This window comes from Anaerosalibacter massiliensis, from assembly GCF_024623155.1.
Lineage (GTDB): Bacteria > Bacillota > Clostridia > Tissierellales > Sporanaerobacteraceae > Anaerosalibacter > Anaerosalibacter massiliensis.
On sequence record NZ_JANJZL010000003.1, the window covers coordinates 1 to 57671 of the forward strand.

The 57671-nt window shown below is 29.0% G+C and carries 56 protein-coding genes and 2 pseudogenes (1 of these 58 running past the window's edge); 47 read left to right on the top strand and 11 right to left on the bottom strand.

Annotation, left to right across the window (positions count from 1 at the left end; genetic code table 11):
• Together NSA23_RS05305 and eutM are read left to right on the top strand one after the other, a co-directional pair.
• Positions 1–150: BMC domain-containing protein (locus NSA23_RS05305; protein ID WP_257490360.1), on the top strand; the 150-nt coding region annotated here is incomplete at its 5' end.
• A 25-nt stretch (positions 151–175) separates the two neighbouring features.
• Complete coding sequence (gene eutM / locus NSA23_RS05310; RefSeq protein WP_042678832.1) at positions 176–469, top strand: ethanolamine utilization microcompartment protein EutM; 294 nt, start codon at positions 176–178, stop codon at positions 467–469.
• Between the two features lie 133 nt (positions 470–602).
• Here the strand turns inward: eutM and NSA23_RS05315 are convergent, their stop codons facing one another.
• The 3 genes from NSA23_RS05315 to NSA23_RS05325 all read right to left on the bottom strand — a co-directional run bounded on the left by NSA23_RS05315 (position 603) and on the right by NSA23_RS05325 (position 3931).
• Positions 603–1364: a response regulator transcription factor gene (locus NSA23_RS05315; RefSeq protein ID WP_257490302.1), complete on the bottom strand. Its 762-nt coding sequence runs from the start codon at positions 1362–1364 to the stop codon at positions 603–605.
• Between the two features lie 4 nt (positions 1365–1368).
• Positions 1369–2559 (bottom strand): histidine kinase, encoded by a 1191-nt coding sequence (locus NSA23_RS05320; RefSeq protein ID WP_042678830.1) that lies wholly within the window; start codon positions 2557–2559, stop codon positions 1369–1371.
• Positions 2560–2791: 232 nt separating this feature from the next.
• Complete coding sequence (locus tag NSA23_RS05325; protein WP_257490303.1) at positions 2792–3931, bottom strand: 1-propanol dehydrogenase PduQ; 1140 nt, start codon at positions 3929–3931, stop codon at positions 2792–2794.
• A 359-nt stretch (positions 3932–4290) separates the two neighbouring features.
• Between NSA23_RS05325 and NSA23_RS05330 the strand changes: the two genes are divergently transcribed.
• From NSA23_RS05330 to NSA23_RS05340, 3 genes are all read left to right on the top strand, one after another.
• Positions 4291–5268, top strand: coding sequence for a choline/ethanolamine kinase family protein (locus NSA23_RS05330; RefSeq protein WP_257490304.1), 978 nt, complete (start codon positions 4291–4293; stop codon positions 5266–5268).
• Between the two features lie 316 nt (positions 5269–5584).
• The gene (locus NSA23_RS05335; protein WP_042678827.1) at positions 5585–6268 is read left to right on the top strand and encodes an early set domain-containing protein; all 684 of its coding nucleotides are present in this window, start codon (positions 5585–5587) and stop codon (positions 6266–6268) included.
• Positions 6269–6290: 22 nt separating this feature from the next.
• Positions 6291–7319, top strand: a complete 1029-nt coding sequence (locus NSA23_RS05340; RefSeq protein WP_257490305.1) for a phage tail family protein — start codon at positions 6291–6293, stop codon at positions 7317–7319.
• Between the two features lie 78 nt (positions 7320–7397).
• Here the strand turns inward: NSA23_RS05340 and NSA23_RS16600 are convergent.
• Positions 7398–7496: pseudogene (locus NSA23_RS16600) on the bottom strand (hypothetical protein); the annotation flags it as partial.
• Between the two features lie 148 nt (positions 7497–7644).
• On the opposite strand from NSA23_RS16600, the gene NSA23_RS05345 reads away from it, so the two are divergent.
• From NSA23_RS05345 to NSA23_RS05380, 8 genes and pseudogenes are all read left to right on the top strand, one after another.
• The gene (locus tag NSA23_RS05345; RefSeq protein ID WP_257490361.1) at positions 7645–7812 is read left to right on the top strand and encodes a type I restriction-modification system subunit M N-terminal domain-containing protein; all 168 of its coding nucleotides are present in this window, start codon (positions 7645–7647) and stop codon (positions 7810–7812) included.
• Positions 7784–8206, top strand: a complete 423-nt coding sequence (locus NSA23_RS05350; protein WP_257490306.1) for a type I restriction-modification system subunit M N-terminal domain-containing protein — start codon at positions 7784–7786, stop codon at positions 8204–8206. Before NSA23_RS05345 ends, NSA23_RS05350 begins: the two co-directional genes overlap by 29 nt.
• 26 nt (positions 8207–8232) lie before the next feature.
• Complete coding sequence (locus tag NSA23_RS05355; RefSeq protein WP_257490307.1) at positions 8233–8508, top strand: N-6 DNA methylase; 276 nt, start codon at positions 8233–8235, stop codon at positions 8506–8508.
• Between the two features lie 16 nt (positions 8509–8524).
• Positions 8525–8842 (top strand): annotated as a pseudogene (locus tag NSA23_RS05360) (HsdM family class I SAM-dependent methyltransferase); the annotation flags it as partial.
• A 13-nt stretch (positions 8843–8855) separates the two neighbouring features.
• Positions 8856–9098: a hypothetical protein gene (locus NSA23_RS05365; RefSeq protein WP_257490308.1), complete on the top strand. Its 243-nt coding sequence runs from the start codon at positions 8856–8858 to the stop codon at positions 9096–9098.
• A 56-nt stretch (positions 9099–9154) separates the two neighbouring features.
• Positions 9155–9394 (top strand): hypothetical protein, encoded by a 240-nt coding sequence (locus NSA23_RS05370; protein WP_257490309.1) that lies wholly within the window; start codon positions 9155–9157, stop codon positions 9392–9394.
• Positions 9355–9513: a hypothetical protein gene (locus tag NSA23_RS05375; RefSeq protein ID WP_257490310.1), complete on the top strand. Its 159-nt coding sequence runs from the start codon at positions 9355–9357 to the stop codon at positions 9511–9513. The genes NSA23_RS05370 and NSA23_RS05375 overlap by 40 nt, the downstream gene beginning before the upstream one ends.
• A 163-nt stretch (positions 9514–9676) precedes the next feature.
• Positions 9677–9904, top strand: coding sequence for a hypothetical protein (locus NSA23_RS05380; RefSeq protein WP_257490311.1), 228 nt, complete (start codon positions 9677–9679; stop codon positions 9902–9904).
• 193 nt (positions 9905–10097) lie between these two features.
• Here NSA23_RS05380 and NSA23_RS05385 read toward each other — a convergent pair whose 3' ends face one another.
• Entirely contained in the window at positions 10098–10328 is a 231-nt protein-coding gene (locus NSA23_RS05385) for a helix-turn-helix domain-containing protein (protein WP_257490312.1), read from the bottom strand.
• Positions 10329–10487: 159 nt separating this feature from the next.
• Here NSA23_RS05385 and dcm point away from each other — a divergent pair, with 159 nt between their 5' ends.
• The gene (dcm, locus tag NSA23_RS05390; RefSeq protein ID WP_257490313.1) at positions 10488–11906 is read left to right on the top strand and encodes a DNA (cytosine-5-)-methyltransferase; all 1419 of its coding nucleotides are present in this window, start codon (positions 10488–10490) and stop codon (positions 11904–11906) included.
• A 20-nt stretch (positions 11907–11926) separates the two neighbouring features.
• Here the strand turns inward: dcm and NSA23_RS05395 are convergent, their stop codons facing one another.
• Together NSA23_RS05395 and NSA23_RS05400 are read right to left on the bottom strand one after the other, a co-directional pair.
• Complete coding sequence (locus NSA23_RS05395; protein ID WP_257490314.1) at positions 11927–12613, bottom strand: NgoBV family restriction endonuclease; 687 nt, start codon at positions 12611–12613, stop codon at positions 11927–11929.
• 125 nt (positions 12614–12738) lie between these two features.
• Entirely contained in the window at positions 12739–12933 is a 195-nt protein-coding gene (locus NSA23_RS05400; RefSeq protein WP_257490315.1) for a hypothetical protein, read from the bottom strand.
• 466 nt (positions 12934–13399) lie between these two features.
• On the opposite strand from NSA23_RS05400, the gene NSA23_RS05405 reads away from it, so the two are divergent.
• The 11 genes from NSA23_RS05405 to NSA23_RS05455 all read left to right on the top strand — a co-directional run bounded on the left by NSA23_RS05405 (position 13400) and on the right by NSA23_RS05455 (position 28609).
• Positions 13400–13546 carry a hypothetical protein gene (locus NSA23_RS05405; RefSeq protein WP_257490316.1) on the top strand — a complete coding sequence of 49 codons (147 nt, stop codon included), beginning with the start codon at positions 13400–13402 and terminating at the stop codon, positions 13544–13546.
• A 70-nt stretch (positions 13547–13616) separates the two neighbouring features.
• Positions 13617–13781, top strand: a complete 165-nt coding sequence (locus NSA23_RS05410; RefSeq protein WP_257490317.1) for a hypothetical protein — start codon at positions 13617–13619, stop codon at positions 13779–13781.
• 160 nt (positions 13782–13941) lie between these two features.
• Entirely contained in the window at positions 13942–14601 is a 660-nt protein-coding gene (locus NSA23_RS05415; protein WP_187116619.1) for an ABC transporter ATP-binding protein, read from the top strand.
• A gap of 2 nt (positions 14602–14603) precedes the next feature.
• Positions 14604–17855, top strand: a complete 3252-nt coding sequence (locus tag NSA23_RS05420; protein WP_257490318.1) for an FtsX-like permease family protein — start codon at positions 14604–14606, stop codon at positions 17853–17855.
• Positions 17856–18126: 271 nt separating this feature from the next.
• The gene (locus NSA23_RS05425) at positions 18127–19974 is read left to right on the top strand and encodes a glycine betaine ABC transporter substrate-binding protein (RefSeq protein ID WP_222704694.1); all 1848 of its coding nucleotides are present in this window, start codon (positions 18127–18129) and stop codon (positions 19972–19974) included.
• Positions 19975–19986: 12 nt separating this feature from the next.
• Entirely contained in the window at positions 19987–21177 is a 1191-nt protein-coding gene (locus NSA23_RS05430; RefSeq protein ID WP_042678821.1) for a quaternary amine ABC transporter ATP-binding protein, read from the top strand.
• 93 nt (positions 21178–21270) lie between these two features.
• A complete protein-coding gene (locus NSA23_RS05435; RefSeq protein ID WP_257490319.1) occupies positions 21271–23457 on the top strand; it encodes a DNA topoisomerase III in 2187 nt (728 codons plus the stop codon).
• A 127-nt stretch (positions 23458–23584) separates the two neighbouring features.
• Entirely contained in the window at positions 23585–24694 is a 1110-nt protein-coding gene (locus NSA23_RS05440; protein WP_257490320.1) for an acyltransferase family protein, read from the top strand.
• A 33-nt stretch (positions 24695–24727) separates the two neighbouring features.
• A complete protein-coding gene (locus tag NSA23_RS05445; RefSeq protein WP_257490321.1) occupies positions 24728–25279 on the top strand; it encodes a DUF4825 domain-containing protein in 552 nt (183 codons plus the stop codon).
• A 211-nt stretch (positions 25280–25490) separates the two neighbouring features.
• On the top strand, positions 25491–26921 hold the full coding sequence (locus NSA23_RS05450) for a phospholipase D family protein (protein WP_042678817.1): 1431 nt from the start codon (positions 25491–25493) through the stop codon (positions 26919–26921).
• 338 nt (positions 26922–27259) lie between these two features.
• Positions 27260–28609: an MATE family efflux transporter gene (locus tag NSA23_RS05455; RefSeq protein WP_042678816.1), complete on the top strand. Its 1350-nt coding sequence runs from the start codon at positions 27260–27262 to the stop codon at positions 28607–28609.
• 141 nt (positions 28610–28750) lie between these two features.
• Here the strand turns inward: NSA23_RS05455 and NSA23_RS05460 are convergent, their stop codons facing one another.
• Positions 28751–29404 carry a GerMN domain-containing protein gene (locus NSA23_RS05460; protein WP_042678815.1) on the bottom strand — a complete coding sequence of 218 codons (654 nt, stop codon included), beginning with the start codon at positions 29402–29404 and terminating at the stop codon, positions 28751–28753.
• Between the two features lie 211 nt (positions 29405–29615).
• On the opposite strand from NSA23_RS05460, the gene NSA23_RS05465 reads away from it, so the two are divergent.
• Positions 29616–30596 carry an L-lactate dehydrogenase gene (locus NSA23_RS05465; RefSeq protein WP_042678814.1) on the top strand — a complete coding sequence of 327 codons (981 nt, stop codon included), beginning with the start codon at positions 29616–29618 and terminating at the stop codon, positions 30594–30596.
• A gap of 50 nt (positions 30597–30646) precedes the next feature.
• Here NSA23_RS05465 and NSA23_RS05470 read toward each other — a convergent pair whose 3' ends face one another.
• Positions 30647–31351 carry a FadR/GntR family transcriptional regulator gene (locus NSA23_RS05470; RefSeq protein WP_042678813.1) on the bottom strand — a complete coding sequence of 235 codons (705 nt, stop codon included), beginning with the start codon at positions 31349–31351 and terminating at the stop codon, positions 30647–30649.
• A 153-nt stretch (positions 31352–31504) separates the two neighbouring features.
• Here NSA23_RS05470 and NSA23_RS05475 point away from each other — a divergent pair, with 153 nt between their 5' ends.
• The 10 genes from NSA23_RS05475 to NSA23_RS05520 all read left to right on the top strand — a co-directional run bounded on the left by NSA23_RS05475 (position 31505) and on the right by NSA23_RS05520 (position 43035).
• Entirely contained in the window at positions 31505–32410 is a 906-nt protein-coding gene (locus NSA23_RS05475) for a ribonuclease Z (RefSeq protein WP_042678812.1), read from the top strand.
• Positions 32411–32497: 87 nt separating this feature from the next.
• The gene (gene trkA / locus NSA23_RS05480; protein WP_042678811.1) at positions 32498–33877 is read left to right on the top strand and encodes a Trk system potassium transporter TrkA; all 1380 of its coding nucleotides are present in this window, start codon (positions 32498–32500) and stop codon (positions 33875–33877) included.
• Positions 33855–35306: a TrkH family potassium uptake protein gene (locus NSA23_RS05485; RefSeq protein WP_042678810.1), complete on the top strand. Its 1452-nt coding sequence runs from the start codon at positions 33855–33857 to the stop codon at positions 35304–35306. Before trkA ends, NSA23_RS05485 begins: the two co-directional genes overlap by 23 nt.
• An 11-nt stretch (positions 35307–35317) precedes the next feature.
• Positions 35318–35917, top strand: coding sequence for a YdcF family protein (locus NSA23_RS05490; RefSeq protein ID WP_222704693.1), 600 nt, complete (start codon positions 35318–35320; stop codon positions 35915–35917).
• Positions 35918–36060: 143 nt separating this feature from the next.
• Positions 36061–37299: a S41 family peptidase gene (locus NSA23_RS05495; RefSeq protein ID WP_081915143.1), complete on the top strand. Its 1239-nt coding sequence runs from the start codon at positions 36061–36063 to the stop codon at positions 37297–37299.
• Between the two features lie 129 nt (positions 37300–37428).
• Positions 37429–39045: an AAA family ATPase gene (locus NSA23_RS05500; protein WP_042678809.1), complete on the top strand. Its 1617-nt coding sequence runs from the start codon at positions 37429–37431 to the stop codon at positions 39043–39045.
• Between the two features lie 18 nt (positions 39046–39063).
• Positions 39064–40875: a VWA domain-containing protein gene (locus tag NSA23_RS05505; RefSeq protein ID WP_042678808.1), complete on the top strand. Its 1812-nt coding sequence runs from the start codon at positions 39064–39066 to the stop codon at positions 40873–40875.
• Positions 40876–40986: 111 nt separating this feature from the next.
• Positions 40987–41742, top strand: coding sequence for an exodeoxyribonuclease III (locus tag NSA23_RS05510; RefSeq protein WP_042678807.1), 756 nt, complete (start codon positions 40987–40989; stop codon positions 41740–41742).
• Between the two features lie 172 nt (positions 41743–41914).
• Positions 41915–42769 (top strand): YitT family protein, encoded by an 855-nt coding sequence (locus NSA23_RS05515; RefSeq protein ID WP_042678806.1) that lies wholly within the window; start codon positions 41915–41917, stop codon positions 42767–42769.
• A 131-nt stretch (positions 42770–42900) separates the two neighbouring features.
• Positions 42901–43035, top strand: a complete 135-nt coding sequence (locus NSA23_RS05520) for a hypothetical protein (protein ID WP_257490322.1) — start codon at positions 42901–42903, stop codon at positions 43033–43035.
• A gap of 43 nt (positions 43036–43078) precedes the next feature.
• Here NSA23_RS05520 and NSA23_RS05525 read toward each other — a convergent pair whose 3' ends face one another.
• A complete protein-coding gene (locus NSA23_RS05525) occupies positions 43079–44434 on the bottom strand; it encodes a metallophosphoesterase (protein WP_050069688.1) in 1356 nt (451 codons plus the stop codon).
• A gap of 292 nt (positions 44435–44726) precedes the next feature.
• On the opposite strand from NSA23_RS05525, the gene NSA23_RS05530 reads away from it, so the two are divergent.
• The 6 genes from NSA23_RS05530 to mobA all read left to right on the top strand — a co-directional run bounded on the left by NSA23_RS05530 (position 44727) and on the right by mobA (position 52304).
• The gene (locus NSA23_RS05530) at positions 44727–45413 is read left to right on the top strand and encodes a phosphoribosylaminoimidazolesuccinocarboxamide synthase (protein WP_042678805.1); all 687 of its coding nucleotides are present in this window, start codon (positions 44727–44729) and stop codon (positions 45411–45413) included.
• 229 nt (positions 45414–45642) lie between these two features.
• Positions 45643–46128, top strand: coding sequence for an NADH-quinone oxidoreductase subunit NuoE family protein (locus tag NSA23_RS05535; RefSeq protein WP_042678804.1), 486 nt, complete (start codon positions 45643–45645; stop codon positions 46126–46128).
• A 15-nt stretch (positions 46129–46143) separates the two neighbouring features.
• The gene (locus NSA23_RS05540; protein WP_081915142.1) at positions 46144–48009 is read left to right on the top strand and encodes an NADH-ubiquinone oxidoreductase-F iron-sulfur binding region domain-containing protein; all 1866 of its coding nucleotides are present in this window, start codon (positions 46144–46146) and stop codon (positions 48007–48009) included.
• A gap of 10 nt (positions 48010–48019) precedes the next feature.
• On the top strand, positions 48020–48958 hold the full coding sequence (locus NSA23_RS05545; RefSeq protein WP_042678803.1) for an NADH-quinone oxidoreductase subunit G: 939 nt from the start codon (positions 48020–48022) through the stop codon (positions 48956–48958).
• 29 nt (positions 48959–48987) lie between these two features.
• The gene (gene fdhF, locus NSA23_RS05550; RefSeq protein WP_081915141.1) at positions 48988–51669 is read left to right on the top strand and encodes a formate dehydrogenase subunit alpha; all 2682 of its coding nucleotides are present in this window, start codon (positions 48988–48990) and stop codon (positions 51667–51669) included.
• A 38-nt stretch (positions 51670–51707) separates the two neighbouring features.
• A complete protein-coding gene (gene mobA, locus NSA23_RS05555; RefSeq protein WP_042678800.1) occupies positions 51708–52304 on the top strand; it encodes a molybdenum cofactor guanylyltransferase in 597 nt (198 codons plus the stop codon).
• A gap of 52 nt (positions 52305–52356) precedes the next feature.
• Here the strand turns inward: mobA and NSA23_RS05560 are convergent, their stop codons facing one another.
• The gene (locus NSA23_RS05560; RefSeq protein WP_042678799.1) at positions 52357–53679 is read right to left on the bottom strand and encodes a Na+/H+ antiporter family protein; all 1323 of its coding nucleotides are present in this window, start codon (positions 53677–53679) and stop codon (positions 52357–52359) included.
• A 201-nt stretch (positions 53680–53880) separates the two neighbouring features.
• Here NSA23_RS05560 and NSA23_RS05565 point away from each other — a divergent pair, with 201 nt between their 5' ends.
• The 5 genes from NSA23_RS05565 to NSA23_RS05585 all read left to right on the top strand — a co-directional run.
• Positions 53881–54543, top strand: coding sequence for a transglycosylase domain-containing protein (locus tag NSA23_RS05565; RefSeq protein WP_042678798.1), 663 nt, complete (start codon positions 53881–53883; stop codon positions 54541–54543).
• A 101-nt stretch (positions 54544–54644) separates the two neighbouring features.
• On the top strand, positions 54645–55874 hold the full coding sequence (locus tag NSA23_RS05570) for an ABC transporter substrate-binding protein (protein ID WP_257490323.1): 1230 nt from the start codon (positions 54645–54647) through the stop codon (positions 55872–55874).
• An 11-nt stretch (positions 55875–55885) separates the two neighbouring features.
• Entirely contained in the window at positions 55886–56590 is a 705-nt protein-coding gene (locus tag NSA23_RS05575) for a GTP-binding protein (RefSeq protein WP_042678796.1), read from the top strand.
• Positions 56580–57602: an ATP-binding cassette domain-containing protein gene (locus tag NSA23_RS05580; protein WP_042678795.1), complete on the top strand. Its 1023-nt coding sequence runs from the start codon at positions 56580–56582 to the stop codon at positions 57600–57602. The genes NSA23_RS05575 and NSA23_RS05580 overlap by 11 nt, the downstream gene beginning before the upstream one ends.
• 17 nt (positions 57603–57619) lie before the next feature.
• On the top strand, positions 57620–57671 hold the 5' end (the start) of the coding sequence (locus tag NSA23_RS05585) for a hypothetical protein (protein WP_042678794.1). 194 nt of this gene lie beyond the right edge of the window; the window shows 52 of its 246 coding nt (coding positions 1–52); its start codon is at positions 57620–57622; its stop codon lies beyond the right edge, outside the window.

The following is a 57671-nucleotide window of genomic DNA, read 5'->3' on the forward strand; positions in this document are numbered from 1 at the left end:
GGAGATGTAGGTGCTGTAAAAGCAGCAACTGATGCTGGTGCTGCTGCAGCACAACGTGTTGGTGAATTAATTTCAGTACATGTTATACCTCGTCCACATGTTGAGGTTGAAACTATTCTTCCTAAAACAGCTAAGGAAGACGTAAAATAGACTATAGACTCAGGAGGGAATAAAAATGGAACATGATGCATTAGGAATGATTGAAACAAAAGGATTAGTAGGTTCTATTGAAGCTTCAGATGCAATGGTTAAAGCAGCAAATGTTCAACTAATTGGTAAAGAACATATTGGTGCTGGTCTTGTAACAGTAATGGTAAGAGGAGATGTAGGTGCTGTAAAAGCAGCAACTGATGCTGGTGCTGCTGCAGCACAACGTGTTGGTGAATTAATTTCAGTACATGTTATACCTCGTCCACATGTTGAGGTTGAAACTATTCTTCCTAAAATGGGAAAGAAAAACACAAAATAAACTTTAGAATATAAATAGATATATTATATTTATAGTAGATAGTTGAAATAATAATTAATCATCAATATAGGGGTAGATATTACATCTACCCCTATAAATTATTCATAAATTCAATTTTATTAGATTCATAAATTTAGTCCTTTTGCATTGATAAACAAATATACTTTCTATAGTCTATGGGAGTCATGTTCATCTGTGCACGGAATACCCTATTAAAATAAGATGGATCTGAAAAACCACATTCCATTGAAATTCGGTAAGCAGGATAATTAGTTGTTTCTAACAATCTGCAAGCATGTTTAATTTTTAGATCATTTATATAAGTTGAAAATGAAACACCCATATCTTCTTTAAAAGCACGACTGAAATATTGAGGGTTCATAAATACCTTAGAAGCAACCATTTCCAAGGTCAATTTTTCTTTGAAATGCTCTTTAATATATCTTACAGATTCTTCTATAAAGCATTTCTGGCATTCACTAGCTTCTACATCTTCATTCTCCTTTACTATTAGTTGAGATTCGTTTACACAATCTAGCATTTTATGAAAAGTTTCTTTAAAAACCGTTGGTTTTACAGGTTTTAATAAATATTCGAAAACCTGAAGTTTAATTGCTTTTTGTGCATAGGAAAAGTCTGAATAAGCCGATAAAATAGAGATACATGTATTTGGCAAAAATTTTTTGATCTCTTCAATAGTTTTCAGACCATCCATTTCAGGAATTAGTATGTCCATTATAATAATATTTGGTTTATATTCTTTTGATAATTCTATAGCTTGAACTCCGCTTTCGCAGGTTAGCAGTTTATCCTCTGGAAGAAGCTCCTTAAGTACAATTGATTTGAGAAACTCTTGTTCAAGCATTTCATCCTCTACAATCAAGACTACACTCATATTATCACCTCGCAATAGGTTGTGTAGGAATTGTTATAGTAACTGTACTTCCGCTATAATCAGATTTTACAATTTTAAGTCCATATTGTTTTCCATAGTATCGCTTCAAACGCTTGTCTGTATTTCGAAAACCTAGACCCGATTTATTTTCAGATTGTTGTATATTTATCAATACATCTTTTGGAAAACCATTCCCATTATCCATAATAGAAATAACAATTTCATTATTATACTTTTCTGCATAGATACTTATTTTACCACCATCTCGTTTTGGGGCTATTCCATGGATTAAAGCATTTTCTACGATTGGCTGAATAACCATATTGGGGATTTTATAAGATTTAAGATCTTCCGGAACATCTATTTCATACTCTAGACGGCTTTTAAATCTTACCTTCTGAATGTATAGATACTTTTCAATATTGTTAATTTCAGCACCAATGGTATGAAGTTGGCTATCCTGCTTTAAATTATATCTTAGTAAATCAGAAAGACAATATATAAGTTCCTCTGTTGTATGGGAGTTCTCAAAATAAGCTATTCTGGCTATACAATTTAAAGTATTAAATAAAAAATGAGGATTAACTGCCAAAGACATATTTTTTGCTTCTAAATCAATAATCTTTTTTTCCAGTATATCCTTTTCAATTGACAATTTCTCTATATCCTGATTGGAATTATTGATGTTTTCAGATAAATCAAGAGAAATATTTCTAGCAATTTGGTTACATAATTGTTCCTGTATTTTAATTTTTTTTGATTCTACGGTTTTCAATGAGGAAATCGATTTAGCAATAAATTCCAAATTTGCATTTTCACTTTTTTTAAAGTCATAAATATCAATCATGTATTTTTTGTGTTCATTGTCTTTCGAATATACTTGCATACCAGCTATATAGCCTATAGTTTTATCTTTCACTATAATAGGGGAAAGAATATTTTCAAGACCATTATGGCAGACAAATCTACCTTCTTTGTCATTTTCTAATTGACATATGTAGTCGGGGCATACTTTTTTATCCCTCTCTTGGCACACATTGGTGCAAAAGTCGGGGGATGGAATAAACTCAAGCAGAATGTCACCATTTGTATCTAGTAAAAACAGAGAAATATCTGATATGGATAAAATATTACTATAGCGGGTATATAAATTCGAGGTTATTAATTTTTTAAGTGGACTATCAGTTTTATTCATGCTTGTAATGCACCTCTTCTAGATTTTGGTATTATCCCCGCTCCTTTACATAGTAAAGGGCTAACTATTGAAATTTCACATATTTATTATACTATATGTAAAATATATTTACAATGTAAAAACTGACTAGTCTCCATATATTGGTATAAATTGAGTAGAACGGGTGAAATAGGTAAAGGGCCAAAACCTATGTTTTTGCCCCTTGCCAATTTTTTCTATTATTTAATATTTATCAATAGCATTTTTGATAAATATGTATTAGTTCTTCTTTAGAAGGTTGTCTAGGATTAGTAGGAGTACATCTATCGCCTAATGCAGCTTCAGCCATATGTTCTAAAGAGCTTTCAAACTCATCTTGATCAATTCCAAGAGCTCGAATACTTTCTTCGACACCTAGATATTTTTTTAATTCACTTAAAGCTTGTATGAAATTCACAGTTCCCTCACGATTTGTTCGAGCTGGAAGTTGTAGAATTTTTGCCAGTTTTGCATATTTGTTAGCAGCATATTCGTTGATACTTCTTTCTAAATTAGAATTATATTCTATTACTGCATTAAGTAGAAGTGCATTAGATCGACCATGGGATATATGAAAAGTTCCACCCATAGCATGAGCTAAGCTGTGATTGATGCCAAGGCCAGTATTTGTAAATGCTATTCCTGCCATACATGAAGCATTTTGAATACGATCTCTAGCATTAGAATCCTTAATGTCATTGTAAATTGTTTTGATGTTTTCAAAAATTAGCTTAACTGCTTTCTCACAAAGAGCATCTGTAAAGTCAGTTGCATTCGTAGAAACATAGGCTTCTATAGCATGAACTAAAGCATCTATGCCAGTATCTACAACTACATGTTGAGGAACATGTTGTATACAGGTAGAATCAAGTATTGCAATATCTGGTGCAATAAAATCATCTACAATGCATACCTTTTCCCCCTGGGAGGTAATAACAGTAAAATCTGTTACTTCTGAGCCTGTCCCACTTGTAGATGGAATAGCAATGAACAACGGTTTTTTCATTTTGTCATTTGTTGTGTTTTCTAAATGCCATGAAAAATACATTATTCCCTTGGCAGTATCAATAGTAGAACCTCCACCAATTGCAATTAAAACATCTGCATTGCTTTCCTTATATAATCTCATTCCTTCTGCAACTACATTAATATCTGGATCAGGTCGAACTCCTGTAAACGTAACGGAACTTATTCCAGCTTTGTTTAGTGAATCTACTGCTTTTTGAAGATATCCTAGTTTTTCCATGATTGAATCTGAAACAATAAATGCCCGAGAACCAGAAACTTGTTCTAAAAATTGTGTGAATTCCATATTAAAATAAACCTTGGATTTTAGTTTGAATTTGTCTTCCATTATTCTGCCCTCCTATCATTTTATTTTCTATATTTTTTAATCAATTTTACTGATTTTTAACAGGTGAATAATGATTATTAGTATTAATGATACCATAAAGAATAACTGATTTATTGTAGATTCAATATATAGTTTTAGTACTATTGTATCCAGTTGAAATCCAATATTGTACAATATTGGACTTCTTGTACAATATCAACTTTCAAAGATATGATTTCTTCTATTTAATCTTCTAATAACCTTTGACAACAGCAAGAGATTAAAAGTTTTTGTTTTATATGGGTGTTGATTATTGGGGTTATCATTGATATAATAAACTTTAAAGCAGATTTTAGAGAATTATAAATTGGCATGTTTGTTTGCCAATTATATTTTTCATTAGAAAAATAATTGACTTAAATATGTGTGGTGGATTATTTATGGAAATAGAAGAACTAATACAAAAAAAATTACGTATTATTTTTAATGATAATAGTATAATATTTGATAAATCTCGTTTTACAGGTGGACTTACTAACTACAATTATATTATGGATATCAAAGGAACTGAATATGTTGTTCGACAACCAGGTGGCATGGCTAATCTTATGATTGATCGTAAAATTGAAAAAGTTAACAATAAAATTGCTTTGGATATTGGTTTGAATTCTGAGTGTGTATATTTTGACGAAGTTAGTGGTATTAAGGTTAGCGTATATATTAAAGACAGTAAAAACATTGGTCAAATTGATCCATGTTGTATTACAAATCTAAGAAATGTTTCCGCTATAATGAAAAAAATTCACTCTAGTCAAAAGTGTTTTCCTAATTCCTTCGATTGGCAAGTAGAATTGAATAAATATGAACGAATTGTTGAAAAGCTTAATGGTGTTTTTTTCTTTGACTATGGCATATTGAAGGAAGAATTAATTGATTTCATGCAAAAAAATATTAAGAATACAATTTCTGTCCCCTGTCATAATGATACAGTACCTGAAAATTTTGTAGTTGATAAAAATGGGAAAACTTATCTTATAGACTGGGAGTATTCTGGAATGAATGATCCAAGCTGGGATATAGCTTCCTATATCCTTGAATCTAGATTGACTGAAGATGCAATTCAATATCTCCTTTTAGATTATTATGGTGAATTTCCAACAGATGAAGAAATATTAAAAATAAAGTGCTATATGATGGCACAGGATTTACTTTGGATGGTATGGGCTATGATTAGACACTATAATGGCGATGATTTTCTAGACTATTGCTACTCCAGATATGAACGTTTCAAGAAAAATATTAAAACAATTACAGATTCACCTAATTATGCTATTGCTGATATGGTAAAAAAGAAATAACACAGAGGGACGATTCCTCTGTGTTATTTCTTTTATTATGTATTGTAATATATAATAAATTTTATTGACAGTTTGAGTCTGGCTTCAAAAAATAAATGAGGGGCAGTTGTATAGTGAATTGACTCTTTAATTTTGGATAAAATTCACTAACTTTTTATTTGTTGTGATATGGGACTAGGACACTTAATATTTATACATATTATAGATACTTTATAAATATGTTTAAGAAATTAGAGTATTTGCCGATATAATTAGTAAGAAAGATGGTTGAAGAATTATTAGAATATTTACTAAAATATCTGATAGGAGGATTGCCATGAAAACAAATTTTGAATATGAAGAGAATGAGTATATAACTATAGATACAATATCTGTTATAGGAGAATTTAATAATTATGATTCTGAAAGAGGATTAATGAGAAAAGAAAACAATAAATGGATTTTTGATTGCGATCTTCCACCAGGAGAGCATAAATATAAGTTTCTTATTAATGGAGAATTAAAGCTTAATGATCCAACAGCTAATATATACTTTCCAGATGATAACGAAGAACTTTGGTCAGTAATTATTATTAACGATCAAGGTCAACGACTTTATAATAATACTCAATATACAGTACATATGGATAAATATAATATAAATTCAATTTTGAATGAAGAAGTTGTTACCAATAAGAAAAATTTCAATGTTTTGCTAGATAAAAAAGTAGTGACAAGATTTGAATTTATCAATGTAACAGGATTGCATACAGTGACAACAGCATGGTATACTCCGAAAAAAGAGCTATTTCAGATTACAGAGAACAATTTATTTACACCACCGGGAGAGAATAAACCAATAAAAATGTGGTTTTGGATGGATTTAGAGGATAAGACACGACAATACCCTTGTGGAGTTTGGACAATGAAGCTATTTATAGATGGAGAATTTATTTTAGAGGACAAATTTACATTATCAGAGACAAGCTCATATTCTTCACAAGGAGAAATAACATATTAATTAAAAAAAGGAGTTGAGAACTATGATAAGATGTTCTGATAGTATTAATAGTTTAAATTCTATAAATAATAATATATATAAATCAGAAACCAAAAAGATGAATAATAATAATTGTAAAACAAACATAGTAGATAATAATATTAAAGCAGTTGAAGATGAATACAGGGAATTAGTTGTGAAAAATACTATTGATACTAAAGAGGTTGTAGCTAAGGTGAAAGATACAACTAAAAGCTCCGTAAGTTCCTCTTTAAATTCAATATCAGAATCCTTATCTATAGGGATAAGTACTATTAAAAATGTTAAAAAAACAGCAATATCTATAGGTAAAAGCGTTAAGAATACAGTGTTTTTAGTTTCAAATACTATTAAAGATGGATTTAATTCAATAGGTAAAAGCATAAAAAATGTTTCTAAATCAGTTGCTGATAAAACAAGGGAAACTACTTCACTAGTATGTAATACATATAAAGAAGTATCTACTACAGTTTCACAGTTGGAACAAGCTGCAAGAGAGGTTGTAAGTTCTGCTACATCTATAGTTGGAGAAACATTAAAAACAGCAGTTTCTATAGGTGAGGATGTTATTGAAATAGTAGGCAAAGTTGGACTTACAGCAACTAATGTTACGGCAGCAATAAAAAATCCTACTAATGGAATTTTGAAAAAAGGAATAGAAACTGTAAGCTTTATAAAAGTAGGTGTAGATTCTATTAAGGAACCTATAAAGAGAATACCAAATACTTTTTCAACTGGCTATAAGAATATTAAAGAGCATTGTAATAATATAGTAAATACTGTTAAAAAATCAGAGTCTAAGATTAAAACAGTTAAGAATGCTATAGTATCAGTTGGAAGAGAAATAGTAAATTCGGTAAAAACTATAGCATCCGAGGTAAAGGCAGCAAGTATAGATATAGCTAATACTGTAAAAAGTTCAGTTGCCAGTACAAAAAATGTAATAAATAAAGGCTATGATGAAGTTGCACAAATATATAAAGACTCTAAAAAGAATATTGATAGTTCAGTTAGTGATCCTGTATTGGTTTAGATAAAATATTTTAAGATATTAAAGAGGGCTATTTTAAAATTATTTATAAATAATTTTAAAGTAGCCTTTTATTTTTTAATTACACATTACATCTGGATTAGAAGTTCTTCCTTTTTTATATTTATCTAAAAAATAAGTAAATACATTATTCTAATATTCTTTCTTAAAATTTATAGTAGAACATAGAGAGAAGGTTCTTTTGTGTTATAGCTTGAGTTAGTTCAGCTTAATTAATATAATAATTGTAGAATAACTATTATAAAATAAATTGAAAGAGTGATACTTGACGGAGAATTTTAATGAAAAAGTGAATTTTATATAGAAAATTGCAGAGTTTTTAAGGGGATCATATAAGCCAGAAAAATATGGAGATGTTATACTTCCTATGGCTGTATTAGGGCGTTTTGATTGTTTACTTCAAGATACAAAAGATAAAGTATTAGAGAAAGCCAAAACAACCGATATTGAAAATAATTTTAAACAATGTAGCTGATTATAGATTTTCAAATAAATCTAAATTCGATTTTGAGAAACTAACAGAAGATCCAGATAATATAAGAGCAAATTTTGAAAATTATATACAAGGATTTTCTTTAAATATTAGAGAGATAATTGAATACTTCGAGTTTGATAATGAAATTAAAAAGCTGGATGACAACGATTTGCTTTTTCTAGTTATAAAAGAACTTAATAATATAGATCTGCATCCAGATGTAGTTACTAATCAAGAAATGGGATATATTTTTGAAGAACTTATAAGAAGATTTTCTGAAAATGCAAAAGCAGGAGATCATTATACACCAGGAGAGGTTATAGAACTAATGGTGAATCTTATATTCAATGGATTAGAAGAAGAACTGACTACTCTAGGAAGTATTTTACAGTAGGAGATTCTGCTTGTGGGACTGGTGGTATGCTTTCTGTTGCTACAAATTATATAAAAGACCTAAATACAAAAGCCCAAGTTGAAGTTTTTGTACAAGAGTTAAATAATCAATCCTATGCTATATGTAAATCAGATATTCTTATGAAAGAACAACGGGAAAGAAATATAGTATTTGGAAACTCCTTTGCAAAAGATGCATATAAAGATCAAAAAGTAAGATTTGCCCTTATGAATTCACCTTTTGGAGTAAATTGGAAAAACACAAGAATTTTATTGAAAAAAAGCAAAGAAACTAGGGTTTAGTGGACGTTTTGGTGCTGGTATACCAAGGAATTCTGATGGTTCATTATTGTTTCTTCAACATATGGTTTTGAAAATGATAGAAGATAAGAAAGATTCTAGAATGGGCATTATATTCAATAGCTCTCCACTTTTTACAGGGGATATAGGTTCTGGAGAATCAGAAATTAGAAGATGGATAATAGAAAATGATATGTTAGAAGGTATAGTAGCATTACCTACAGATTTATTTTACGATATAGGTATAGCTACCTATATATGTGTTTTAACAAATAGAAAAAATGATGATATTTTGAAAGGACCAGTAAGGAAAGGTTCGATTAGCAAATGCAACTAGTTTCTATCATGAAATGAGAAAATCCTTAGGCTCTAAAAGAAATGAAATAAGTAAAAAAGATATAGAAAAAATAGCAAGAATTTATGGGCAGTTTAAAGAAAATGAATACTGCAAAATATTTGATAATAAAGGATTTGGATATTTAAAGGTAACTATAGAAAGGCCATTGAAACTAAATTTCCAAATATCAGAAGAGAGAATAGAAAATATATATGGAGAACAGCTTTTCCAAAGTTATATGATAAAGAAAAGGTAGAAGAATTAGAACTAGAAAAAGAAAAACAATATATAAAAAAGAAGAATCTAAAAAAATTGGAAAAACTACATGAGAGCAAAGCATTCCAAGATAAAATAATCGATATATTAAAGGAAAATATAAATGATAAATTATATAAAAATAGGGATGAGTTTGAAAAACACTTAAAAAATATTTTCAAAGATATAAAACTAACTAATGGACTAAAAAAAGCTATCCTTATGGAACTATCAAAAAGAGATGAAACTGCAGACTATTGTATAAAGGGAAGAAAAAAGAAGCAGATACTTATTTAAGAGATACAGAAAATATACCACTATCTATAGATGTAGAAGAATATAGTGTAGATACAACAGAGCATATAGAAAAAGAAAATATAGAAAACTATGTAAAAAGAGAAGTAGCTCCCATGTAAAGGAGTTTTAGATAGATCATAAGAAAACTAAAATAGGCTATGAAATTCCTTTCACAAGATACTTCTATAAATACGAAAGCCTAAGACCATTCAAAGAAATAATGGAAGAAGTAAATGAATTAAAAAGTGAAATAGAAGCAGAAATAAAGAAGGTGATAGGACAATGTATGAGTTAAAATATTATAAACATATATTTAATAAAAAGAACTTTCACAGGAAAGATGAAGAAGAAATCTTTTCGTTTGAATATCCAAAAGTTGGATTAAAAAAATTAGATATAGGTCTTAATATTGATATAGAGGAAATTTTATCAATATTAAAATATTTTAACAGCCAAATAAATAGTATTAGCAAAGATTTTAAAGAGCTTCAATCAAGAAAGAATAAGTAAAATAAAAAATGCAAAAAGATAAACAATATACTAAGAAATAATGATAAGAGTAAAGAAAAAAGGCTTATCAATTTAGGAAAAATCTTAACAATGAGAAAATAGAAAATTATATAAAATATATTGATATAGAATTATTAAAATAGCTAAAAATAACAATATTAAGTAATGAAATATTAATAAAATAAATTTAATCTTATATTAAATTATCAAAATAAGGTGAATTAAAGAAATCTTTTAAAGATATATTTAATCCATAACAAATTTTTAATATAGTTTTTAATTTTGGGTTTTTACTTTCACCACTAACAATGCTATTAATTGTAGATTGAGTAACTTGAGATAAAGAAGCAAGTTTGTTAATACTAATATCTTGAGTTTCACATAAATTTAAAATTCTTTTTGCAGTAGCTTGAGATATATCCATATTTAACCACCTCAATAATTGTATTCTTATTAATTAAAGTATAACAAAGAAGTTATTAACATACAATGACATATAGTTGACAATAGAGAAAAATTTATATACAATAGTATTAACGATGCGACGTTAAATAAATAAAGTTTAAAAGAGGAGTGTATAATTGTGCAATTATCCTTGTTTGAAGATTTTAATATTGCAGAGCAAAATTTACTATATAAAAAAGAAGTCAGATTTATTGACTTGTTTGCGGGTATGGGTGGATTGCGATTAGGATTTGAGCAGGCTTTTAAAGAATTGGGTTTTAATACACGATGTGTTATGACATCAGAAATTAAAACATATGCAATTAAAGCATTAGAAGAAAACTTTGATCATGAAAAGTTATTAGGTGATATTACACAAGTTAAATCTAAGGAGATACCAGACTTTGATATTTTATTAGCAGGGTTTCCATGTCAAGCTTTTAGTACTGCTGGTAAGGGATTAGGTTTTTTAGATACAAGAGGGACACTTTTTTTTGAAGTTGGAAGAATATTAAAAGAAAAAAGACCTTATGGTTTTATATTAGAAAATGTAGAAGGTTTAATAACTCATGATAAGAAGAAGCCAAAAGATGAAATAGGTAGAACTTTAACTATTATACTAAGGACACTCAAAGAATTAGGTTATAGAGTTGAATGGAAATTGTTAGATTCTAAAGATTTTGGAGTTCCGCAATCAAGGAAAAGAGTTTTTATTGTTGGAACATTGAATAAGAAAATCAATCTAGATGGCTTTGAAAAAAGATATAAAACATTTGGTGAAATACAAGAATCTGGGATAGGAACATTAGATACACATTTTACAAGTTGCCTTTTAAAACATTTTAAACCTGAAGAGTTATATGGAAAAGCTATAAAAGATAAAAGAGGCGGAGATAACAATATACATAGCTGGACTATTGAATTAAAAGGTGAGGTGTCAGATGAACAAAAAGTATTATTAGAATTACTTTTTAAAGAACGAAGGAAAAAACATTGGGCTGAAAAAATAGGTATAAAGTGGATGGATGGAATGCCCTTAACAGTAGAGCAAATAGCTACTTTTTATAAACACAAAAATCTAAAAGATCTTTTAGATGATTTGGTTGAAAAAGGGTATTTGGTATTAGAACATCCTAAAGATGTTGTAGAGAAAAAACTTTCCAATGGTAAAACTATTAAACGAAGAGAATATGATATAACTAAGCCTAAAGGATATAATATTGTTACTGGAAAATTAAGTTTTGAATTTACCAAAATATTAGATCCTAATGATATTTCTCCTACATTAGTAGCTACTGATGTATCAAAATTAGGAGTAGTTGATGGTAATGGTATTAGAAGATTAACTTTGAGAGAAGGATTGAGGTTGTTTGGATATCCTGATGACTATTCATTAGAATGTTTTAATGGAAGTGAAAGAGATAAAAGGAAAGCTTTTGATTTATTAGGTAATACAGTTGTAATACCAGTAGTTAGAGATATATCTTTAAGATTGGGAAAAGAATACAAGGAAAATTTAAAAAATATAGAAGAAATTCAAATAGGTATGTCTTTATAAGACATACCTATTTGAAAGTTTTATAATATTTCTAATCTCTGATTAGTATAATTGTAGTATGATTCTATAGTATTTTTTATCCAAGTATTAGCAACCTTGTTTCCTCTATATAAAATTAGAGTTTCATATATAGCTTTTAATAAATCTTCTTTATTTTTGAAGTCTGGTTCTGTACCATTTTTAAAATTTATAGATGGACGTATATTATATATAACATCTCTTTTAACTTGTGTTTTTAAAGGGAATCGACTAGATGAACCAGTTATTTCCCATATTTTTTTAAGCCATACTTTTTTTATAGTTATATATCCTTCTTTATTCATATCATATCCAAAAATAATATAATCTGCATCAAGTCGATACGCTTCTTGTTCTAAAGAAGCACAATAGGATTCGAAATTTGCTATATCAAAAGCAGGTGAACGAGAATATTTGAATGCTTTAACTTCTAACATATTAGATTTTTTATTTGTATTATGTAAATAAAAGTCAGGAAAGTCTTGAGTATTAGCAGGTTCAGAGAAATATATATCATTTTCTAAAAACCATTGTTTTAGCCAGGCTTGTAGAGTAATACCTACTGTATCTGTAGTATCAATCCTTACTTTTATATTTGCTAATTCAAATGAAATATATCCATTAGCCCCAATAATATTTGAATCTAATAATAAATCGTAGACTTGATTAGCGTTTAAAATACTTTTCATTACTTTGATCCCCCTCATATAAATTTGGTTATTTGATAACTACTATAAATTATATTATTAATTTATTATCCTATATTTTTCACAATATATAATTTTACTTAAAAATTTAATTTTATTAATTCATTTCAAAAATATTCAAAGCTTTCTTTATTATAGTATTCTAAAGGGTTCACATTATAGCGTAAACATTTACTTTTAAATGGGTTTATTACCCATTGTCCTTCGTCAGAATTAAAACCTATTAGGCCATCAGAAGTATCTGTTTCTGAATAAAATCTTTCTTGTAAATCTCCGAATTTTTTAATAATTTCTAAATTCATATATAGACCTCCAGTTTAAATAATATCTACTATATTATACATTATTTATTAGTTTTAATCTAAAATATTTATAAATAGATGTATAATACTATACGAATTTATAATCAATATTTTATTGAAGTTATAGCTGTTAGAATTTTTACTATTATTTTAACTTTTTCCTATAAATAGGATGTAAAGTAAAATGGGAAAAAGTTAGTATTTCAATAACCTTCGTGGTACAAGAGGATTGTTAAAGATTAGATACAATTTTAAGAAAGATAAATATAACTCTAAAAATGATTCCTCATTTTAAATTTTTGTTAAAAATTAAATTGAGGAAGGCTTCATATTAATAGGTAAAACATATAAACTAGTTTAATACTATAGATATTATCTATTTCATATATAAAGTGATGAGTTATAAAATTAACAATACAATGGGATGTTTTATATGCAAATAATATAAGTACTAAGGGGAGATTAGATGAAAAGGAAAATTAGTTTACTTTTATCTGTTATTTTAATATTTACCATAGTTATATCTGGATGTGGAAAAGAGAATACGAAACCTACAGAAAAAGAGAATACATATGAAAGTCCTACACAAGAAGCTAAATATTTTAAAGCCTAAATGACATTTAAACTTATATTACCTTTATGTAAATCTGATGTAATTTCTGCAATAACTTTAGCTGGAGGAATTGCCATGGGAGCTTCGGCACCTATTATTTCAAGCTAAAAGAGTATTAGATTATACAGCTTTTATATTAGATAGGGAGTTAGTAGAATATGGGAAAACAGAAGAAATATTTATAAATCCTAAAGATAATAGAACGAAGGAATATGTATGTGGACTATATAGTTAAAATAAAAACTAAGAAAAAATAGCTTTGTATATATAAAGCTATTTTTTATATATTATAGCAGACAGTTATTATAAAATGGTATAATACTATTAACTTAACATTGGGAGTGAGTTAATTGGCTAAATATATAGAATTGAATGAAATTAGAAAAATTTATCAAATGGGGGAAGTGGAAATAAAAGCTTTAGATGGAATGAGCTTTTCCGTTGATAGAGAAGAGTTTGTTATAATCGTAGGTTCTAGTGGTGCTGGGAAAAGTACAGTATTGAACATACTAGGGGGAATGGATTCTCCAACTAGTGGCGAAATAATAGTAGATGGAAATGAAATAAGTGGATACGATGAAAGAGAACTAACTTCCTATAGAAGACATGACATAGGATTTGTCTTTCAATTTTATAATTTAGTTCAAAATCTTACTGCTCTTGAAAATGTAGAATTAGCTGCACAAATATGTAAAAATCCCCTTGATTCAGAAATGGTTTTAAAACAAGTAGGTCTTGAATATAGAAAGGATAATTTTCCTGCTCAGCTTTCAGGTGGAGAACAGCAAAGAGTAGCTATTGCAAGAGCTCTAGCTAAAAATCCTAAACTTTTATTATGTGATGAGCCTACAGGAGCATTAGATTATAATACAGGAAAGGCTATTTTGAAATTATTGCAGGATACTTGTAGAGAAATGGGAATGACAGTTGTAGTTGTAACTCACAATACAGCCATCGTTCCTATGGCAGACAAGGTTATTAGAATTAGGAATGGCAAAGTAGAAAATATTTCTCTCAATGAAAACCCAATACCTGTAGAAAGGATCGAGTGGTAATAATGAGAAATCCATTACTTAAAGATACTTTTAGAGAAATTAAAGGAACTCTAAGTAAATTTTTTTCTATTTTCGCCATAGTAGCTTTAGGAGTTGGTTTTTTTGCTGGAATCAAAGCTACATCTCCAGATATGAAAATAACTGCTGATAAATATTTTGATGAATACAATTTAATGGATATGAGAATAATTTCAACTATAGGATTTAATGATAAAGATATAGATATTATAAAAAAAGTGTCAGAAGCCCAAGGGGTTTTGCCTACTTATTCTATAGATGCATTAATCAATGTAGATAATAAAGAGATGGCTTTTAAAGTTCTATCATTGCCTATGAACAAAATAAAAAAACCTGATAGATCTTATATAAACAGGACTAAATTAGTAAAAGGTAGATATCCAGAAAAACTAGGAGAGGCAGTTGCTGAAAAAAATAAAATGCTAAAATCTAATTTATCTATAGGTTCTAAGGTGAAGCTTTCATCTGGTACAGATAAAGATATTGGCGAAAGTCTTAAAAACAATGAATTTACTATTGTAGGAATAGTAGAAACTCCTTATTATGTATCTGCTGAGAGAGGTACAACAGATATTGGAAATGGAAAAATAGATAGTTTTATTATGATTTCCGAGGAAAATTTTAAGATACCTAGGTATACAGATATATTCTTAACTTTTAAGGAAACAGAGGGAGTTTTCTCCTATGATGATGAGTATGATAATATTCTTGAACCTATAAGGAAAAAGCTTAATAATATTGGTAAAGTCAGATCTAAAGAAGCTTATAATGAAATAGTATCTGAAGCTAATAAAAAGCTAGATATAAGTAGGAAAGAACTTCAAAAGGCAGAAGAGGAATCTAAAAAAGAGCTTAATAAAGCTTATCAGGAAATTTTAGATGGCGAAAATAAAATAGTAAAAGGTGAGAAGGAATTACATGATAAGGAAATAGAATTTAATAAAATTGTCAAAGAAGCTGAAGAAAAAATATTGAGTGGCAAGAAAGATTTAAAAAGAGGGGAAGAGGAATATAATCAGAAATCACAAGAATTTAATAAGATTAAAAATAAAGCAGAAACTGAGTTTATTAAAGGAGAAAAAGAAATAAAATTTGCTGAGAAGGAATTAAATGAAAAGGAAGCTGAACTTAATGAGCTTAAGACTTTTCTAAAAACAAATACAAATCTTCCAGAAGAAGAAAAAATAGAATTAGAAAAAAAGTATAGTGGAGGTATAGAACAATTAGAATATGGAAAGAGAGAGTTAGAAAAATCTAAAGCTAAATTAGAAAATAAAAAAAATCAATTGTCTATGGCAGAGAAAGAGATTGTAACAGGTAAGGAGAAATTAGATTCTTCTGAAAAACAAATTGTATTAGAGGAGAAAAAACTTCAAGAAGGTAAGAGAAAAGCTGAAAGTGAGTTTGTTACTGGGCATAAAAAGTTAGCAAATTCTAGGAAAGAGCTTGAAAATGGAAAAAAAGAATATGAAGAAGGAAAAAGAGAAGCCGAAGAAAAATTAGCAGATGCTCGTAAGAAAATAGCGGATGGAGAGGAAGAAATAAAAGATATTAAAGATCCAAAGTGGTATGTGATTAAAAGAAATCAAACATTTGATTTCATTGATTATGAAATGGCAGCAGATAGGATAGATGCTATTTCAAAAGTATTTCCAGTATTTTTCTTTCTTATAGCTGCATTAGTATCTTTAACTACTATGACTAGAATGGTTGATGAACAAAGGACCTATATAGGTACTCTTAAGGCATTAGGATATAGCAAATTTTCCATAGCTTTAAAATATATAATATATGCTGGCATTGCTAGTATTAGTGGCAGTATATTTGGAGTTTTAATAGGATTTAAAGTTTTTCCTACCATAATATTTAATGCCTATAGAATTATGTATACAATGCCATCTATAGTTATTATTTTTAATTGGCCCTATGCTATTATATCTATGGCCTTTGGAGTATTTACAACAACATTAGCAGCCTTGATATCTTCTTATAAGGAATTAAAAGAGACACCTGCATTACTTATAAGACCTAAAGTTCAAAAATCAGGTAAGAGAATATTCCTTGAGAGAATAAAATTTATATGGTTTAGAATGAATTTTTCTCAAAAGGTTACAGCTAGAAATATAATTAGATATAAGAAGAAATTATTTATGACTATTTTAGGTGTTGGAGGTTGTACAGCATTAATGCTAGCAGGTTTTGGTCTTAAGGATTCTATAGTAGATATTGTTGATAAGCAGTTTAATGAAATATATGAATATGATATGACTATAGGATTGAAAAATGAGACAAGGTCAGAGAAACAAGGAGATATTAAAAGTATATTGAATAAAAATAAGGGTATTTCTGATTATATTTTTGCTAATGAGAAAAATATCAATGTCATTGTAGGAAAAGAGGAGAAAGTAGCTTTCCTTGTTGTTCCTGAAGATATAGATGATTTGAGAAACTTTATTAATTTAAAATCTCGCACTACAAATGAAAAAGTTCCTTTGACTAATGATGGAGTCGTTATAACAGAGAAATTAGCTAAAATGCTCCAAGTTCAAGTAGGAGATGAAGTGTATATTAAAGATGAAGATAACAGGAAGATAAGGGTGAAGGTATCAGGTATTGCGGAAAACTATGTGTCCCACTATATTTACATGTCACCTATACTATTTGAAAGACTTTATAATCAAGAAATTAGATATGATGGGTTACTGGCAAAGACTGTAGATACATCAAAAGGTTTTGAGAATAAGCTCTCTACTAATCTTTTAAAAAATCCAGAAATCAGTTCTGTGAATTTTATTACAGGTATGAGCAGTAGCTTTGAAGATACCGTAGGGAGTTTAAATCATGTGGTACTTGTATTGATTGTTTCAGCAGGTGCTCTAGCCTTTGTAGTTTTATACAATTTAACTAATGTAAATATAAGTGAAAGGCTTAGAGAAATAGCTACCATTAAAGTACTTGGATTTTATGACAATGAAGTATCTAGTTATGTTTATAGAGAAAATATAATCCTTACTATTATAGGTACAATATTAGGACTTTTTATGGGTGTATTTCTCCATAGATATATAATTCTTACTGGTGAAATAGATAGTATGATGTTTAGCCGAGACATAAGGTTTGTAAGTTATATATATTCTGCTATACTCACTATACTATTTGCTGCTTCAGTAAACTTTGTAATGTACTTCAGACTAAAGGATATAAAAATGGTAGAATCCTTAAAATCTGTTGAATAAGGCTAAATACACAGGAATACCCGTTTTTTTACGGGTATTTTTATGCTTTAAAAAGGTAAATTATAGTTAAATACTGTATTTTACAAGGCTTTAAGTTTGACATGAAATATTTAGTAGGATATAATAATACCTATTATTAGGAGTTTAGTTGCACCTAAGTTTCTTGAATATTTTAAAAAAATATAAAAGATATAAAATAAAGGGGCGATTCATTATTCGAGTATCAAGAAAGGCAAAGTTTATTTTATCATTACTGATTGTAATATTAATATTGCAATTTAATTTTAATATTTATTCTTATGCAGAAAGTTCTGATTCCCATAAAGGAAAGAAACCAAAACTTGTTTTTGGTGATGCAGGTTGGGATAGTATAAGAATTCATAATAAAATAGCTAGAATTATAATTGAAGAAGGCTATGGATATAAAACTGACGAAATCACAGGTTCATCTCCTATTGTTATAAAAGGACTGAGACAAGGAGATATAGACATATCCATGGAATCATGGACTGACAATATTGCAGATGTTTATGAACCTGGAATAGAAAAAGGTGAAATTGTAGAATTGTCAGTGAACTATGATGATAATGCTCAAGGACTATATGTTCCTACTTATGTAATAGAGGGAGATAGTGAGCGGGGCATAGAGCCTATGGCACCTGATTTAAAATCTATAAAAGATTTACCAAAATATAAAGAAGTATTTAAAGATCCAGACAATCCAAGTAAAGGAAGGATATATGGTGCACCTCCTAACTGGTTTTCTGATGAAGTACTTCGTACTAAAATGGAAACCTATGATTTAAATAAAGATTTTGAGTATTTTAATCCTGGTTCAGATACTTCTCTCAATACTTCTATTGTTTCTGCTTACGAAAAAGGAGAACCTTGGGTAGGTTATTATTGGGATCCTACATGGATAATAGGCAAATATGATATGACCTTACTTAAAGACGAGCCTTATGATAAAGAAAAGTGGGAAAATGGATTTGCTTGTGAATTTCCAGGTGTTAGAGTGACAATAGCTGTAAATAAAGATATGCTTGAAACAGCACCAGATGTTGTAGAATTTTTAAAAAATTATGAAACTACTACTGAAATAAATAGTAAATTATTAGCATATATGCAAGATAATGATGGAGATTTAGATAAAACCGTTAAATGGTTTTTTGATGAATATGAGGAACTTTGGACTAAATGGGTTTCAGAAGATATAGCAAATAAGGTAAAAGAATCTACAGACTCTAAAGGAGGAAAATTTGGACTTAGTTTCAAAGAGTTTCCCAAAAACTTTAATATAGAATTAGGAATATATGTAGAAAAATTAGTATCTTGGTTGACAAGGCATTTTCAGGGATTTTTTGATGGACTGGCAGCAATTATTAATTGGATTGTTAGTGGTATAAGATCTATATTAGTTACTATTCCTTGGTTTATATTTATATTGCTAATATTCTTATTAGGATGGAAAATGATAAATTGGAAATCAGGTATCATATATGCTATTATGATGTTTTTAATTGGTGGATTAGGCCTTTGGAATGAGATGATCTTTACTTTATCTATAGTAATAACTGGAGTATTGATATCTATAATAATTGGCATCCCTATAGGGATTCATATGTCTTATAATGATAAGGTAGAGGCTTTCATGAAGCCAATATTAGACGGAGCTCAGACTATGCCAAGTTTTGTGCATTTGATACCAGCTATGATATTTTTTGGACTAGGTACTGTTCCAGCAGTATTTGCAACAATTATATACTCAACTGCACCATGTATAAGATTTACCAATTTAGGTATTAGAGAAGTACCAAAGGAAATGAAAGAAGCTGCATATTCCTATGGTTCATCTTCTTGGCAAGTTCTTACTAAAGTAGAATTACCTCAAGCAATGCCAACTATTATGGCTGGTATAAACCAGACTACAATGGCAGCTATGTCAATGGTAGTTATATCTTCTATGATTGGGTCTAAAGGACTTGGAGAAAATGTGCTTATAGCTATAAATAGGACTGATGTTGCAATGGGATTTGATTCAGGAATAAGCATCGTATTCCTTGCAATAATAATTGATAGAATTACTCAGAGAATATCTAATGAACATAAGGATATTTAAGGAAGTGAAAATATGACAGAGAAAATTATTGTTGAAAATTTGGTGAAAACTTTTGGTTCAAGACCAAAGTTAGCATTAGAAGGATTAAAAAAAGGTTGGAATAAGAAAGAAATACTAAAGAAGACAGGTCAAACTATAGGAGTAAACAAAGTATCTTTTTCAGTAGATGAAGGAGAGATATTTGTAATAATAGGATTGTCTGGAAGCGGAAAATCAACTATAATAAGATGTTTAAACCTTTTAAATAAGCCTACTTCAGGAAATGTAATAGTAGATGGTGAAAATATAGTTAATTATGATAAAAATTCTTTAAGAGAATTTAGACAGGAAAAAATGGCTATGGTATTTCAACAATTTGGTCTTTTTACCCATATGACAGTATTAGAAAATGTAGCCTACGGTTTAGAGATTAAAAAAGTTGATAAAGAGAAGAGAGAAAAGATTGCTATTGATGCTATTGAAGAAGTAGGGCTTAAAGGTTGGGAGCACAAGATGCCTAATGAACTTAGTGGAGGTATGCAACAGAGGGTAGGACTTGCTAGGGCATTAGCTAATGATCCAGATATACTCCTTATGGATGAACCATTTAGTGCCCTTGACCCTCTTATAAGAAGAGATATGCAAATAGAGCTTTTAGATTTACAATCTAGGCTAAAGAAGACTATTGTTTTTATTACTCATGATATTAATGAAGCCTTTAAATTAGGGGATAGGGTAGCTGTTATGAGAGATGGTTCTATAGTACAGATGGGTACTCCTGAAGAAATACTAAATAATCCTTCAGATGAATATATAGAGGATTTTGTAAAGGATATAGACCGTACTAAAGTAGTACGTGCTAAAGATATTATGAAAAGACCAAATGCTATAGTATCTTTAAATGCAGGGGTTAGAGTGGCAATAAAAGAAATGCAAGTAAATGATATATCCAGTGTTTTTGTAGTAGATAAAAACAGGAAGATCCAAGGAATAGTTACTATAGATGATTGTATTGAGTCAGTTAAAAATAATAAATCTTCATTAAAAGAAATATTAAAACAAGATTATTATACAACTAAAGAGGATGTCTATATTGAAGATTTGATTGATAAAGGAGTTAAAACCAAATATCCTATAGTAGTTGTAGATAATGAAGAAAGAGTATTAGGTATCATTGTGCGAACTTCTATTTTAACAGGTCTTTTAACAACAAATGGAGATTAGAACAATAAAAGCAGATGAACATTTCATCTGCTTTTATTGTGTTATAATATTTCTTATAGTAGATAAAAGCTATCAATGTGAAAGGATGTTAAAATGAAAAAAATATTAATATTAGCTGAAAAGCCTTCTGTAGGTAGAGATATAGGAAGAGTTCTAAAATGCAATAAAAAAGGGAATGGGTATTTAGAAGGAAATAAATATATTGTAACTTGGGCTTTAGGACATTTAGTAACTTTAGCTAATCCTGAAGATTATGATAAAAAGTATAAATCTTGGAATATAGAAGATTTGCCAATACTTCCTCATTATTTAAAGCTTGTAGTTATAAAACAAAGTAGCAAACAATTTTATGTAGTAAAAAAACAGATGAGTAGAAAAGATGTATCTGAAATTGTAATTGCCACAGATGCAGGAAGGGAAGGAGAACTTGTAGCTAGATGGATTATAGAAAAAGCTCATGTAAATAAGCCTATTAAAAGGCTTTGGATTTCCTCTGTTACAGATAAGGCTATTAGAGATGGATTTAATAACTTAAGGCCTGGTAAAGTCTATGAAAATCTTTACGAGTCTGCTATTGCTAGAGCAGAAGCTGATTGGATTGTAGGAATAAATGCCACTCGTGCATTAACATGTAAATATAATGCTCAACTTTCTTGTGGAAGGGTTCAAACTCCCACATTAGCCATGATTGCAAAGAGGGAAGAAGAGATTCAAAACTTTAAGGGAAAAGATTATTATGGAATTGAAGCATCTACTAAGAATTTCAAGTTAATATGGCAAGACGGGAAGACTAAGGATATGAAGACTTTTAATAAGAACAAATCTGATAAAATTCTTAAGAGTATAAAAGGGAAAGATGCTGAAGTTATAGATGTAAATAAAGTAAATAAAAAGAGTTTTCCTCCTAGACTATATGATTTGACCGAACTTCAAAGGGATGCAAACAAAATATTTGGCTACTCTGCAAAAGAGACTCTTTCTATTATGCAAAAGCTATATGAAAAACATAAGGTGCTAACTTATCCAAGGACTGATTCTAGATATATTTCTGAGGATATAGTAGATACATTAGGAGATAGAGTTAGGGCTTGTAGTATTGGATATTATAAGAAAATAACTTCTAAGATTTTAAAAAAGCCTATAAAGGGAAATAAGTCTTTTGTAGATAATAAAAAAGTTTCAGATCATCATGCTATTATTCCAACAGAAGAAATGGTAGTGTTAAGTGAATTAAATAACAAGGAGAAAAAGATATATGATCTGGTGGTAAAACGCTTTTTATCAGTATTATATCCTCCTTTTGAATATGAACAGACAACTATAAAAGCTAAAATAGGTAATGAAATATTTATTGCTAAAGGAAAAAAGGTAGTATTTGAAGGATGGAAAGAAGTTTATTCTAATGATTTCCAAGGAAATGGAGAAGAGGATATATTAGAACAGGTATTTCCATCAATAAGTAGAGGAGATATTTTAAAAATATCTTCCATTATACAAACTAATGGGAAAACTAAACCACCAGCACCTTTTAATGAAGCTACTTTACTGTCAGCTATGGAAAACCCAAAAAGATACATGGAAGATGAGAGTAAGGACTTAATTGACATAATAGGAGAAACAGGTGGTATAGGTACAGTGGCTACAAGGGCAGATATTATTGAAAAGCTTTTTAATACTTTTTTAATTGAAAAGAAGGGTCAAAATATTTTTATAACATCTAAGGGAAAACAACTTCTCGAACTAGTTCCAGAAGATTTAAAATCTCCAGCTTTAACGGCAGAATGGGAACAAAAGCTAGGGGCTATAGCTAAGGGAAAATTAAATAGAAAGATTTTTATTAATGAAATGAGAGATTATTCAAAGTCCATTATTAAAGAGATCAAGAATAGTGATGCAGAGTTTAAACATGATAATTTAACAAGGAGTAAATGTCCTGAATGTGGCAAGTACATGCTTGAGGTAAAAAATAAAAGAGGAAAGATGTATATTTGCCAAGATAGAGAATGTGGATATAGGAGAAATGTTTCTAAAATTACTAATGCTAGATGTCCTAATTGTCATAGAAGATTAGAATTACATGGAGAAGGAGAAGGGCAAATATTTACCTGTAGCTGTGGATATAGGGAAAAGCTCTCAGCATTTAATGAAAGAAAGAAAAAATATAAAAACCAAGTTTCTAAAAAAGATGTTTCTAAATATCTTAAAAAACAAAAGAGAGAAAACAATAAGCCAATTAATACAGAATTAGCAGATGCCCTTGCAAAACTTAAGTTTGATTAGCTTTAAGAAGAAACAGTTAAATAAGACTGTTTCTTTTTGATATCAAATTTAGTATTATATGATATGAGGAATAAAATGTATGTCTAAAAATTTAATAAATTAAAACAATATGGGGGGGATAGGTTAGGTGGTTACGCAGATACGAAAAAGGTATAATCTTGACTATATTAATATTTTGAGAATACTAGCATTAGTATTAGTTATATTAGCTCACAGTTCAGCTGTTTATACAGGAGCATGGGGATTTAAGCTAGTTAACAACAAATCAGAGAGTATTAAATATATAACTAAGTATTTTGAAACTATTCGTATGCCATTATTTGTTTTCATATCTGGCTATTTGTACCATTTTAATAGGGTGAAATTAAATAAATACAATTCATTTTCAAGGTTTCTTAGAAATAAGGCCAAGAGGTTGTTGATTCCATATTTAATGACAGGAATATTTTTTATGATTCCTGTGCAGATGATTTTCAATATTTATAGTGATAATGAGGGTTATTTTTATAAAGCATTTAACGAAATATTACTTGGTAACATGCCAGGTCATCTGTGGTTTCTTCTTGCATTATTCCACATGACCATTATTTTTTATTTAGTAGAAAAATATTTGAAGGATAACAATATTGACTTAAATCCTATTAGTATAATCATTTTATTATCTTTTATAGGTTTTTTAACACATAATATTTCAAATATATATCAAATTCAATCTAGCATAGAGTATTCTATATATTTTTTTATAGGATATATTTTTAGCGAAAATATGGAATATATTAGAAACAATGTGGGAAATAGAAGATATATTTTACTTACACATGCTTTATTTTTCAATATTCAATATCTTCTATTAAATGCTGTTAGAAACAGGACAATATATGTTAAATGGTTTAAATTTGTACTTAAGCAGATTACATCAATTTTAGGAATTACATTTATGTTTATGTATAGCCTTAAATTCTGTGAGAATACTGAAAGACTAAATAGAATCATGAGTTACAATATTATTAGATTAATAGATGCTAATAAATTCTATGCATATTTATTACATCAGCCAGTATTGAAGGTAGTATTAGTCAATATAGGAGATTTAAATGTAAAACCATTTACAGTAGTAAATATATTGTTTTGGTCGACCTTATTTATTTCAATATTTTTCTCTATAATTATAAAGAAATTAAAAAAGTTTTTAACAGATGTATTTACAAATTCCAAATATGCAAAAATAGAGTCTTAATAAATATATTTTAAACATGATAAGGAGGGTTAAATGAATAAGAAAATTTTAATAATTTTATTATGCGTAATGGTTATTACTTCAATTATTTTCCTTAAAGATAAGCTTATAAAGAATAGTCAAGATGATAATTCAAATCAGGAGGAAATTTTAAAAAGTGATATTGAAAATCTCTCGAAATATAAAAGTAAATATATGGGGGATGCATCTAATTTTTCAAATCTTAATAATAAAATTGCTCTTCATGATATTCCGATGACATTTAAACTCCATCCAGATGAGTTGATGGCTGAAATTAATTATAAAGAAAGTGTATCAAATATTGATGAAGGAAAGCTAAAGAGAGGATTAGTTTATAATTCTACAGTTAATTTTGTATTAATAGATAATTTAAAAGTACTCAAATTGAATTTTAAAGAAGTATCGTACACAATCTCTAGGGAAAAACTAGATGAGTGGTATGGAGTAGAACTTCCATCTTTGGAAGATAAAGAACAATGGAAAAAAGAAGTCTCAGATAAATTATCGGATATGGATCACATAGAAAAATTTATACATGAAAATATGGATATAGAAAATAAATAAGATTAAAAAAAGTTAGGGACTAAGGATGCCCTAACTTTTTTATTGCAAAATATTTTAGGAAAGGAAGATGAGTATATAAATAATGATATAATTAAATGTAGAAAAAAGTATATTTATATAATAATTTTTCCTTAGTTCACTACTATGGTTTCCAAGCATAACTTTATATATAGGATCAAAATGGTTTTTTATTGATAAAGGGGGCATATGTATGGACACTATAGGAAAAATTATAATTTATGCTCTAGGAGCTTATGTTACATATTCTATAGTATTTGGTGGTATAATATTAGGTTTCTATAAGCATAGTATTAGCAAATATTTAGAAACACATCCAGTGGAAAGATTTTGGGGAGAAAAAACAAGTCAAGATAGGGTTGTTCTAGTAGAGGATAGATATAATTCAGGTCTTGCCCGTATTGATTTCATAGAAAATTCCAAGGAAACTTTGGACATATCCTATTATGCAATAGATAATGGAATATCTGCAGATATATTTTTAGGTTGTATTTTAGAGGCAGCAGATAGAGGTATAAAGATTCGGTTACTCCTTGAAGGCTCTCCACCAAATATAAATGAAATGAATGATGCTAAATATACTCTTTTTCAACATCCTAATATTCAATTTAAATTTTATGATACTTTTGGATTCTTTAGACCTTGGACTTGGAATAATAAGCTTCATGATAAGTTTATTATTTCAGATAATAAATTAGCCATGATTGGAGGTAGAAATATAGGAGATAGATATTTTGCCAAAGAAAGAGAAAATGGGGACGTTGTAGATGATAGAGATGTGGTTATTCTAAATACTGATAGTCAAAATTTTTCTAGTAGTGTTATTTATCAAATGCAGGAATATTTTAATTATGTTTGGAATCATAAATATTCAAAATATCCGGTAACAAGGCTTACTCAAAAACAAGAGAAAAAAGGGAAAGAAAAAGCTGAATATTTACATAGGAATATTAAAGAGGTAAGAGAAAGATATCCAGATATGTTTAATCAATCTATTGATTGGAGAAATAAATCATTGCCAACTAATAAGATTACATTAATTCATAATCCTATAGAACGTTTTAATAAGGAGCCTTGGTGTTGGTATGAAATTACTAACTTAGTAGAGAAAGCTAAGGAATTTATTTTCATTCAGAGTCCTTATATTATTCCTACAAAAGATATGTTAAAACATATTAAATCTATCAATGTTCCAAGAGAAAATATAGATGTATTAACTAATTCCCTCGCTTCAACTCCAAATGCAATGGCTTATTCAGGGCATATAAGACATAGGAAGAATATGGTAGATTCGGGAGCTAATATATATGAATATCAAGGACCAGGCTCTATACATGCCAAATCTTATATATTTGATAAAAGAATTAGCTTAGTTGGTTCTTTTAATATTGATTCAAGGAGTACTTATTTAAGTACTGAAACCATGATTGTTATTGATAGTAAAGAGTTTGCAGAGCATTTAGAAAAGGAAATTAATAAAAAATCTAATAGTAGTTTGAAAGTAAAAAAAGACTATTCATATGATTATAACCCTTCAGTAAAAGAAGAAGAAGTACCTTTTATAAAATTAGCTACAATAAAAATCCTATCTGTAATCACCTGCTTATTTGATTATATGCTTTAACAATAGGACACAGAGGGACGGTTATTCTGTGTCCTAAATATGGCCCTTATGTTTTCTTTAGAAGAAAATGAAAAAGTAAGCAATTAGCTATGCAAAACATATTAATTATGATGAGGATACTTACTAATTTATTTTGATTATTATGATGGAAATAATATTATAAACAACACAAGAGGACTGTCCTCTTGTGTTGTCATGTCATTTGACTAATGTGTATTTTTTATATATAATTTGATATTGATATAAAAAATCAAATAACTAGAAAATATAGCTTAAAAGCAGATGGGCGGCTTACAACCCATTTGCTTTTTTATTTGCAAAATAGAAGGAGGAATAAAATGAAGAAAATATTTAAAGATAAGGAATTTTTCATTACAATACTTACATTAGTTATTCCTATAACTTTACAAAACTTAATTAGTTCATCCCTCAACATGGTAGACAATCTAATGATAGGAAAGCTTGGAGAAAATTCAATTGCTGCTGTTGGCTTAGTAAATCAATATTTTTTCATATTTATGTTATGTTTATCTGGCATCAATGCTGGTGCGGGTATATTTATGTCTCAATTTTGGGGCAGAAAAGATACTTTAAATATAAGAAAAATACTTGGTTTAGATCTTATACTTAGTATATCAGCCTCATTAATTTTTTCTATTACAGCATTTATATTTCCTGAAACTATAATGAAGATATTTACTAAGGACAATGTTGTCATAAATTTAGGGATTCAATATCTTGAAATAATTGGTATAACTTTTATATTCACTGCTATTACTCAAGCTTATTCTACAGCTTTAAGATGTATAGGAGTAGCTAAACCACCGATGTTTGCAAGTCTTATGGGAGTTTTAATAAATGCTCTTCTAAATTGGATACTTATATTTGGACATTTTGGTTTGAAGCCTATGGGTGTAGTAGGTGCTGCTATGGCTACGAGTATTGCAAGATTTGTTGAAATGATATATATAACTATATATTCCTATAAGTTTAATGATATAGTATCAGCTAAATTAAGAGAAATGATAAGTTTTAATAGTAATTTTGTTAAAAGTTATTTTAAGACTTCTTCTTCTGTAATAATAAATGAAATAGTATGGGCTTTAGGTATGACCACATATTCAGTAATATATGCTAAAATTGGAATTAGTGCAGTGGCTAGCATGCAAATAGCAACTACTATAAATAATATGTTTATGGTTTTGTGTATAGGACTTGCTACAGCAGCTTCCATTGTTATAGGGAATAAAATAGGTGCTAACGAAGAGGATATAGCAATTGAATATGCAACTAAATTAGGCATATTAGTACCATTAGTAGGGTTGGTAACAGGTATAGGATTATGGGTTTCATCTCCATTAATAGTTAAGGCATTTAATATAAAGGAGGATACTCTTAGACTTACAATAATTGTTCTTAAGATCATGGCTATATTTGCTCCCCTTAGATTTTTTAATGTTCTTATGATTGTAGGTGTATTTAGAGGTGGTGGAGACACTACTTATTCTATGTTAGTACAGCTTGGAACTGTGTGGTGTTTTGCTATTCCAGCAGGTTTTATAGCTGCTGTATATTTTAGATTACCCCTTAATAAAGTATTCTTCATTATTTGTTTAGAAGAAGTGGTAAAATTATTTTTTGAAGCTAAACGTCTACACTCTAAGAAATGGATTAGAAATATTGTATGATATGACACAGAGGGACGGTTCCTCTGTGTTTAAAACATGGCCATTATATTTTTTTAGTGGTATTAATAATATTAAAATAATTAGAAGAAAGGATTGTATTAGTGATACAAACAACACAGGAGAACTATCCTCCTGTGTTGTTTATTCCATAATATCAGTAAAAGGTTCAGAAATATCGAAATGATCCATAAGGGTTTCTGCTTTTTCACCATTTACTAAAAATTGTACCTTATTTACATTATCTAATTCTAGAAGAGTTTTAATTATCTGGTTTAAAGTAAGTTGTTCTTCCATAGAGCCACCATGTAGGCCTTCTTGAGCAAAGTTTATAGAAATTATTCCATCAGATACTTTAACATCAATCAGTTCTATATTTGGAGGAATTCCTGTACTTAGACTAATACTTTCAGGACCTTTTATTAATTCACGTACAATAGCTTCTTCAAGAGTTATATCCTTATATTCAATAATTCTTTTTTCAGGAATGAGTTTTTCTAATGATTCATCCCCTGTTTCTATATAATCTTTATTTACAAAATAAAGATTAACTTCTTCTACATTATTCTTTTCTTCAGATTTTTCTATATCTTTTTTTGCAGAAGTAGAATCATTTTTTTTATCATTTTTTGCCTTTTTCTCATCTACTTTTTCATCCTTTTTATCATTTTTTTGTTCCACTTGGCTATCTTCTGACCGGTTGTTTGAACTTGTCTCAGGTGAGTTTTTTGAGCTAGTACAAGCTGTAAGACTTAAAATCATTATAATAGATAAAAAGATAGCAATATATTTTTTCATATTTTCTACCCCTTTCTGTATTTAGACTTTGTATATTATTATATTATATAGGAAAAAAATTAAAAAGGAGTAAATTGTTTTTTAGTAAGTTGTTAATAAAATAACTATTATAGACAATAGGTTATAACTGTGATATTATAAAAGCAAGAAACTGGTACGACCAGTAAACCACCATACCAATACAAATTTATTATTTGAAAGGGTGAGTCTTATGGATAATAAAAAGAGAGGTACCAAAATATCGATTATAGGAGCTGGATCTGTAGGGGCAACAACTGGTTATGCCTTGACTATGTCAGGTCTTGTTACTGATTTAGTATTAGTAGATGTAAATAAAGATAAAACAGAAGGAGAAGCTTTAGACTTAAGTCATGGTGCTGCATTTATAAAACCTGTAAATATAAAGGCAGGAGAATATAAAGATACTCAAGATTCTGATATAGTTATAGTGACTGCCGGAGCAGCTCAAAAACCTGGTGAGACAAGATTAGAGCTTGTAAGTAAAAATATAAAAATATTTGAAGGAATAATTCCTAAGGTAGTAAAATATAGTCCTAATTCTATTTTGCTAATAGTTTCTAATCCAGTAGATATATTGAGCTATGTAGCTTATGGCTTATCTGGTTTTCCTAAAGAAAGAGTTATAGGATCTGGAACAGTATTAGATACATCAAGATTAAAGTATGAAATAGGAAAAAAATTAAATGTAGATGCAAGAGATGTTCAAACATATATAATGGGAGAGCATGGAGATACAGAATTTGTCACATGGAGTTTGACCAATATAAAAGGTATTAGAATAGATGATTATACAAAAGAGTTAAATTATAAATATGATGAGAAATTTAGGACTAATATTCATGAAAACGTTAAAAATGCTGCTTATGAAGTTATTAATAGAAAAGGTGCTACTTTTTATGCTATAGCTTTAGCAGTAAGGCGTATTGTGGAAGCTATACTAAGAGATGAAAAATCTATATTACCAGTATCTACTTTAATTCAAAATTATTACGGAATAAATAATATTTATTTAGGAGTACCAGCTATAGTAGGAAGAAATGGTATTGAAAAAGCATTAAAAGTATCTTTAAGTGAAAATGAGATTAAAAAGTTTAAATTATCTGCTAATACTTTACAGGAAGTTTTATACAAATCCGTTTCGCAAAAAAAATTAAAAGAAAGCTATATATAGCTTTTATGGCTGTTTGTCTCTCCTATGGAGAGGCAAACTAACATTTTAGTTCAATTTTTTATAGATTTTTTCATTTCATTATTTACAAATTCAAGATGGTCTGACATTGCTTTTTCAGCTGCTTTAATATCTTGGTTTTTTAGAGCATTATATATATTATTATGTTGTTTTTTGATAATATCTTTATGTTCTTTTTTTACTAATATATTTTTTCTTGTATCTTTTATGGAAGCTTCAATAAGTGAGGAAACAGCATTTAATATACTTTGTAATAGAAAATTCTTACTAGATTGAGCTATTTTGTAATGAAAGATAACATCTAATTTTACTAATTCATCCTCTGAGTCTGATATATCTGCTGTATCTAATATTTCCTTTATCTCTTTTAATTCTTCACTAGTAATTCTTTCTGCAGCTAGAATAACAGATCCTTTTTCTATAACATTTCTAAGTTCTAATATTTCCTGAGCATTGCTTTCTTTGATTAAGAATATTGTAGAAAATGGATCTAATAATATGTCTTCAAAACTAGTTTTTATAAAATTACCTTCCCCTTGCTTAGACTCTATAAGACCCATTATTTCTAGTTCTTTAAGAGCTTCTCTCACAGAAGTTCTACTGACTTGTAAATTTTCTGCCATTTTTCTTTCTGATGGAAGTTTATCACCTTTTTTAAGGTCACCTTTAGAAACCATTTCTTTAATTTGTTCTATGACTTTTTCAGATACAGTTGTGTGTTTGATGGGGGTAAACATGTTTCTCTTCCTTTCATAATGAGTTAATTTTCTAAAATATATATAGTATAAAAACTAATTTAATTGTATATAAAATACAATTAAATTGCAAGATATAAAGGTTTATATATATAATCTTTTAAATAATGTAAACTAGTATTAAGAGGTGATTTAATGCTTGATATTGGATTATTAGGTTCTGGTGGTGGAATGCCTATGCCTAATAGATATCTTTCTTCAATTCTTATAAGATACAATGGAAGGAAGATATTAGTGGATTGTGGCGAAGGAACTCAAGTATCTATGAGGTTATTAGGTTGGGGATTTAAAACTATTGACATCATATGTATAACTCATAGCCATGGGGATCATATAATAGGACTTCCAGGACTTCTTGCTACTATAGGTAATAGTGGAAGAACTGAGTCATTAAATATTATTGGACCTAAAGGTATAGAGTATGTAGTAGATGGATTGAGAAGAGTAGTTCCATATCTTCCTTATGATATTAATATAATAGAAAATCCTAAACAATTGACAAATATAATTGGAGATATGGATATAGAAACATTGGAGCTTGACCATTCAACGCCATGTATAGGCTATAGTTTCTATGTAAATAGGAAGCCAGAATTTAAAGTTGAAAAAGCAATTAAGAATAAAGTGCCAAAAGAAATATGGAAAAAACTTCAGGACGGTGAAATCATAAATTATAGTGGAAAAGAATATAAACCAGATATGGTGTTGGGAAGTAAGAGAAAGGGAATAAAATTAAGTTATATCACAGATACCAGACCTGTAGATAAAATACCAGAGTTTATATATGAAAGTGATTTATTCATATGTGAGGGTACTTATGGGAATGAAAATGATCTAGACAAGGCTATAAGAAATAAACATATGACTTTTAGTGAAGCTGCTAAACTAGCTAAAAATGGATATGTAAAGAAACTATTGCTTACACATTTCAGTCCTTCTATTGAAGATCCAAATATATATAAGGTTAATGCAAAAAATATTTTTTTAAATACTATAATAGGTAAAGATAGACTTGTTGAAACTTTAAATTTTACAGAATAAAAATAAATCTGGTAATATGCTTTACTAATTTAAAACTAGGAATATAATAATGATATACAGATATTATATATCTAGGGGAGGATGCAAATGAAAGTAATGATAGTTGGAGCAGGCAAACTAGGATATAAACTAGCAGAAGCAATGAACAATGAAAATATTGATGTAACATTAGTTGATGTAAATTCAAAAACTTTAGAAAGGATTAACAATCATCTAGATGTATTGACTATTGCTGCAAATGGTATACAAATAGGGGTTCTAAAGGAACTTGATATTGAAACCTATGATCTCTTGATAGCAGCAACAGATGGTGATGAGACAAATACATTAATTTGTTCTTTAGCTAAAAGAATAGGCTGTAAAAGAACTGTAGCAAGAATTAGAAATCCAGAGTTTACGGATCAACTAGATTTTGTTAAATCTGAAATGGGAATTGATTATATTATCAATCCAGATTTAACAACTGCTATTGAAATAGAAAGATATTTGTTAAAAAACTATAATTTTCACTCAGGAGATTTTGCTAGTGGCAAAGTTTCCATGATTGATTTTAATATTAGAAATACAAAGGATTTTGTTGGAAAGAAAATCAAGGAATTAGAAGGTCTAGAAGGACTACTTATCACTGCTATATCTAGAGGTGGAAATTTAATTATCCCAGACGGTTCTACTGATTTAAGGGAAAATGATGTAATTTATGTAATTGGTAGAAAGGATGATATTGATAGATTAGGTGGGAAGATTAAAGTAAATGTAAATAAAAGAGAGATTAAAAAAGCAATGATTTTAGGTGGAGGGAAGATTGGATACTATTTAGCCCAAAGACTAACTGCATCAAATGTAAGTGTAACAATAGTTGAAGAAAGTGAAAAAAGATGTGAATATTTATCTGAGAAACTTGATGATGTTCTAGTAATTCATGGAGATGGTACAGATATAGACCTTTTAGAAGAGGAAGATTTAAGTTCCATGGATGCATTTATTGGGGCTACAGGATATGATGAAGAAAATTTATTAATGACATTAGTAGCTAAGCAATCTGGAGTTAGCAAAGCTATTGCAAAAATAAGTAGGCCTAATTATATTAATATAATAGATAAATTAGATTTAGATGTGGCTTTTAATCCTGTTAATATAACGGTAAGTAATATATTAAAATTTATAAGGGGTGGGAAGGTTGTTTCTGTATCCCTTCTTTTAGATGGACAAGGAGAAGTTACTGAGATTATTGCAAGTAAGGATTTACCTATTGTTGGTAAACCTATATATAAACTAAGATTACCAAAGGGTATTATTATTGGTGCAATTGTCCATAAGGGAAATGTAATTATTCCAGATGGTAATTCTATAATTAACCCAGATGATAGGATTATTGTATTTTCTTTAGAATCTGATATACCAACTTTGAAGAAACTTATTAATCCTGGTAAGGGAGGTATTTTTAGTGAGTTATGGAGTAGTTATTAAAGTATTAGGAAATTTATTAACTGTAGAAGCATTATTAATGATACCTTCTTTATTAGTTTCACTATATTATAATCAATATGATAAGACAGCTTTTTTAAGTAGCATTTTTATAACTGGTATAGTTGGTTTTGTCATGAGTAGGAAAAAAGGTTCAAGGAAAACAATTAAAGCAAAAGAAGGACTAGCTATTGTTGCATTCGGATGGATTCTGGTATCTTTTTTTGGCTCTTTGCCATTTGTTCTTTCTGGAAGTATTCCATCTTGGGTAGATAGTTTTTTTGAGACAGTTTCTGGCTTTACAACTACAGGTTCTACAATTGTAGACAATGTAGAATTATTACCTATGGGAATATTATTCTGGAGATCTTTTACCCACTGGATAGGTGGAATGGGTATACTAGTATTTACTATTGCTATTTTGCCTACTTTAGGAGTAGGAGGATTCCAAATATTTAAAGTAGAAAGTCCTGGGCCTATGCCAGATAGAATTGTGCCAAGGGTTACAGATACTGCAAAGATTTTATATATTACCTATTTTATAATGACTCTTTTAGAGATCATATTGTTATTGTTTGGCGGAATGTCATTATATGATGCAGCAGTTCATACTTTTGGAACTGTAGGAACAGGAGGATTTTCTACAAAAGTGGCAAGTGTAGGACATTATGATAGTTCCTATATTCATATTATAATAGGTATATTTATGATTTTATCTGGCGTAAATTTTTCTCTATATTATCTTTTATTTCAAGGAAAATGGAAGGAAGTTTTCAAGAATGAAGAATTAAGATTGTATCTTGGAATAATATTAATTTCTGTTGTATTAATTGGATTAAACATAAATAGTACAATGTATAAGAATATAGGACTAGCATTTAGGGATGCATTTTTTCAAGTAGGTTCAATAATTACTACAACAGGATATGCTACAACAAATTTTGATAAATGGCCGACTTTTAGTAAATCAATTTTATTCCTTCTCATGTTTGTAGGAGGTTGTGCTGGTTCTACAGGGGGAGGATTAAAAAACATAAGGATATTAGTGTTATTTAAATTAATTAGAAGAGAAATTTCTAAAATACTTCATCCTAGAGCAGTTATACCAATAAAAACAAATGGAAATGCTGTTTCAAATGAAACAGTTGCAGGTATAACAAGCTTTTTTGCACTATATATTTTTATATTTGTATTAGGAACTGTTCTTATTTCACTAGAAGGAATGGATCTTGTAAGTTCTTCAAGTGCTGTAGCATCAGCTCTTGGGAATATTGGGCCTGGATTTGGTCTTGTAGGTCCTAGTGAAACTTTTAGTAGTATCAGCTCTATGGGTAAATTATTATTATCACTACTTATGCTACTAGGTAGGCTTGAGTTATTTACAATAATAGCATTGGTTTTACCTAAAACTTGGAGAAATGAAATTTTTTAAGGAGAATATACATGGTAAGAAAAGGTTATATGCTAAATAAGATATTCATTGTTATCATAAGCATATTTATTTTATCATTTGTAATAATAGAAAGTTTAATAATATATAATGCTAGAAAGAATGACAAAAATAAAAAGATAGATTATATCTTAGTATTAGGTGCTAGACTTTATGGAAGTACCCCTTCTCCATCTTTAAAAGAAAGGTTAGACAAAGTTTTAGAATATGAAAAGCTCCATGAAGACATTAAAGTAGTAGTATGTGGAGGTCAAGGAGAAGATGAGGATATAACAGAAGCTAAGGCAATGAAACTTTATTTAGTAGGTAATGGAATAGATGAAGATAGAATAATATTAGAAGAAAAATCTACCACTACTTATGACAATATTAAGTTTGCCAGGGAAATAATACAGGAGAATGATAATAGAGAAAATATAAACATTCTTCTTGTTACATCAAATTATCATATATTTAGATCTAAATTTTTAGCTAAACGTCTAGGATTTATACCTTTTGGACTACCAGCTAAAACGCCTAAAACTGTATTCATTCAAAGTTATATAAGAGAATATTTTGCCATAATAAAATCTTTCTTTATGGATAGAAATTAATTTTAATATATAAAAGCTATTTAAGAATAATTGAGCAATTATTCTTAGATGGCTTTTTTTAATATAATCTTGAGGTGTTAATATTATACAATTATTTATAGCTTGTATTATAATATATTTAAGAGTTTATTAGGGGGGATAAAATGAAAAACAGAGAATTATTAAGCAAATCATTTTTTCTAATTATAATCTGTATATTAATTTCCACAACTATTTCAGGATGTAGTACTGGGAAAGAAAGTATGAGTTGTTCTAATAGAGAGCTTACTATGGAGGAAAAATTAGAGGATTTTGAATATATGTATAATATGTTAGAAGAAAACTATCCTTTTTTCAAGGTGAATGAAAGGGTAAATAAAGTAGATTGGTTAGGGAATAAGAATAAATATATTCAGGAGATAAAACAGACAAAAAATGACGAAGAATATGCGGAGAAGTTAAATGAGATAATAGGAGATTTAAATAATGATCATACTCATTTACTTTCAGAAAATTTATTTGTTGATTTTTATGAAATATATGTTCGGGAAGGAAATAGGATTACTAGACCTTGGAAAAAAGTTTTAGATAATGAAAATGTTAAAGCTAGGTATAATTTTTCTGAAGAAAAGTTAGAGGAGTCAAGTCATGAAAATGGTCTATGGAAGGATAGACCAGCATTTACTTCAAAGATCATTATTCCAAATGAGGTGGCGTACATAAATATATATGAGATGAATGGATTTCGTGTTGAAGAAGATGGAAAAGAGATACGTAAGTTCTTTAAAACTGTAAAAGATTATCCAAAGTTAATAATTGATATTAGAGAGAATGGAGGAGGAAATGAGTTTTATTGGCAAAAAAATATTGTTGGACCTTTAATAGAAAAACCTTTATCAGTAGATTATTATGCTTTTATAAAAGGCGGTAAATACAGTAAAAAATTTTATAGAAGTAAACAAATGAGACTTAAAAAAGTTTCTGGATTAGGAAAAGGAATGCTTGAAAAATTTCCTGAAGAAATTGAAAGTGATTTTAAATACTATACAAAATTTAATAAGACTATAGAGCCTGATGAATCTATAAACTTTAAGGGAGATATATATTTACTAGTAGATGAAATAGTATATTCATCTGCTGAAAGTTTTGCTTCTTTTGCTAAAGCAAGTGGATTTGCTACATTGGTAGGCGAAAGAACTGGTGGTGATGGAATAGGTATAGATCCGTTATTAGTTTCATTACCTAATAGTGGATTGGTTGTGACGTTTAGTAGTCTATTATGTTTGAATCCTGATTACACAATAAATGAAGAAACAAAAACAATTCCAGATATTGAAGTGTATCCTACTATTATTTTAGATTATGAATATGATCAATGTATAAAAGCTGTAATAGATGATTAAATAAATAAAATATTATAAGACTCAGTCAATTATAGTTAAAACTTTATTTGGCTGAGTCTTATCTTATGGTAAAATGAAGATAGAATTATAGTGATTTTTGATATTAATTGTTCTAATAGGAGGAAAAGTATGAAAGTAACGAATATAGGAATAACCATAATAAATGAAAAAACCTCTCTTGTACTTGGAGATGAAGTTATTTTAAAAAGGGAATTAGGCTACAAATATGATAAGAATGCTATTAAATGTTTTAAAAATAAAGAATTTATAGGATATGTTTGTTCTGATGATTATGTAGTTCCAAATAATTGTATAGTAAATAAAAAATTAGTTCCTTATTTTAAGTTTCTTAATGAAATACCAGGAAAAGTCATAACAAGTGATACTATAATATATGGAAAAGATGATAGCAAAGCAGAAGCTGCATATATTTTAGAAATCTATTTACCTGATATAGAAGCTAAGGAAAGAGAAAAAGAAAAGAAATTAGAAGTATTAATAGGAGGTTCAATGGGCAAGTATCCTTATAGAGATGAAGTGGAAGACAAAATTAAAAATGGAGAGAGTATATTAGGTAGATTTAATTTAAAAGATGAGGAAGTAGTTATAGAAGATAAATCTATAGGGAATATAGTAGAAATACGATATAAGGACAATGTATTAACAGATTACAAATACTTATTAAAAGATAATAGTGATATTTGTATAAATTCAAAAGAAGGAAAATATTTATTAGGAGAGATGATTCTTCCTAAGAAAACAGAGAAAAAAATTAGAGAAATATATATTGAAGAACTAATTGAAAAAATAGTTGAAAAAGGAATGGATACAAAAGAAAATATAGAAAAGAAAATAGACTATATTAACAACAATAATATTCCTAAATCCTTATTTATAAATATTCTTAAAACCTATATTAAATATAATGAAGAAGATAGAAGTTTTATGAAAAAACCAGAATTTCTATATAGAGATAAAACTGGAATTATGAAAAGAGCATTACATTATTTAACACTTAAAGATAGGAATATTACACTAGTTGGTGAAAGAGGGGCAGGTAAATCTACAATGGCAGAAACTATTGCCTGGTTATTTAATAGGCCAGTTATAACCATATCATTTTCTCGAGATATAGATAAATACGATATTTGGGGATATAAGACCATAGATATAACTGAAGATGGAGAAAGGATGGTTACTTTTGCAGATGGACCTCTTACAAAGGCAATAAAAAATGGCTATATAACAATTTTTGATGAAATAAATGTTGCTGATCCTGGAGTTTTAGAAAGTATGAATTCAATACTAGATCATAGAAGGCAAGTTTATGTTCCAGAACTAGGTCAAATAAAAGCACATAAAAATTTTATGGCAATTACTACAGAAAATGATGATACTTATCAGGGAGTTAACAAGCTAAATGAAGCTTTTAGAGATAGATTCATAAGAATAAGATGTATAGGGGATGACTCTATTAAAGAATTGTTGGCAATTAAAAATCCAGATTTAAAACCAGAAGTGTTAGAAATTCTTGATAATATATACAAGGGTATAAGGTTACTCATAAAAGAGGGAGAAATATCTGAAAAAAGTTTATCTATAAGAGGATTTGAAAATGCTAGCATAGGATATGATCCTGAAATTATTACATTAAAGGAAATATTAATGGATTGTGTAGCAAATCAAGGAGACAATGAGGACGATAGAGGGCATATTATGAATATAATCAATATGGAAGTACTCTAATTTAAGGAGATATTTAAAATGAATATGAATTATAAAGAAATGATTGATTATGTTGAAGACAATGATATTGAAAATAAACTTTATATCTCTGCAAAATATTTACTGGGAAATAAAGACTTTAGCTTATCTGTAAAGGGCTTATCATCTTATATAGATGGCAATAAAATAGTCATTGGATTACCTTATGGTTTGATTGAAGTTTCGAATGGGAGGGAACTTTATATACTTCTCATGGCTTTTATGGGTCATGAAGTTCAATATTTGTTATCTTCTTCTAAAAGAGAAATAGAGAAGACTCAAAAAGAGATTGTCAGTTATATGAGAGAGAAAAAAATTAGCGGTGAAATAGCAGAGAATGTTTCTTATTCTATAATAAATTCAATAGAAGATGCAAGAGTAGAAAATATTCTCGTAAATAATAAAAAGGGTTTTTCAAAATATATAAAGTATGCAAGATATAAATATTATACTTCCTATAGATTAGAAAATGATGAACTATATGATTTTTTAAATTCTTTATATATTTATTCTACTGCAGGTCTTTTGCCAATAGGATTTGAAGAGATATACTCTAATACTAGACTAGAATATGAATTTTATAAGGTTAAAGAGTGGGTAGATAATGGGATATATATGAAAACTTGTAAGGGGTCTATGAAATCTGCAAAAAAGACAGGAATAGAAATCACAGATTATATAAAAGAAATAGTAGGAGAAGATGAAGATTTTAATGAAAACAAGGCAATGCAGAAAAAGACTTCTTCAGGAGATTTAGAAGAAGAATTTAATACTGATAATAATAGTAGTAAAATAGATAATATATTAGATAATGAACCTAATATGGAGAATATGAAAGAGAATTTTGAAAAGATATCGGAAGAATTACAAGAAAAGGAAGATGAACAAGGAATAAATAAAGATATTGAACAAAATAAAATAATAGCAAATAGGGATGAAGAAATAGAAAATTATTATTTAGGTAAGGGAGCAGCTCCTAACAGTACAATAGAAATAGAAAAAATAAATAATAAGGAAGATCAAGTTATAAAAAAAGTTAAGCTTCCATTGGACATTAAGAAAAAGGCTAAGAAATTTAATAGAGAAATAATAGAAATAATGGAAGAAAGAAAAAAGTCTTTAAGGCGGAATCAAAGGCATGGCATGATTGATACTAACAATCTATATAGATTTGATATTTTTGATGATATAGATATATTTATAAAAAATGCTAAAACCAACGAACTGGATACAGTATTTTACTTTTTAATAGATGGTTCTGGAAGTATGAGTGAAAATAATAAATGGAAATATGCTGTAGAAACTATGGCTGTGTTAGAAGAAGCATTGAGAAACATAGTTAAAATGAAGGTAGTAGTATTTAATACTAGTTGGAAAAATACAAGACATATAGTTATAAAAGATTTTGATGATAATATAAAGAATGTGAATCTTATATATAATAATTATATAAATCAGTATATAACTGCAGGAGGAGCCAATAAAGACGGTGCCAATATAAGAATAGCAACTAAAGAATTGGAAAAAAGGAATGAGAAACAGAAGATATTATTTATATTATCAGATGGAATGCCTTCGGCATATCAATATAATGGACAATTTGCTATAGATGATGTGAAAAGTGGAGTAAAGGAAGCTAGAGATAAAGGCATAGAAATTATTTCCATAATGTTTGGAAGTAAGGAATTTAGAAAAGAGTATTATAGCGTATACAAGGAAATGTATGAAAAGAATATTATATCCACAGAACCATCAAAAATTTTCTCAAGAGTTATTAGAGTTTTAAAGGATATATTCGAAAATAGCTATTAACTATTTTTAAAAGTTAAATTGATTAAAAGACGGGTATGAGATATTTGTAGAAAAATTTATAATAATTTATTGGACAAGTATAAAAGAATTTTACTCAATGGAGGAATAAAAATGAAACTTATTTCTTGGAATGTTAATGGACTAAGAGCTTGTGTACGTAAAGGATTTTTAGATTATTTTAAAGATATTGATGCAGATATATTTTGTGTTCAGGAAATTAAATTGCAGGAAGGTCAAATAGAATTGGACTTAGAAGGTTATTATAATTATTGGAACTATGCAGAGAAAAAAGGATATTCTGGAACTGCTATATTTACAAAACAAAAACCTTTAACAGTTAAATATGGTATAGAAATGGAAGAACATGATAATGAAGGAAGGGTAATTACTCTAGAATTTGAAAAGTTTTATCTAGTGAATGTATATACACCTAATTCCCAAAGAGAGCTTACAAGACTTGATTATAGAATGGAGTGGGAAGACGATTTTAGAGCATATTTGAAAGAGTTAGATTCTATAAAACCTGTTATTTTATGTGGAGATCTTAATGTAGCACATAAAGAAATAGATTTGAAAAATCCAAAGACTAATAGAAAAAATGCAGGTTTTACAGATGAGGAACGTGGAAAGATGACAGAACTTTTGGAAGCAGGTTTTATAGATACATTTAGATACTTTTATCCAGATAAAGAGGATGCTTATAGCTGGTGGTCTTATATGAGAAAAGCTAGAGATAGGAATGTAGGTTGGAGAATTGATTATTTTATTGCATCTGAAAGGCTAGAAGAACATTTAAAAGATGCAGAAATTTATTCGGAGATAATGGGTAGTGATCACTGTCCAGTAGCTTTAGAAATTGAAATTTAATATTAATATGAAAGAAAGGTTTGTTGGGAATTGAGTACCGTCAAACCTTTTTTCTAATAACACATATAATGAAAAACAGGCAAAAATTGAAGGTTAAAAAGGTTGAAACATATATATACTACTGATATAATTAGGCTTATTATTGCTTTAAATATTTTTGGAGGAATATTAGATGGTTAAAAATCAAAAAGATTTTTGTGTTAAATTAATTAAAATTTTACTAGGTAGTCTAATTTATTCTATTGCAGTAAATGGATTCATATCGCCACATCATTTACTAAGTGGAGGAGTTACAGGTATATCTCTTATTCTACAATATTTATCTAATATTCCATCTGGATATTGGATTTTGATTATTAATATTCCTATATTTGTAATTGGATATAAATTTGTAGATAGAGATTTTGTAGTGCTAAGTCTTATTGGAACATTAGCAATGTCTCTTTTATTAATTTTAACTAAGGACATAGCAACTACATTAAAAGTAGATGATATTATTATTTCCACTATATTTGGAGGAGTTCTAACTGGAGTTGGTGCAGGGATTATTTTTAAAGCAGGAGCTTCTCAAGGCGGTACAGATATTATAGCCATTATTATTAGAAGAAAATATGGTATAAAAATATCAACATTATATTTTGCTTTAAATGGAATTATTGCATTACTTGGAGTATTTATAACTAGTCTTAAATTGACATTATATACATTGGTACTTATGTATATAAAATCTATAGCCATAGACAAAACAATTGTTGCCTTTAATAAAAAGAAAATACTTTTGATAGTAACTTCAAAGGAGAAGGAAGTGTCAGAAGTTATAATAAATAAAATAGGCAGGGGAACTACATTCCTCTATGGTGAAGGAGCTTACACAGGAATTAAAAGGAAAATAATATATTGTGTAGTTACTGAAAATGAGCTACATAGGGTTAAGAAGCTAATAGAAGAAATAGATGAAAAAGCCTTAATATCTATTGCAGATGCTATAGATGTTCAAGGAAGAGGATTTATAAAACCATTAATATGACAAAAAGGCTGGTGATGAAAGTTTACCAGTTTTTTTAGTATAAAAGTTTAAATAGACATGCTATTGGGGTAAATCTAATAATAGAGGAAAGATTTTAAAACTACAAAAATAGTTTTAAAGGAGGAGATAAAATGTTAGGAAATAACAATATTTTATTATTCTTAGACATGGTACCCAATTATGATAGAGGCTTAAGAGAATACGAAAAAATAGAATATAAAAGGGTTAGAAATGATTATAATATAGATGATTGGCAAAAACTTTAAAAATTTGCTAACTATGAATAAAATGTGGATGGTTGTCCACATTTTATTTATTTATTGGGATATGTAATTTATTATTGTCTATTCCTTGAGTATCTATTATACTTTCCATATATCTTTTTAGAAAGTCTGGTCCAATAGTTTTTACTAATCTATATCCTTGGGAGCTTTCAACTTCTTCTACATTTATATCTCCAGAGCCTTCAAAGTATTTTAAATTTAACTTAGCTAGAGTTTTTGACATCAATCTCATATCTTTATCACTATATTCATGTATATCATATAAATCATCATAGAACCTATAATAGGCTCTATTTTCAAAAAAATTCTTTGAGTATTCTTTGAAATTAACAATATTTTTATCATCTATATTATTCTTTTTTGCCCAACATTCCATGCTTACCCAAGCCGTACTATAGTCATATCCTTCATTGGGACAATATTTTAGGACCCCGTATTTATGAGGATGTACACATAATGCACCTGTTGCAATATCATATATTGAGCTGTCATCATCCTTATAGGATTTTATACTTTGAAGATGTATATGACCAGTTAAGACTAGTTCTATATTGCAGTTTTTAAATAATTCTATAGCGTCTTTACTATTATTTAGTGTATAGCCTTCATTTACAACTTCACTATGTTCCAATAGGCTATGGTGCATTACAGCTATTATTTGAGCATTTTTCTCTTTGGCTAAATCACTGCATTCCTTTATCCATTCAAATGTTTCAGGACCAATTAATCCATCATGCTGAGATTTATTGAGTTTCATATTGTCTTCATATTGGTTAGTATCAAGCATAAGAAGCCATATGTCTTTTGAAGGTTTTGCAAGATAACTTAAAGAGCTTTTATCTCTAGAAATAGCATCATTATATCCAAAGTCACCATATATTTTACTGAAATCTTTATCTGAAATACTTTTTACTCTATGTTTTTCTTTTCCTTTAAACTCCATTGCCCAAGGATTTTTTATATCGTGATTTCCGGGTATTACATAAACAGATGTACCTGAATCCTGAATAATTTTTAGCTTTTCAGAAAACTCTAAATGGCTTTCTTTTTCTCCATTGTTTGTTAAATCACCACTGATAATAAGGACATCTGGTTTTTCATTTTTAATATCATATATAAATGCATCTATTATTTCTTCAATATAATTCAATTGATTTCCATTTCCGGACATAACAAAGTTTCTAAAGGCTTTTCCATTATCAGTTAAACTCTTAGATAAATAATGTGGATCAGTTGCAATAAAGAATTTTAAATTTTTATTCGAATTAATTATACAGGGTGGATTTGAACAAACAGGACTAATAGGACAAGTACATAACCATAATATAATGGTTCCAATTATAATAACTAATATTATTATAATAATTTTTTGAGTGTTCATAAAGTATTCCCCTTAAATAATATTTTTATTCCCCCATATACTTTATGATGATAAAGGAGATTGTGATTTGTTTATATAAATAATTATAGCATATTAAAGACTTAATATATACTTTTGATATAGGTTTTGCTTATCTATATACAATATAATTATAAGTAAACTATAAAGTTTTAAATGGTTTCAGAACTTTATAATATAGTAAACATTATAAAAAGTATTGGAAAAAATATTAATATATATTATAATAATATTATCGTTAAAATAATAAATCTTTATAAAAAGGGTGATTTAAATGGAACTGGTATATAAAGGGAAGACAAAAGATGTTTATGATTTAGGGGACGGAAACTATTTACTTAAATTTAAAGACGATGTAACGGGTAAAGATGGAGTATTTGATCCAGGGGCAAATACTGTAGGTTTAACTGTTGAAGGAATGGGGAAATCAGGTCTTAAAATGACTAAGTTCTTTTTCGAAAAAATAGAAGAAAAGGGAATACCAACTCATTATGTAGATACAGATATAGAAAATTCAACTATGATTGTAAAACCTGCTAAAATGTTTGGGAATGGCCTTGAAGTAATATGCCGTTATAGAGCAGTGGGAAGTTTTCTACGCCGTTATGGAATGTATGCAGAGGAGGGTCAACCCCTAGACGCTTTTGTTGAGATAACTCTTAAAGATGATGAACGTGAGGATCCGCCTATTACAGAAGATGCGCTTCATATGTTAGGAATACTTTCAAAGGAAGAATACAGTATATTAAAGAATAGAACTATTGAAATATCTAATATTATAAAAGAAGAATTGGCTAAAAAAGATATTGAACTATATGATATTAAATTAGAGTTTGGTAGGATTGGAGAAAATAATGAAATTGGATTAATCGATGAAATATCTGGTGGAAATATGAGAGCATATAAAAATGGAGAATATATAGAACCATTAGAATTGGAAAAATTAATGCTAGAAGATTAATCAAAATATAAAAGCAAATTAATGCTAATGAAAGCTTTTGGAATATTTCTAAAAGGTAAGAGCCTAAACAAGTTAAATATTAGATAATATTTAAAATTGACAAATATCAGAAAATATATTATTATTAAAATGAATATTACGACAAAAATATTTATTACGCTTAAAAATAGACAGATCTTTGGAATAGAACTGTCTATTTTTATTATATATAAGTAAAGGGGGTCTGGAGATGAATTTTGAATTTGATTGGGATGCAAATAAGGAAAAGGTAAAAAAGTTCAAAATTTGTATCAAAGAAAATGAGGAGAAGAAAGGTGCTTTAATGAATGTACTACATAAAGCACAGGATTTGTTTGGATATATTCCTATTGAAGTACAAAAATTAATTTCTAAAGAACTTAAGATTCCACTATCCGAAATTTATGGAGTAGTGACCTTTTATTCTCAGTTTTCTCTAATACCCAAAGGAAAATATGAAATAGGAGTTTGTTTAGGAACGGCTTGTTATGTAAAAGGGTCTCAAGACATACTTAATAAAGTTGAAGAAATTCTAGGAATAGGTGTTGGAGAAACTACAGCTGATAGAAAATTTTCCATAGATGCAACTCGTTGCTTGGGGGCTTGTGGTTTAGCTCCTGTACTTGTTGTAAATGAAGATGTGTATGGAAAGCTTTCTCCAAATGATGTAGAAGGAATACTGAATAAATATAAATAGTTTGGAGGTGGAAAAATGGAAAGTATTAGAGAATTAAATAAAATTAAAGAAGAAGAGTTAAAGAAGATAATGTTAAGGAAGGGGTATGTAAAAGATTTAGATAAAATTCATGTTTTAGTATGTGGAGGAACGGGATGTCATTCATCTCAAGGGGATGAAATTAGAAAATTATTAGATAAAAAAGTTGTAGAGAGAAATTTAGGAGATAAAATAAATGTTGTGTTAACAGGATGTTTTGGACTTTGTGAAGCAGGACCAAACATAGTTATATATCCAGAAGGTATATTTTATAGTCATGTAAAACTGGAAGATGTTGATGAGATAGTAGAAGAACATTTTTCTAAAGGAAACATAGTTAAAAGGTTATTATTTAAAGGTGCTTATAAAAATAATGAAATATTGCCAGTAAATGAAGTTAATTTTTATAAAAAACAAAAAAGAGTAGCATTAAGAAATTGTGGACTTATAAATCCTGAAAATATCCACGAATATATTGCTTTAGATGGATATGAAGCCTTAGCAAAAGTAGTAACAGAAATGACTCAACAAGAAGTAATTAATATTGTTAAAGATTCTAACCTAAGAGGAAGAGGAGGGGCAGGATTTCCAACAGGGCGAAAATGGGAAGAAGCTTATAAATATATGGCAGATAAGAAATATATAATATGTAATGCAGATGAAGGTGATCCAGGTGCATTTATGGATAGGTCCATTTTAGAGGGAGACCCTCATTCTGTATTAGAGGCCATGGCTATATGCGGGTATGCAGTAGGCTCTGATCAAGGCTACATATATGTAAGAGCTGAATATCCTATAGCGGTGCACAGACTTGAAGTAGCTATCAAGCAAGCTAAGGAAAATGGTCTATTAGGTAAAAATATATTTGGAACAGATTTTAGCTTTGATATAGGGTTAAGGTTAGGAGCTGGAGCTTTTGTATGTGGAGAAGGAACTGCTCTAATGGAATCTATTGAGGGTAGAAGGGGAATGCCTAGGGTTAAAATTCATAGGACTGCTCACAATGGGCTATGGGGAAAACCAACTATAATAAACAATGTAGAAACTTTTGCAAATGTTCCAGTAATATTTCAAAAAGATGTGGATTGGTTTAAATCTATTGGTACTAAAGATTCTCCTGGCACTAAAGTATTTGCATTAGGAGGGAAAATAAAGAATACAGGATTAGTAGAGATTCCAATGGGAGTCTCATTGGAAGATATAATATTTGATATAGGTGGAGGCATACCTAACGGGAAGGAATTTAAGGCCATTCAAACAGGTGGGCCTTCTGGTGGTTGTATACCAAAGGAAAATTTAGATACTCCTGTGGATTTTGAATCTCTAGGAAAACTAGGCTCTATTATGGGTTCTGGTGGAATGGTTGTAATGGATGAGGATAATTGCATGGTGGATATTGCTAGGTTTTTCTTAGATTTCACAGTAGAAGAATCCTGTGGAAAATGTGTTCCTTGTAGAGAAGGTACAAAGAGGATGTTAGAGATATTAGAAAAAATAACAGAAGGAGAAGGTACTTCAGAAGATATAGATAGGTTGGAAAGCTTATCTCAAACTATAACGGAGGCTTCTCTTTGTGGATTAGGTAAGACTGCTGCAAATCCAGTAATATCTACTTTAAAATATTTTAGAGATGAATATGAAGCTCATGTTCATGATAAGAAATGTCCTGCAGGAACTTGTCAAGCCCTTTTACAATTCTTTATTACTGATACTTGTATAGGATGTACGAAATGTGCTAGAAATTGTCCTGTTTCATGTATAGATGGTAAGGTGAAGGAAAGACATATTATTGACATTGAAAAATGTATAAAATGCGGAACATGCATGGAAGTATGTCCAACTGGTGCAGTGATAAAGAGATAGGAGGGTTATAATGGCAAATGTGAATATTATTATAAATGGGCAAAAAGTAGAAGTCCCTAAAGATTATAATATAATTCAAGCAGCTGAAATATTAGGTATAGATATACCTGCTCTATGTTATGATTCAAATTTAGAAGTAGCAGGGGCTTGTAGATTATGTTTAGTTGAAGTAGAAAGAAGTGAAAAATTACAGACTGCTTGTTCTACTAAAGTAAAAGATGGAATGGTAATCTATACTGAATCGGAAAAAGTAGTAAGAATAAGAAAACAGATACTTCAACTATTATTAGATAGCCATCCTAATGATTGTTTAACCTGTGAGAAGGCGGGAGAATGCTTATTGCAAGAATATGCCTATAGATATGGAGTGAAATTTAAAGAACATAATGGAGTCAAGAGGCCAAAATATATAGATAATTCAAGTCCATATATATTAAAGGATGATAGTAAATGTATTCTATGTGGGAAATGCGTAAGAACATGTAATGATATAGATGAAAGACGGGTTTTATCATTTTCAAACAGAGGATATGATACTAGAATAATTTCAGATACAGATCAAACATTAGAAACTTCTAAATGTGTATCTTGTAACAGATGTGTAGCAGTTTGTCCTGTGGGAGCATTGATAGATAGGAGACAGATTAATAAGGATAGAGTTTGGAACTTAAATAGTAGAACAATAAATTGTAAATCATGTGATTATGGATGTGAATTTGAGGTATTGTCCCAAAACAAAAAGAATATAGCAGTAAAGGCTAAGCATCCTACTAATGGTAGACCTTTATGTTTAAGGGGCAGGTTAATTACAGAATTGATGTACCTTGATAATCCAGACAAACCTTATAGAAAGGTAGATGGAAAATTTATTGAGTCTAGTTGGACAAAAGCTCTTGGATTAGGAAAAATAATGGAAAAAATAGAAAAGGTAGAAAAGGATAATGCTTAATATTTAGTTAAGAAATTGGAGGTGAAAATATGATTACATTTATTATAAATGGGAAAAAAACTATGGTGGAAGAGGGAATCTCTATACTAGAAGCGGCTAGAGAAAATGGCATAGACATTCCTACCTTATGTTATGATAAGGAACTTTCAGCATTTGGTGGCTGTAGATTATGTTTAGTTGAAATAGAAGGATATAAAAATCTTGTTACGTCTTGTTCAACTAAAGTACAAGAGGGAATGGCAGTATATACAGAATCTGAAAGAGTGGTTAAAGTCCGTAGAGATATTTTAGATTTATTATTATCCAACCATCCAATGGACTGTTTAACTTGTGATAAAGTTGGAGAATGTAAACTCCAAGATTATGCTTATAGATATGATATAAAGAAGGGTTCTTTTGAAGGAGAAAGGAAAAATTATGCTATTGATAGTTTAAATCCTGTTATGGAAAGAGACCAAAGTAAATGTATTTTATGTGGAAAATGCGTAAGAGTTTGTAAAGAAGTCCAAATAACTAATGCTATTGATTTTTCAGGTAGAGGTTTTAAGTCTAAAATTACAACGGCATTTGATAATCCTATAAATTATAAAAATTGCAGATTATGTGGTCAATGTATTAGTGTATGTCCTACTGGAGCACTTATAAACAAACAATTGAAAGGTATAAGGCCTTGGGAAGTTAAAAAAGTTCTTACTACATGCCCATTTTGCGGGACAGGATGTAATTTTGATTTAAATGTTAAAGATGGAAAGGTAGTAGGAGTGACTCCTAATCCTGATTCACCTGTAAATGGCACTTCTCTTTGTGTAAAAGGAAGATATCATATAGATTTTATAAATAGTCCAGATAGAATTACCAAACCTTTAATAAAGAAAAAAGGAGAATTTGTTGAGGCAAGCTGGGAAGAAGCAATGGAATTAGTAGTTAATAATCTGAAAGATACGAAAGAAAAATATGGACCAGACTCAATAGCTGGATTAAGCTCAGCTCGTTGTACTAATGAAGATAATTTTGTATTTCAAAAGATGATGAGAGTTGCTGTAGGTACTAATAATGTAGATCATTGTGCTCGAACCTGACATGCTCCTACAGTTGCAGGTCTTGCAACAACTTTGGGGAGTGGAGCTATGTCTAATTCTATTGGAGAAGTAGAAGAAAACGAAGTATTATTTATCATAGGTTCTAATGCTACAGAAGCACATCCTATAATTGGGAACAAGATGAAAAAAGCAGTTAAAAGTGGTTCTAAACTTATAGTTGTAGATCCACGTAAAACAGAACTTGCCGCAATGGCTAATATATGGTTGCCTCTTAATTCAGGGACAGATGCTGCTTTAATAAATGGTTTAATGTATATTATAGTGAAAGAAAGTTGGCATGATAAAGAATTTATAAAAGAACGCTGTACAGGATTTGAAAGTCTTATGGAAACCATAGAAAAATATCCACCAGAAATAGTATCTAGGATAACAGGTATATCTGAAGATATGTTGTATGAAACTGCTAAATTATATACAAGTACAAAAAAAGCAGGTATATTCTATACTCTTGGAATAACTGAGCATACTACAGGAACTGCAAATGTTATGAATCTTGCAAATTTAGCTATGCTGACAGGACATCTTGGAATAGAAAATGCAGGGATAAACCCATTGCGTGGACAGAACAATGTTCAAGGTGCTTGTGATATGGGAGCACTTCCAAATACTTATTCAGGATATCAAGATGTTATTTCAAAAGAGAAAAGAGAATTTTTTGAAAGGGTTTGGAAAGTAAAATTAAATCCAGATAAAGGGCTTAGAATACCTGAAATGTTAGACGAATCGTTAGAGGGAAATGTTAAGGCAATGTATATCATGGGGGAAGATCCAGTTTTAACAGATCCAGATGCAAATCATGTGAAGAAGTCTTTAAATAGTTTAGATTTTCTTGTAGTACAAGATTTGTTCTTAACTGAAACAGCTAAATTTGCTGATGTAGTATTGCCTGCTACATGCTATGCTGAAAAAGATGGTACTTTCACAAATACAGAAAGAAGGGTACAAAGAGTAAGAAAAGCTGTGGAAGCTCCAGGAGAATGTAGACTAGATTGGAAAATATTATGTGAGGTTTCCAAGAAGTTAGGAGCAAGTGGTTTTGAATATAGGAATTCAGAAGAAATATTTAATGAAATAAGATTAACTACACCTAGTTATAAAGGTATAACTTACAAAAGAATAGATAAGGTAGGAATACAATGGCCATGTCCGACAGAAAATCATCCTGGAACCCCTTATCTTCACAAAGGAAAGTTTCCGAGAGGAAAAGGATTGATGATTCCAGTTGAGTACGAAGAACCAGCAGAGCTTGTATGTGAAGAATACCCAATACTTCTTTCAACAGGAAGGATGCTATATCACTATAATATTATGACTAGACATTCTAAAAAGTTAAATGAAATAAGACCTTATGAACTTGCGGAGATAAATCCTATAGATGCTGAAAAATTAGAAATAAAAGAAGAAGATTTTGTTAGAGTTACTTCAAGGCGGGGTTCTATACTAACTAGAGCAACTATAACTGATAAGGTTAAACCAGGAATGATGTTCATGACATTTCATTATAAAGAATCTCCTGTAAATGAGCTTACTAATTCAGCTTATGACCCCATTAGCAAAACAGCAGAATATAAGATTTCTGCTGTAAAGGTAGAAAAAGCTGAAAATCTGTAATATTATAATAATAGTGTTCTATAATAAAGGGTGATTCAGTGAAAAAATTAGGAACAGCTGCTATTTTAGCGGGCGGAAAAAGTACTAGGATGGGATTTGATAAACAACTATTAGAAGTAAGTGAAAAAAGGCTTATATATAATTTAATAGATAAGCTAAATAAAGAATTTGAAGAAATAATAATTGTAACTAATAGTCCTGAATATTATTCAGATTCTAATATCAAAATAATGGAAGACATAATAGTAGGGGAAGGACCTTTAAGTGGTATTCATGCTGGACTTAAATGTGCTAGTAGCCAATTTGTCTATTTTATTGCTTGTGATATGCCAAATATAAATTTAAAATATATTAGATATATGAAATCTAAAATCAGGGATTTAGAGATATATGCTGAAATTTATGTAACAAGATGTGGAAAAAACATAGAGCCTTTTAATGCTTTCTATTCAAAAGATATAATAATAGATATAGAAAATAATTTATCGCAAGGGAAGAGATCATTAAGGTCCTTATTTGAAAAAATACCAACTTATTGTATAGAAGAAAAAGAAGCTAGGATATTTAGTCCCAATTGGGAGATGTTCCTAAATCTCAATACAGAAGAAGATTTAAGAAATTTTTTAGGAAAATGAAAAATTTAAATTATATAAAGGCTCTCTTAAAAAGAGAGCCTTTTTGTGGAATTTACAATATTAATGCTGCTATTGTACCAAATATTATTAATGGGATATTGAAGTGTAAAAATGTAGGGACACAGGTATCCCAAATATGATCATGTTGGCCATCTATATTTAATCCTGAAGTAGGACCAAGAGTACTATCGGAAGCTGGAGAACCTGCATCTCCTAATGCTCCAGCAGTACCAACTAATGCAATAATAGCAGCTGGACTAAATCCTAAAGATGAAGCAAGGGGAACATAAATAGTTGCTATAATAGGAATAGTCCCAAAAGAAGTTCCAATTCCCATAGTGACAATTAGTCCTATGAAAAGCATTACAATAGCTCCAATAATCTTACTTCCTCCCATTAAACCAGTAGCAGCTTCAACTAATGTGTCAACTCCTCCAGTTTCTCTTAAAACAGCACCATAACCTGAGGCTATTAGCATTACAAAAGCTATAAATCCCATCATAGCTATGCCGTCATCCATTAGATTATCTATATCTTTAAATTTAAAAGCTCCAAGTATAAGCATGATGAAAAGTCCTGCTATAGCACCTAATGGCAACGAAGTTGTAACAACTTGAACTATAAAGGCTGTAATAGCTCCTATAAGTCCAGCAATTTGTTTTCGGATTGAATAATTAGATTTCTCCTCATTCTCAGAAGTAACAGTAAGATGATTTTCAAACACATTATTTACTATTTCATATTCTCTAGGTTTTCTATAGGTTATAAAGATAGCTATTAGAAGTCCTATGGTCATTCCAATACCAGGAAGTAACATTGATTTCCATACCATTTTAGTTACTACATCCACTCCATTTTCAATAAGATTATCTCTTATAATATTATGAAAGATAAGACCAAACCCTACAGGAAGCATGACATATGGAGCTTTTAGTCCAAAAGTTAAAGCACAGGCTACTGATCTTCTGTCAATTTTTAATTTATTCATTAGATTAATAAGAGGTGGAATAAGTATTGGGATAAAAGCAATATGGACAGGAATTAAGTTTTGAGAAAGACAAGCTATAATTGCAATTAAAAGAACTAGTAGTAGTCTTCTATCTTGAATGAGGTTTGAAATGCCCTTTCCAAGAAGATTTGAAATTCCTGTTTTATTAATAGCAGTAGCCAATGTTCCTAATAAAATATAACTTAAAGCTGTTTCGGCATTTCCTCCCATGCCTTTGATTAAAACTGTCATTGTTTCAGTAATATTCATCCCAGAAAGTACTCCCCCAGTAAGAGCAGCCAATATTAAAGCTAATATAATATTTAACTTTAAAAGGCATAGTACAGTCATTAAAATAACAGATAACACTACCGGATTTAACAGCATGAAATCCCTCCAATTTTAATATTTTTTAAATTATAGCACTTTGTTATAATATTGTAAAGAATCAGAAAAATTTAATTTTTATTTTACTTACAAAATAGTAAGATAAGAATTACTTTTGTTATCTTAATCGATGGTATATATTCTAATATAAGGTTAAACTTAGAGTAAGAAGTTAATTTATGATATATAGAGGTGAAATATATGAAAAGATTTAAAAAGTTAGTGTTTTTCTTAGTAGTATTAACAACTTTTTCCCTTATATTTAATATATTGCCTAAGATAGCAAATTATTTTATTAAATTTGAAAATACAAATTATGATTTAAATAGAGATTTAAAGGGGCAAATAAAAAACAATATACCAAATTATATTGATTATGAAGAGATACCTGAGGATTTTATTAATACACTTATTACTGTGGAAGATAAAAGATTTTTTAAACATATAGGATTTGATCCCATAGCTATGGGAAGAGCAACTTTAGTAAATGTAAAAGCTAGAGAATATAAACAAGGTGGAAGCACTATTACACAGCAACTTGCAAAAAATTTATTCTTTACAAATGAAAAGAGTTTAGGTAGAAAAGTCAAAGAATTAATAGTTGCTCTTGCAATTGAAGATAATTATACTAAAGAAGATATATTAGAAATGTATACTAATGTAATATATTATGGAGAAGGCGCTTATGGAATTGAAGCAGCAAGTCAAAAATATTTCAATAAATCTGCAAGAGATATGAATTTTGATGAAGCTACTCTTCTTGCTGGATCATTAAAAGCTCCTAGTATTTATAATCCATTTAATACAGAAAATGCACAACAAAGACATAAAGTTGTTTTAAGTATTATGCAAAATATTTATTAGGGAATTCGGTAACTCAAGTTACCGAAATTTTTTACTTTTAAGGTTAAAATAATATTAAAGAAAAGAGAATATTTACATGTATATATTTGGAGGTTATAAATATGAATAAATATTTTAATATAAAAGATTCATTATATGATATTACAGAAAAATATCCAGAAACATTGAGTTTATTCGTTTCAACTGGATTTGAAGATATGAGAGATGAAGAAAAAAGAAAAAGTTTTGGAAAAGCAATTTCTTTAGAAATGGCATTGTCTATGAAGAAAATAAATGTAGAAACTTTTGTAGGAAGACTTGTAGAAATAATTGAAGAAAAGAAGAATATAGTAGATGAAACTTTGATTCAAAACACAGAAAACAAAGAAGCTGATATTAGAATTGATGGAGTACTACCTTGTCCCGTAAGGATTCCATTGATGGATTCTTTTAATAAATGGATGGATGAGAAAAAAGACGATTTAAATATTACTATAGATTATGAACTAAAAGCAGCATCTAGTGGAATAGATTGGCTAAAAGAATCTTTAGAAAATGCAAAGTCAGAAAAAGATATATCAGATATATTTATATCGGCTGGTTTTGATTTATTTTTTGATAAAGATTTAATGGGAAAATTTAAAGCTAAAGGTGTTTTTAAAGATATGACAGGATTTAATAGATTAAATGCTGATTTTTATAATGAATATATAAATCTTAAAGATCCAGAAAGTGAATATTCTATAATTGGCACAGTACCTGCAGTTTTTCTTGTAAATAGAGAAGAATTAAAAGGAAGAGAAATACCAAGAAGCTGGAAAGATATTTTAAGCGAAGAATTTGAAAATGCAGTGAGTTTGCCTATTGGAGATTTTGATTTATTTAATGCTATTCTTTTAAATATATACAAGAAATATGGAGAAGATGGGATTAGAAAATTAGGTAAATCTTTATTAAAAAGTATGCATCCCTCAGAAATGGTTAAATCTCATATGAAAAAGATGGAAAGACCAGTAGTAACTATTATGCCATATTTCTTTACAAAAATGACTAAAGAAAATGGTCCTATGGTAGCAGTTTGGCCTTCTGATGGGGCGATTATTAGTCCTATATTTTTACTTACTAAAAAATCGAAGGAAAAAGAAATAAAACCTTTTGTAGATTTCTTTGCATCAAAAAAGGTAGGAGAAATATTAGCCCACAATGGTAGATTTCCAAGTACTAACCCAGAAGTAGACAATATGGTATCTAAAGACAATAAATATATGTGGCTAGGATGGGATTATATAAGCGAAAATGATATTGGAGAGAAAATAAAAATATGTGAAGAATTATTTAATGAGTCAATTTAGGGGTGATATATATGAATATAGCAACATTTTCAGGTCCTCCATCTTCTGGAAAGACCTCAGTAATATTGAAAACTATTGAAGCATTAAAGCAAAGAGGTATATCGGTAGGAGTAGTTAAGTTTGACTGTTTATATACAGATGATGATATATTATATGAAAAAGCAGGAGTACCAGTGAGAAAAGGACTTTCAGGCTCTCTATGCCCAGACCATTTTTTCATAAGCAATATAGAAGAAGTAGTCCAGTGGGGAAAGAAACAAAATTTAGATTTTTTAATTACAGAAAGTGCAGGATTATGCAATAGATGTTCTCCTTATATACAAGGTATAAAATCTATTTGTGTTATTGATAATTTAAGTGGAATAAATACTCCTAAAAAAATAGGACCTATGTTAAAATCAGCAGATATTGTAGTTATCACTAAAGGGGATATAGTATCTCAAGCAGAAAGAGAAGTATTTTCATCTAAAGTAAATTCAGTAAATCCCAAGGCAGTAACTATTCATATTAATGGCCTTACTGGTCAAGGGGCTTATGAGTTAAGTACCCTTATTTATGATGAAAATGAAGAAATAGATACAGTTAAAGGAAAGAGGCTTAAATTTTCTATGCCTTCAGCATTATGCTCCTATTGTCTTGGGGAAACAAGAATAGGTGAAGATTATCAAATGGGAAATGTAAGAAAGATGAAATTAGGTGATAAAGATGGCAGATAATAGAATAATAAATTCAATTACATTAAAAGAGTTATTAGAGAAATACCCTTTTATAATAAACTATTTTTCTAATAACAAATTGGATATTGAAGGATTTGAAGGAAATACCTTTGAAGAATATCTAAACCATTTCTCAGAAGAAGAAATAGAAGAATGGGCAATTGACACTAAAAAGCTTATTGAAGGTCTCTCAGAATATATAAATCAAATGATAGAATTTTTAGGAATTAAAGAAGAAAAATCAGTGGAATCACTAACAATACTGGCAGGAAGGGATAAAAACGGAAAAAAAGAAGGATTTGAAGAAATAAAAATAAATAGTGGGGAAATTGTATCTATTGTAGGGCCTACAGGTTCAGGAAAAAGTAGGCTTTTAGCAGATATAGAATGGGCAGCTCAAAATGATACCCCTACAGGGAGAACCATCCTTATCAATAATGAAATACTGGATAAAAAATGGAGGTTTTCTTCTAATAATAAACTTGTAGCCCAGCTTTCACAAAATATGAATTTTGTAATGGATTTAACTGTCCATGAGTTTTTGGAACTTCATGCACAAAGTAGAATGGTGGAAAATGAGGAAGAGGTAATAAAAAATATAATAGAAGCGGCTAATAATTTAGCAGGAGAAAAATTTAATCTAGGTACACCTATAACTAGTTTAAGTGGTGGACAGTCAAGAGCATTGATGATAGCGGATACAGCAATTTTAAGTTCTTCACCAATAGTATTAATTGATGAAATTGAAAATGCAGGTATTGATAGAAAGAAGGCATTAAATTTATTAGTAAGTAGTGACAAAATAGTCTTAATGGCTACCCATGATCCTATTTTGGCTTTAATGGCTGATAGAAGAATTGTAATAAAAAATGGTGGAATAGATAAAATTATAAAAACTAATAATGAAGAAAAGGAAGTTTTATTAAAGCTTGAAAAAATGGACAGGACTATTCAGAGTATGAGAAATAGTTTGAGAAATGGAGAAGAATTAAATAAAAGTATTCTTAAATAAAAAGGAGGTCTTTTTATATGTCTCATGAAGGTTGTTCAGGAAGTTTTGAAAATGGAAAACAAGTAGTTG

Excerpts from the sequence above, each read along its gene's own strand:
- eutM (WP_042678832.1), top strand. The coding sequence starts at position 176 with ATGGAACATGATGCATTAGGAATGATTGAAACAAAAGGATTAGTAGGT.
- NSA23_RS05315 (WP_257490302.1), bottom strand. The coding sequence starts at position 1,364 with ATGAGTGTAGTCTTGATTGTAGAGGATGAAATGCTTGAACAAGAGTTT.
- NSA23_RS05320 (WP_042678830.1), bottom strand. The coding sequence starts at position 2,559 with ATGAATAAAACTGATAGTCCACTTAAAAAATTAATAACCTCGAATTTA.
- NSA23_RS05325 (WP_257490303.1), bottom strand. The coding sequence starts at position 3,931 with ATGGAAGACAAATTCAAACTAAAATCCAAGGTTTATTTTAATATGGAA.
- NSA23_RS05335 (WP_042678827.1), top strand. The coding sequence starts at position 5,585 with ATGAAAACAAATTTTGAATATGAAGAGAATGAGTATATAACTATAGAT.
- NSA23_RS05340 (WP_257490305.1), top strand. The coding sequence starts at position 6,291 with ATGATAAGATGTTCTGATAGTATTAATAGTTTAAATTCTATAAATAAT.
- NSA23_RS05355 (WP_257490307.1), top strand. The coding sequence starts at position 8,233 with ATGCTTTCTGTTGCTACAAATTATATAAAAGACCTAAATACAAAAGCC.
- NSA23_RS05365 (WP_257490308.1), top strand. The coding sequence starts at position 8,856 with ATGAGAAAATCCTTAGGCTCTAAAAGAAATGAAATAAGTAAAAAAGAT.
- NSA23_RS05380 (WP_257490311.1), top strand. The coding sequence starts at position 9,677 with ATGTATGAGTTAAAATATTATAAACATATATTTAATAAAAAGAACTTT.
- NSA23_RS05385 (WP_257490312.1), bottom strand. The coding sequence starts at position 10,328 with ATGGATATATCTCAAGCTACTGCAAAAAGAATTTTAAATTTATGTGAA.
- NSA23_RS05395 (WP_257490314.1), bottom strand. The coding sequence starts at position 12,613 with ATGAAAAGTATTTTAAACGCTAATCAAGTCTACGATTTATTATTAGAT.
- NSA23_RS05400 (WP_257490315.1), bottom strand. The coding sequence starts at position 12,933 with ATGAATTTAGAAATTATTAAAAAATTCGGAGATTTACAAGAAAGATTT.
- NSA23_RS05405 (WP_257490316.1), top strand. The coding sequence starts at position 13,400 with ATGAAAAGGAAAATTAGTTTACTTTTATCTGTTATTTTAATATTTACC.
- NSA23_RS05415 (WP_187116619.1), top strand. The coding sequence starts at position 13,942 with ATGGGGGAAGTGGAAATAAAAGCTTTAGATGGAATGAGCTTTTCCGTT.
- NSA23_RS05420 (WP_257490318.1), top strand. The coding sequence starts at position 14,604 with ATGAGAAATCCATTACTTAAAGATACTTTTAGAGAAATTAAAGGAACT.
- NSA23_RS05430 (WP_042678821.1), top strand. The coding sequence starts at position 19,987 with ATGACAGAGAAAATTATTGTTGAAAATTTGGTGAAAACTTTTGGTTCA.
- NSA23_RS05435 (WP_257490319.1), top strand. The coding sequence starts at position 21,271 with ATGAAAAAAATATTAATATTAGCTGAAAAGCCTTCTGTAGGTAGAGAT.
- NSA23_RS05445 (WP_257490321.1), top strand. The coding sequence starts at position 24,728 with ATGAATAAGAAAATTTTAATAATTTTATTATGCGTAATGGTTATTACT.
- NSA23_RS05450 (WP_042678817.1), top strand. The coding sequence starts at position 25,491 with ATGGACACTATAGGAAAAATTATAATTTATGCTCTAGGAGCTTATGTT.
- NSA23_RS05455 (WP_042678816.1), top strand. The coding sequence starts at position 27,260 with ATGAAGAAAATATTTAAAGATAAGGAATTTTTCATTACAATACTTACA.
- NSA23_RS05460 (WP_042678815.1), bottom strand. The coding sequence starts at position 29,404 with ATGAAAAAATATATTGCTATCTTTTTATCTATTATAATGATTTTAAGT.
- NSA23_RS05465 (WP_042678814.1), top strand. The coding sequence starts at position 29,616 with ATGGATAATAAAAAGAGAGGTACCAAAATATCGATTATAGGAGCTGGA.
- NSA23_RS05470 (WP_042678813.1), bottom strand. The coding sequence starts at position 31,351 with ATGTTTACCCCCATCAAACACACAACTGTATCTGAAAAAGTCATAGAA.
- NSA23_RS05475 (WP_042678812.1), top strand. The coding sequence starts at position 31,505 with ATGCTTGATATTGGATTATTAGGTTCTGGTGGTGGAATGCCTATGCCT.
- trkA (WP_042678811.1), top strand. The coding sequence starts at position 32,498 with ATGAAAGTAATGATAGTTGGAGCAGGCAAACTAGGATATAAACTAGCA.
- NSA23_RS05490 (WP_222704693.1), top strand. The coding sequence starts at position 35,318 with ATGGTAAGAAAAGGTTATATGCTAAATAAGATATTCATTGTTATCATA.
- NSA23_RS05495 (WP_081915143.1), top strand. The coding sequence starts at position 36,061 with ATGAAAAACAGAGAATTATTAAGCAAATCATTTTTTCTAATTATAATC.
- NSA23_RS05500 (WP_042678809.1), top strand. The coding sequence starts at position 37,429 with ATGAAAGTAACGAATATAGGAATAACCATAATAAATGAAAAAACCTCT.
- NSA23_RS05505 (WP_042678808.1), top strand. The coding sequence starts at position 39,064 with ATGAATATGAATTATAAAGAAATGATTGATTATGTTGAAGACAATGAT.
- NSA23_RS05510 (WP_042678807.1), top strand. The coding sequence starts at position 40,987 with ATGAAACTTATTTCTTGGAATGTTAATGGACTAAGAGCTTGTGTACGT.
- NSA23_RS05515 (WP_042678806.1), top strand. The coding sequence starts at position 41,915 with ATGGTTAAAAATCAAAAAGATTTTTGTGTTAAATTAATTAAAATTTTA.
- NSA23_RS05520 (WP_257490322.1), top strand. The coding sequence starts at position 42,901 with ATGTTAGGAAATAACAATATTTTATTATTCTTAGACATGGTACCCAAT.
- NSA23_RS05525 (WP_050069688.1), bottom strand. The coding sequence starts at position 44,434 with ATGAACACTCAAAAAATTATTATAATAATATTAGTTATTATAATTGGA.
- NSA23_RS05530 (WP_042678805.1), top strand. The coding sequence starts at position 44,727 with ATGGAACTGGTATATAAAGGGAAGACAAAAGATGTTTATGATTTAGGG.
- NSA23_RS05535 (WP_042678804.1), top strand. The coding sequence starts at position 45,643 with ATGAATTTTGAATTTGATTGGGATGCAAATAAGGAAAAGGTAAAAAAG.
- NSA23_RS05540 (WP_081915142.1), top strand. The coding sequence starts at position 46,144 with ATGGAAAGTATTAGAGAATTAAATAAAATTAAAGAAGAAGAGTTAAAG.
- NSA23_RS05545 (WP_042678803.1), top strand. The coding sequence starts at position 48,020 with ATGGCAAATGTGAATATTATTATAAATGGGCAAAAAGTAGAAGTCCCT.
- NSA23_RS05560 (WP_042678799.1), bottom strand. The coding sequence starts at position 53,679 with ATGCTGTTAAATCCGGTAGTGTTATCTGTTATTTTAATGACTGTACTA.
- NSA23_RS05565 (WP_042678798.1), top strand. The coding sequence starts at position 53,881 with ATGAAAAGATTTAAAAAGTTAGTGTTTTTCTTAGTAGTATTAACAACT.
- NSA23_RS05570 (WP_257490323.1), top strand. The coding sequence starts at position 54,645 with ATGAATAAATATTTTAATATAAAAGATTCATTATATGATATTACAGAA.
- NSA23_RS05575 (WP_042678796.1), top strand. The coding sequence starts at position 55,886 with ATGAATATAGCAACATTTTCAGGTCCTCCATCTTCTGGAAAGACCTCA.
- NSA23_RS05580 (WP_042678795.1), top strand. The coding sequence starts at position 56,580 with ATGGCAGATAATAGAATAATAAATTCAATTACATTAAAAGAGTTATTA.